The organism is Methylibium sp. Root1272 (assembly GCF_001425905.1).
GTDB lineage: Bacteria > Pseudomonadota > Gammaproteobacteria > Burkholderiales > Burkholderiaceae_C > Methylibium.
In genome coordinates this window covers 273091-329143 of sequence record NZ_LMDY01000013.1, presented here as the reverse complement: position 1 = coordinate 329143, position 56053 = coordinate 273091, and the positions used below count along the sequence as shown (strand labels likewise).

General features: G+C 70.4%; 50 protein-coding genes and 1 pseudogene (2 of these 51 running past the window's edge). 22 read left to right on the top strand and 29 right to left on the bottom strand.

The features are described 5' to 3' along the window. Window positions 1-404, top strand: partial view of a cob(I)yrinic acid a,c-diamide adenosyltransferase gene (locus tag ASC67_RS10575; protein WP_056319438.1) — the 3' portion only. It extends 175 nt beyond the left edge of the window; only the last 404 of its 579 coding nucleotides appear in the window; its start codon lies off the left edge, out of view; its stop codon occupies window positions 402-404. Between the two features lie 27 nt (window positions 405-431). Here ASC67_RS10575 and ASC67_RS10570 read toward each other — a convergent pair whose 3' ends face one another. From ASC67_RS10570 to tldD, 4 genes are all read right to left on the bottom strand, one after another. Beyond that, on the bottom strand, window positions 432-752 hold the full coding sequence (locus tag ASC67_RS10570; RefSeq protein WP_056319433.1) for a hypothetical protein: 321 nt from the start codon (window positions 750-752) through the stop codon (window positions 432-434). Window positions 753-934: 182 nt separating this feature from the next. Then, the gene (locus ASC67_RS10565; RefSeq protein ID WP_056319427.1) at window positions 935-2059 is read right to left on the bottom strand and encodes a 3-deoxy-7-phosphoheptulonate synthase; all 1125 of its coding nucleotides are present in this window, start codon (window positions 2057-2059) and stop codon (window positions 935-937) included. Window positions 2060-2301: 242 nt separating this feature from the next. Further along, entirely contained in the window at window positions 2302-3540 is a 1239-nt protein-coding gene (locus ASC67_RS10560; protein WP_082535943.1) for a threonine ammonia-lyase, read from the bottom strand. Then, window positions 3537-5000, bottom strand: a complete 1464-nt coding sequence (gene tldD / locus ASC67_RS10555; RefSeq protein WP_056319420.1) for a metalloprotease TldD — start codon at window positions 4998-5000, stop codon at window positions 3537-3539. The genes ASC67_RS10560 and tldD overlap by 4 nt, the downstream gene beginning before the upstream one ends. Before the next feature lie 147 nt (window positions 5001-5147). Here tldD and ASC67_RS10550 point away from each other — a divergent pair, with 147 nt between their 5' ends. After that, window positions 5148-5483, top strand: a complete 336-nt coding sequence (locus tag ASC67_RS10550; RefSeq protein ID WP_056319415.1) for a hypothetical protein — start codon at window positions 5148-5150, stop codon at window positions 5481-5483. 8 nt (window positions 5484-5491) lie between these two features. Here the strand turns inward: ASC67_RS10550 and rsmI are convergent, their stop codons facing one another. Then, the gene (rsmI, locus tag ASC67_RS10545) at window positions 5492-6424 is read right to left on the bottom strand and encodes a 16S rRNA (cytidine(1402)-2'-O)-methyltransferase (protein ID WP_235566283.1); all 933 of its coding nucleotides are present in this window, start codon (window positions 6422-6424) and stop codon (window positions 5492-5494) included. Between rsmI and ASC67_RS10540 the strand changes: the two genes are divergently transcribed. From ASC67_RS10540 to ASC67_RS10530, 3 genes are all read left to right on the top strand, one after another. Further along, complete coding sequence (locus ASC67_RS10540) at window positions 6417-6785, top strand: YraN family protein (protein WP_056319406.1); 369 nt, start codon at window positions 6417-6419, stop codon at window positions 6783-6785. The two genes, rsmI and ASC67_RS10540, sit on opposite strands and share 8 nt — an antisense overlap. A 72-nt stretch (window positions 6786-6857) precedes the next feature. Further along, window positions 6858-7454 carry a phosphoheptose isomerase gene (locus ASC67_RS10535; RefSeq protein WP_036233929.1) on the top strand — a complete coding sequence of 199 codons (597 nt, stop codon included), beginning with the start codon at window positions 6858-6860 and terminating at the stop codon, window positions 7452-7454. Then, complete coding sequence (locus tag ASC67_RS10530; protein WP_056319399.1) at window positions 7451-8146, top strand: BON domain-containing protein; 696 nt, start codon at window positions 7451-7453, stop codon at window positions 8144-8146. The genes ASC67_RS10535 and ASC67_RS10530 overlap by 4 nt, the downstream gene beginning before the upstream one ends. 40 nt (window positions 8147-8186) lie before the next feature. Here ASC67_RS10530 and ASC67_RS10525 read toward each other — a convergent pair whose 3' ends face one another. From ASC67_RS10525 to ASC67_RS10510, 4 genes are all read right to left on the bottom strand, one after another. Then, window positions 8187-9080, bottom strand: coding sequence for an NAD(P)-dependent oxidoreductase (locus tag ASC67_RS10525; RefSeq protein WP_056319394.1), 894 nt, complete (start codon window positions 9078-9080; stop codon window positions 8187-8189). 94 nt (window positions 9081-9174) lie between these two features. Continuing rightward, entirely contained in the window at window positions 9175-10311 is a 1137-nt protein-coding gene (locus ASC67_RS10520; protein WP_056319389.1) for a PilT/PilU family type 4a pilus ATPase, read from the bottom strand. A gap of 43 nt (window positions 10312-10354) precedes the next feature. Then, the gene (locus ASC67_RS10515; protein ID WP_056319384.1) at window positions 10355-10975 is read right to left on the bottom strand and encodes a cyclic nucleotide-binding domain-containing protein; all 621 of its coding nucleotides are present in this window, start codon (window positions 10973-10975) and stop codon (window positions 10355-10357) included. A gap of 37 nt (window positions 10976-11012) precedes the next feature. Next, complete coding sequence (locus tag ASC67_RS10510; RefSeq protein WP_056319377.1) at window positions 11013-12056, bottom strand: type IV pilus twitching motility protein PilT; 1044 nt, start codon at window positions 12054-12056, stop codon at window positions 11013-11015. A 52-nt stretch (window positions 12057-12108) separates the two neighbouring features. Between ASC67_RS10510 and ASC67_RS10505 the strand changes: the two genes are divergently transcribed. Further along, window positions 12109-12828, top strand: coding sequence for a YggS family pyridoxal phosphate-dependent enzyme (locus tag ASC67_RS10505; RefSeq protein WP_056319371.1), 720 nt, complete (start codon window positions 12109-12111; stop codon window positions 12826-12828). A 7-nt stretch (window positions 12829-12835) separates the two neighbouring features. On the opposite strand, the pseudogene ASC67_RS21045 reads toward ASC67_RS10505, so the two are convergent. The 7 genes and pseudogenes from ASC67_RS21045 to ASC67_RS10480 all read right to left on the bottom strand — a co-directional run. Next, a pseudogene (locus ASC67_RS21045) lies at window positions 12836-12967 on the bottom strand (branched-chain amino acid ABC transporter permease); the annotation flags it as partial. 4 nt (window positions 12968-12971) lie between these two features. Next, the gene (locus ASC67_RS10500) at window positions 12972-13964 is read right to left on the bottom strand and encodes a branched-chain amino acid ABC transporter permease (RefSeq protein ID WP_056319367.1); all 993 of its coding nucleotides are present in this window, start codon (window positions 13962-13964) and stop codon (window positions 12972-12974) included. Between the two features lie 239 nt (window positions 13965-14203). Then, on the bottom strand, window positions 14204-14377 hold the full coding sequence (locus ASC67_RS21040; RefSeq protein ID WP_404932873.1) for a hypothetical protein: 174 nt from the start codon (window positions 14375-14377) through the stop codon (window positions 14204-14206). 56 nt (window positions 14378-14433) lie between these two features. Then, on the bottom strand, window positions 14434-15191 hold a 758-nt coding region (locus ASC67_RS10495), incomplete at its 3' end, for a branched-chain amino acid ABC transporter permease (protein ID WP_404932870.1). Window positions 15192-15228: 37 nt separating this feature from the next. Then, window positions 15229-16452, bottom strand: coding sequence for an ABC transporter substrate-binding protein (locus tag ASC67_RS10490; RefSeq protein WP_056319361.1), 1224 nt, complete (start codon window positions 16450-16452; stop codon window positions 15229-15231). Between the two features lie 48 nt (window positions 16453-16500). Then, entirely contained in the window at window positions 16501-17214 is a 714-nt protein-coding gene (locus tag ASC67_RS10485) for an ABC transporter ATP-binding protein (RefSeq protein ID WP_056319354.1), read from the bottom strand. Next, window positions 17214-17984, bottom strand: a complete 771-nt coding sequence (locus ASC67_RS10480) for an ABC transporter ATP-binding protein (protein ID WP_056319349.1) — start codon at window positions 17982-17984, stop codon at window positions 17214-17216. The genes ASC67_RS10485 and ASC67_RS10480 overlap by 1 nt, the downstream gene beginning before the upstream one ends. 285 nt (window positions 17985-18269) lie before the next feature. Between ASC67_RS10480 and ada the strand changes: the two genes are divergently transcribed. Genes ada through ASC67_RS10460 form a run of 4 tightly spaced genes read left to right on the top strand, consistent with a single transcriptional unit; the run spans window position 18270 to window position 21265 of the window. Next, entirely contained in the window at window positions 18270-19352 is a 1083-nt protein-coding gene (gene ada / locus ASC67_RS10475; protein WP_156466729.1) for a bifunctional DNA-binding transcriptional regulator/O6-methylguanine-DNA methyltransferase Ada, read from the top strand. Continuing rightward, window positions 19349-20083, top strand: a complete 735-nt coding sequence (locus ASC67_RS10470) for a 2OG-Fe(II) oxygenase (RefSeq protein ID WP_056319342.1) — start codon at window positions 19349-19351, stop codon at window positions 20081-20083. The genes ada and ASC67_RS10470 overlap by 4 nt, the downstream gene beginning before the upstream one ends. Before the next feature lie 28 nt (window positions 20084-20111). Beyond that, entirely contained in the window at window positions 20112-20774 is a 663-nt protein-coding gene (alkB, locus tag ASC67_RS10465; protein WP_056319336.1) for a DNA oxidative demethylase AlkB, read from the top strand. Between the two features lie 38 nt (window positions 20775-20812). Further along, window positions 20813-21265, top strand: coding sequence for a hypothetical protein (locus ASC67_RS10460; protein ID WP_056319328.1), 453 nt, complete (start codon window positions 20813-20815; stop codon window positions 21263-21265). Window positions 21266-21289: 24 nt separating this feature from the next. Here the strand turns inward: ASC67_RS10460 and ASC67_RS10455 are convergent, their stop codons facing one another. Next, on the bottom strand, window positions 21290-21838 hold the full coding sequence (locus tag ASC67_RS10455; RefSeq protein ID WP_235566282.1) for an Lrp/AsnC ligand binding domain-containing protein: 549 nt from the start codon (window positions 21836-21838) through the stop codon (window positions 21290-21292). A gap of 90 nt (window positions 21839-21928) precedes the next feature. Between ASC67_RS10455 and ASC67_RS10450 the strand changes: the two genes are divergently transcribed. The 3 genes from ASC67_RS10450 (at window position 21929) to ASC67_RS10440 (ending at window position 27436) form a co-directional block, all read left to right on the top strand. Continuing rightward, a complete protein-coding gene (locus ASC67_RS10450; protein WP_056319316.1) occupies window positions 21929-25009 on the top strand; it encodes an L-glutamate gamma-semialdehyde dehydrogenase in 3081 nt (1026 codons plus the stop codon). 112 nt (window positions 25010-25121) lie between these two features. Further along, entirely contained in the window at window positions 25122-25943 is an 822-nt protein-coding gene (gene proC / locus ASC67_RS10445; protein ID WP_056319309.1) for a pyrroline-5-carboxylate reductase, read from the top strand. 191 nt (window positions 25944-26134) lie between these two features. After that, on the top strand, window positions 26135-27436 hold the full coding sequence (locus ASC67_RS10440) for a Glu/Leu/Phe/Val dehydrogenase (RefSeq protein ID WP_404932869.1): 1302 nt from the start codon (window positions 26135-26137) through the stop codon (window positions 27434-27436). A gap of 20 nt (window positions 27437-27456) precedes the next feature. On the opposite strand, the gene ubiA is transcribed toward ASC67_RS10440, so the two are convergent. Continuing rightward, on the bottom strand, window positions 27457-28377 hold the full coding sequence (gene ubiA, locus ASC67_RS10435; protein ID WP_056319304.1) for a 4-hydroxybenzoate octaprenyltransferase: 921 nt from the start codon (window positions 28375-28377) through the stop codon (window positions 27457-27459). A gap of 52 nt (window positions 28378-28429) precedes the next feature. Between ubiA and ASC67_RS10430 the strand changes: the two genes are divergently transcribed. After that, window positions 28430-30034, top strand: a complete 1605-nt coding sequence (locus ASC67_RS10430) for a phospholipase D family protein (RefSeq protein ID WP_082535941.1) — start codon at window positions 28430-28432, stop codon at window positions 30032-30034. A 25-nt stretch (window positions 30035-30059) separates the two neighbouring features. Here ASC67_RS10430 and ASC67_RS10425 read toward each other — a convergent pair whose 3' ends face one another. The 3 genes from ASC67_RS10425 to ASC67_RS10415 form a co-directional block, all read right to left on the bottom strand. Beyond that, window positions 30060-30557, bottom strand: a complete 498-nt coding sequence (locus ASC67_RS10425) for a Dps family protein (RefSeq protein WP_056319292.1) — start codon at window positions 30555-30557, stop codon at window positions 30060-30062. A 50-nt stretch (window positions 30558-30607) separates the two neighbouring features. Further along, a complete protein-coding gene (katG, locus tag ASC67_RS10420; protein WP_056319285.1) occupies window positions 30608-32755 on the bottom strand; it encodes a catalase/peroxidase HPI in 2148 nt (715 codons plus the stop codon). A 120-nt stretch (window positions 32756-32875) separates the two neighbouring features. Next, on the bottom strand, window positions 32876-33799 hold the full coding sequence (locus ASC67_RS10415) for a hydrogen peroxide-inducible genes activator (protein ID WP_056319279.1): 924 nt from the start codon (window positions 33797-33799) through the stop codon (window positions 32876-32878). A gap of 134 nt (window positions 33800-33933) precedes the next feature. On the opposite strand from ASC67_RS10415, the gene ASC67_RS10410 reads away from it, so the two are divergent. Next, window positions 33934-36690, top strand: a complete 2757-nt coding sequence (locus ASC67_RS10410) for a transporter substrate-binding domain-containing protein (protein WP_056319272.1) — start codon at window positions 33934-33936, stop codon at window positions 36688-36690. Between the two features lie 9 nt (window positions 36691-36699). Here ASC67_RS10410 and recG read toward each other — a convergent pair whose 3' ends face one another. Continuing rightward, window positions 36700-38766: an ATP-dependent DNA helicase RecG gene (gene recG / locus ASC67_RS10405; protein ID WP_056319264.1), complete on the bottom strand. Its 2067-nt coding sequence runs from the start codon at window positions 38764-38766 to the stop codon at window positions 36700-36702. Between the two features lie 49 nt (window positions 38767-38815). Here recG and queA point away from each other — a divergent pair, with 49 nt between their 5' ends. After that, window positions 38816-39886, top strand: coding sequence for a tRNA preQ1(34) S-adenosylmethionine ribosyltransferase-isomerase QueA (gene queA / locus ASC67_RS10400; RefSeq protein WP_056320765.1), 1071 nt, complete (start codon window positions 38816-38818; stop codon window positions 39884-39886). A 13-nt stretch (window positions 39887-39899) separates the two neighbouring features. On the opposite strand, the gene ASC67_RS10395 is transcribed toward queA, so the two are convergent. Further along, window positions 39900-40610: a potassium channel family protein gene (locus ASC67_RS10395; protein ID WP_056319259.1), complete on the bottom strand. Its 711-nt coding sequence runs from the start codon at window positions 40608-40610 to the stop codon at window positions 39900-39902. 44 nt (window positions 40611-40654) lie between these two features. Here ASC67_RS10395 and tgt point away from each other — a divergent pair, with 44 nt between their 5' ends. Next, entirely contained in the window at window positions 40655-41782 is a 1128-nt protein-coding gene (tgt, locus tag ASC67_RS10390) for a tRNA guanosine(34) transglycosylase Tgt (protein WP_056319254.1), read from the top strand. Window positions 41783-41794: 12 nt separating this feature from the next. Here the strand turns inward: tgt and ASC67_RS10385 are convergent, their stop codons facing one another. Both ASC67_RS10385 and ASC67_RS10380 read right to left on the bottom strand, forming a co-directional pair. Beyond that, window positions 41795-43696: an MFS transporter gene (locus ASC67_RS10385; protein WP_200946887.1), complete on the bottom strand. Its 1902-nt coding sequence runs from the start codon at window positions 43694-43696 to the stop codon at window positions 41795-41797. A 78-nt stretch (window positions 43697-43774) separates the two neighbouring features. Then, window positions 43775-45961, bottom strand: coding sequence for a TonB-dependent siderophore receptor (locus ASC67_RS10380; RefSeq protein ID WP_056319242.1), 2187 nt, complete (start codon window positions 45959-45961; stop codon window positions 43775-43777). A 235-nt stretch (window positions 45962-46196) separates the two neighbouring features. Here ASC67_RS10380 and ASC67_RS10375 point away from each other — a divergent pair, with 235 nt between their 5' ends. Genes ASC67_RS10375 through ASC67_RS10355 form a run of 5 tightly spaced genes read left to right on the top strand, consistent with a single transcriptional unit; the run spans window position 46197 to window position 50678 of the window. Next, window positions 46197-46829 (top strand): PepSY-associated TM helix domain-containing protein, encoded by a 633-nt coding sequence (locus tag ASC67_RS10375; RefSeq protein WP_056319235.1) that lies wholly within the window; start codon window positions 46197-46199, stop codon window positions 46827-46829. A gap of 16 nt (window positions 46830-46845) precedes the next feature. After that, window positions 46846-47361, top strand: coding sequence for a DUF2271 domain-containing protein (locus tag ASC67_RS10370; RefSeq protein ID WP_056319224.1), 516 nt, complete (start codon window positions 46846-46848; stop codon window positions 47359-47361). A gap of 38 nt (window positions 47362-47399) precedes the next feature. Beyond that, the gene (locus tag ASC67_RS10365) at window positions 47400-48215 is read left to right on the top strand and encodes a DUF4198 domain-containing protein (protein WP_056319217.1); all 816 of its coding nucleotides are present in this window, start codon (window positions 47400-47402) and stop codon (window positions 48213-48215) included. 40 nt (window positions 48216-48255) lie between these two features. Continuing rightward, window positions 48256-49281, top strand: coding sequence for an FAD:protein FMN transferase (locus tag ASC67_RS10360; protein WP_404932872.1), 1026 nt, complete (start codon window positions 48256-48258; stop codon window positions 49279-49281). Next, entirely contained in the window at window positions 49278-50678 is a 1401-nt protein-coding gene (locus ASC67_RS10355; RefSeq protein WP_056319211.1) for a sulfite reductase subunit alpha, read from the top strand. The genes ASC67_RS10360 and ASC67_RS10355 overlap by 4 nt, the downstream gene beginning before the upstream one ends. Before the next feature lie 39 nt (window positions 50679-50717). On the opposite strand, the gene ASC67_RS10350 is transcribed toward ASC67_RS10355, so the two are convergent. The 4 genes from ASC67_RS10350 to ASC67_RS10335 all read right to left on the bottom strand — a co-directional run. Beyond that, on the bottom strand, window positions 50718-51398 hold the full coding sequence (locus ASC67_RS10350) for a Fe2+-dependent dioxygenase (protein WP_056319206.1): 681 nt from the start codon (window positions 51396-51398) through the stop codon (window positions 50718-50720). 67 nt (window positions 51399-51465) lie between these two features. Further along, window positions 51466-53745 (bottom strand): catecholate siderophore receptor Fiu, encoded by a 2280-nt coding sequence (locus tag ASC67_RS10345; protein WP_056319202.1) that lies wholly within the window; start codon window positions 53743-53745, stop codon window positions 51466-51468. A gap of 238 nt (window positions 53746-53983) precedes the next feature. Next, window positions 53984-55405 carry an efflux transporter outer membrane subunit gene (locus tag ASC67_RS10340; protein ID WP_056319197.1) on the bottom strand — a complete coding sequence of 474 codons (1422 nt, stop codon included), beginning with the start codon at window positions 55403-55405 and terminating at the stop codon, window positions 53984-53986. 17 nt (window positions 55406-55422) lie between these two features. Beyond that, a protein-coding gene (locus ASC67_RS10335; RefSeq protein WP_056319194.1) for a MacB family efflux pump subunit crosses the window boundary here: on the bottom strand, window positions 55423-56053 show its 3' portion. The gene runs 1355 nt beyond the window's last position; only the last 631 of its 1986 coding nucleotides appear in the window; the start codon falls outside the window, past its right edge; the stop codon is at window positions 55423-55425.

Sequence of the window (56053 nt, the reverse complement as noted above, 5' to 3'; positions counted from 1 at the left end):
GCGGGCTGCTGGTGGCGGTGCAGCACGAACTGTTCAATCTGGGCGGTGAGTTGTCGATTCCCGGCTACACATTGTTGAAGGACGAGGCGGTGGCGGCGCTGGACGACGCATTGGCCGAGCACAACGCCGCCCTGCCACGGCTGAAGGAGTTCATCCTGCCGGCCGGCACACGCAGCGCCTCGATCGCCCATCTCGGCCGCACCGTGGCGCGCCGGGCGGAGCGAGCCGTGGTGGCGCTTGCCAACGCCGAGCCGGGCGCAGTGCGCTCGGCGCCCCGCCAGTACCTGAATCGGCTGAGCGATCTGCTGTTCGTGCTGGCCCGCGTGCTCAATCGGGCCAACCTCGACGGCCTGGGCGGCGACGACGTTTACTGGCGCAGCCCGAAGCTCGAAGCCTCGGACTGACGCCGCCCGCTCAACCGGCTCGCGCCCTCACTGCGGGGCCTTGCTGCCGGCCATGAACTCCTCGGCGCTGAGGAAGCCGTCCCGGTCGGTATCGAGCGACTTGAAGCGCTGGGCGATCGCGGGTAGCTTCGCTGCCTCGGCGGAACTCAGCTTGTTGTCGGTGTCGACGTCAGCGCGCTTGAAAGCCTGCTGGGCCGTCACATCGCTCGACTTGTCGGTCGGTGCCGTCTGCGCCTGAGCCAGGTTGGCGAAGCCCACGGTGCCGGCGAGCGCCAGACCGATCACCGTGATCTCGATGATTTGGCGCGCCTGGGTCTGGATGGAGGGGGTGAAGCGAGAGCGATTCATGGAGGTCTCCTTTGCAGGAAGTTCTGAGAATCTCCATTCAAGCGCCAACCGAGTTCTCCGGCCAGCACTCTTGCGGCAGCTTGCCTCCGTTACCTGACGGCGGCAGTGCTTACTCTCGTTTGCATGCGCTCACTTTGTTGCTGTGGCTCGTGTGATGTAACCCAGTTGTCTCGCGGAGTTGTTCAGCCCCGTCCGCGTCGGGCCGCCACCGCCGCGCTGAGCACGCCCAGCACCTCCAGCGAATCGTCCCAACCGATGCAGGCGTCGGTGATGCTCTGGCCGTAGGCGAGTTTCGCCGGGTCGTCCTTGCCGGCGCTGAACTTCTGGGCGCCGGCGTTCAGGTGGCTCTCGACCATCACGCCGAAGACCTGGCGGCTGCCGCCGGCCAGTTGGTCGGCGATGTCGCGCGCCACGTCGATCTGCTTCTGGTGCTGCTTGCTGCTGTTGGCGTGCGAGCAGTCGACCATCAGCGAGGCCGGCAGACCGGCCTTGCCGAGTTCGGCGCAGGCCGCCCCGACACTGCTGGCGTCGTAGTTCGGCGCCTTGCCGCCGCGCAGGATGACGTGGCAGTCGGCGTTGCCGCGGGTCTCGACGATCGCGACCTGGCCGTTCTTGTGCACCGACAGGAAGTGGTGTGGCCGGCTGGCCGACTGGATCGCATCGGTGGCGATCTTGATGTTGCCGTCGGTGCCGTTCTTGAAGCCGATCGGCGCGCTGATGCCCGAGGCGAGCTCGCGGTGGACCTGGCTTTCGGTGGTGCGCGCACCGATGGCGCCCCAGGAAATCAGGTCGCCGATGTACTGCGGCGAGATCACGTCGAGGAACTCGCTGCCGGCGGGCAGCCCCAGGCGGCCGATCTCCAGCAGCAACTGGCGCGCGATGCGCAGGCCTTCGTCGATGCGGAAGCTCTCGTCGAGGTAGGGGTCGTTGATCAGGCCCTTCCAGCCGACCGTGGTGCGCGGCTTCTCGAAGTACACGCGCATCACGATCTCCAGCGTGTCGGCGTACTTGTCGCGCTGGGCCTTCAGCTTGCGTGCGTAGTCCACCGCCGCCACCGGGTCGTGGATCGAGCACGGGCCCATGATGACCAACAGGCGATCGTCGCTGCCGCGCATGATCTCGCGGATGCGGCGGCGGGTGCTGGACACCAGTTCCTCGACGGGCGTGCCACGCACCGGGAAGAAGCGGATCAGGTGCTCGGGCGGCGGCAGCGGCATCACGTCCTCGATCCGTTCGTCATCGGTCTGGCTGGTCTTGTCGGCGGGCGCGGCCCAACCCTCGGGAACGTTGGCGGACAGGGCATTCATCGATGTTTCTCCTGGGCGGTCTGACGGGGGGCGCGCGGCCGAAAAAAAACCGCCGGGTTGGGCCCGGCGGTTTGAGATTCGGCTTGCGCTGCTTTTACGCTGATGCGCGGGCCTCTCCTCCGCCGGGGCGGTGCGAGAACCAAAAGTACGCAAAAAAGTAGGCGTTGAAGCGCATAGGGGCGAAATGTAGCACGACGCCGAGGGTCGGCCGCAAGCGACGCCCAACGGCCGTCTGGCCTGGATCAGTAGGCCTTGGCCTCGAAACCCTGTGCCACCAGGGCCGCGATCACCGCGCCGATGTGGGCGTGATTGCGCGTCTGCAGCACCAGCTCCACCTCGGCGTTCTGCGCCGACAGCGTGGTGAATGCCCGCTGGTGATGCACTTCCTCGATGTTCGCGCCGGCCTCGGCCACGGTGGCGGTGATGCGTGCCAGCGCGCCGGGTGCGTCGCGCGCGTCGACTCGGATGCGTGCCAGCCGCCCGGCCCGCACCATGCCGCGCTCGATGATCGCCGACAGCAGCAGCGGATCGATGTTGCCGCCGCACAGCACCAGGCCCACGCGGCGCCCGGCGTAGCGCCCGGGCTCCTTCAGCAGCGCGGCCAGGCCCGCGGCGCCGGCCCCTTCGACCAGCGTCTTCTCGATCTCCAGCAGCATCACCAGGGCATGCTCGATGTCCGCCTCGTCGACCAGCACCATGTCGTCGACGAAGTCGCGAACGATTGCCCTCGTGATCCGGCCGGGCTCGCCGACGGCAATGCCCTCGGCGATCGTGCTGGTGCCTTGTGGATGGGTGCTGCCCTTGACGAGGTTCACCATCGCCGGAAAGCGCGCCGTCTGCACCCCGACGATCTCCAGCCCGGGTTTCAAGGCCCGGGCGACGGTCGCGATCCCGGAGATCAGCCCACCGCCGCCGACGGCGATGACCAGAGTGTCGAGCGTTGGTTGCGCGCGCAGCATCTCCAGGCCGATCGTGCCCTGGCCGGCGATCACCAGCGGGTCGTCGAACGGGTGGACGAAACTCAGCCCCTGCGCCTCGGCCACCTCCAGCGCGTGCGCGCGAGCCTCGTCGAAGCTCTCGCCGTGCAGCAGCACCTCGGCGCCGAAGCCGCGTGTGCGCTCGACCTTCACCGTGGGCGTGTGCCGAGGCATCACGATGACCGCACGCAGGCCCAGGCGCTGCGCGTGGTGCGCGACGCCCTGCGCGTGGTTGCCGGCCGACGCGGCGATCACGCCCTTCAGCGCGGCGGTGCCGTCGTCGCGCGCGGCGACCAGCGCCAGCAGCTTGTTCAGTGCGCCGCGCTCCTTGAAGGAGGCGGTGAACTGCAGGTTCTCGAACTTCAGGAAGACCTGGGCGCCGGTGATCTCGGACAGCGTCTTCGACTCGACGCACGGTGTGTCTAGCACCTGTCCGGCAAGCCGCCGCGCGGCGGCCTCGACGTCCGCCAGGGTCACCGTCGCCGGCGACTCGGCTGAGGTCAAGCAGTGCCCCCGACGGTGAGCCCGTCGATGCGCAGCGTCGGCTGGCCGACGCCGACCGGCACGCTCTGGCCTTCCTTGCCGCAGGTGCCCACGCCGGTATCGAGCTGCAGGTCGTTGCCGATCATCTTCACGCGCGTCAGTGCGTCCGGGCCGTTGCCGATGATGGTCGCACCCTTGACCGGGTACTGGATCCGGCCGTTCTCGACCCAGAAGGCCTCGCTGGCCGAGAACACGAACTTGCCGCTCGTGATGTCGACCTGGCCGCCGCCGAAGTTGGTGGCGTACAGGCCCTTCTTCATGCTGGCGACGATCTCGTCCCTGCTCTTGTCGCCACCCAACATGTAGGTGTTGGTCATGCGTGGCATCGGCACGTGCGCGTAGCTCTCGCGCCGGCCGTTGCCGGTCGGCTTGACCTTCATCAGCCGCGCGTTCATCGAATCCTGGATGTAGCCCTTCAGGATGCCGTCCTCGATCAGCACGTTGCGCTGGCTGGGGTTGCCCTCGTCGTCGACGTTCAGCGAACCGCGCCGATCGGGCAGCGTGCCGTCGTCGAGCACGGTCACTCCCTTGGCCGCAACGCGCTTGCCGATCTTGCCGCTGAAGGCGCTGGAGCCCTTGCGGTTGAAGTCGCCCTCGAGTCCGTGGCCGATGGCCTCGTGCAGCAGGATGCCGGGCCAGCCCGGGCCCAGCACCACGGTCATCTCGCCAGCCGGTGCGGGGCGACTCTCGAGGTTCGTCAACGCGGCATTGACGGCCTGGTCCACGTAGCCGGCGATCACGTCATCGCGGAAATAGCCGAGCCCGAAGCGCCCGCCCCCGCCGCCCGAGCCCATCTCGCGGCGGCCGTTCTGTTCGGCGATCACGGTGAGGCTCAGACGCACCAGCGGGCGCACGTCGGCCGCGACGGTGCCATCGGCGCGCGCCACCAGCACCACGTCGTACTCGCCGGCCAGGCCGGCCATCACCTGCACCACGCGCGGGTCGCGCGCGCGTGCCAGTTTTTCCACCCGCTCCAGCAAGGCCACCTTCTGGGTGCTGTCGAGCGTGGCGATCGGGTCCATCGGCGCGTACAGCACGCGACTGCCCGCGATCTTCGGCGCGCCGCCGACCTTGACCGAGCGGCTCGTCCCCGAGGCCGCGATGGTGCGCACGGTGCGCGCCGCGTCCAGCAGCGCGGCTTCCGAGATGTCGTCGCTGTAGGCGAAGGCGGTCTTCTCGCCGGCCACGGCGCGCACGCCGACGCCCTGGTCGATGCCGAAGCTGCCGCTCTTGACGATGCCCTCCTCGAGACTCCAGCCCTCGCTGCGCGTGTACTGAAAGTAGAGGTCGGCATCGTCGATGCGGTGCTCGCCGATCACGCGCAGCGCGTTGGCGAGCTTGGCTTCGTCGAGGCCGAAGGGTTCGAGCAACACCTGGCGGGCGACCGCCAGGCGTTCGAGGGTGGGTTCGCGCGAGATCATGGTGATTCGATTCTAGGCAGCAGGAGATGACGCCCGCTTCACCAAACTTTACCGATTCGTTCGGCGGATGGGTGCACGGCCTTGCAGCCTCGGCGTTGGGAGGGAGTGGGCATCTTCCCACCTTTGTCCGAGCGAGGAGCAATTGTGATGAAAGCCATTCCCGTCCTGTTGAGTGCCGTCCTGCTGGCTGCCGTCGGCGCCAGCTTTGCGCAAGGCGTGACCGCCACGCCGCGCATCGACCAGCGCGAGCAGCGCCCGGAGCAGCGCATCCAGCAGGGCGTGGGTTCCGGCGCGCTGACGCCCCGGGAGACGGTCCGGCTCGAAAAGGAACAGGCCCACATCGACAAGGCGGAAACCCGGGCGAAGGCCGACGGCGACGTGAGACCCGGCGAACGCAAGCGCCTGACGAAGCTGCAGAACCGAGCGAGCCGCGATATCCGGCACCAGAAGCACGATCGCCAGGCCGTCCCGCCCAAGGGCTAAAGCCGGGATCAAGCCGCGTCGTCTTCGGTCGGCGCTCCGGACTTCAGCTGCAACGCCCGCTCGTAGAGGGCATTGCGGGGCGCGCCTGTGGCCTCTGCCGTCAGTGCCACGGCCTGCTTCAGCGGCAGTGCCGCGACCAGGGTGCGCAACAGTCGCTCGGCGCCGGCGTTCATCGGGCCGTCCTCGCCGGCCGTGGCCGGCAGGGCGTGCAGCACCAGCACGAACTCGCCGCGGATGCGGTGCGGGTCGGCCGCCAGCCAGTTCGGCAAGGCCGCGGCGTCCAGGGTCTCGACGTGCTCGAACTGCTTGGTCAACTCGCGACACAGGCTCAGCGAGCGTGCCGGCATCGCTTCGGCCAGGGCGCCGGCCAGCGCGGTGATGCGGTGAGGTGCCTCGAACAGCACGGTCGTCTCCGAGCGGGTGGCCAGTTCGCGCAACTGGGCCGCGCGCTCGACGGCCTTGCTGGACAGGAAGCCGACGAAGCGGAAGCCCTGGCCCTGTGTGTCGCCGGCCGCGCTGAGCGCAGTGGTGACGCTGCTGGGCCCCGGCAGCGGCAGCACACGGTGGCCGGCAGCGCGCACCGCGGCCACCAGCCGTGCGCCGGGGTCGCTGACGGCCGGCGTGCCGGCATCGCTGGCGTAGGCGACGCGCTCGCCGCGCGCCAGCCGCTCGATCACCGCGCCGGCGGCCTGGGTCTCGTTGTGCTCGTGCAGCGCGATCAGCGGCTTGTCGAGCCCCAGGTGACGCAACAGCGGCGCGGTGACGCGCGTGTCTTCGCAGGCCACCGCGTCGACCAGTCCGAGCGCATGGATCGCACGCAGCGTCAGGTCGGCGAGGTTGCCGATGGGCGTGGCCACGACATAGAGCGTGGCTTTGGGATACTGCTGCGCACCGGCCGCGCTGGCGGCAGCTTGCTGGATCAACGGGGCGTCGATGGTCACGACCAAGGCGGTGGGGGATGGAGGCGAGGACCGGGCGCTGGCTCACCTGCTGCGCGCCGGACTCAGGCTGGTGGAGCGCAATTATCGAGTCGCCGGCGGCCCGCGCGTGCGAGGCGGCGAGATCGACCTCGTGCTGAGGGATCGCGACGGCACGCTGGTGTTCGTCGAGGTGCGTACACGAGCCGCCCGTTCGCACGGCGGTGCCGCGGCCACCGTGTCCGCCGTGAAGCAGCAACGGCTCGTGCGCGCCGCGCGCCACTACCTGATGCGCTTTGCCTCGCCGCCGCCCTGCCGCTTCGACGTGGTGGCGATCGAAGGGGAGCACATCGAGTGGCTGCACGCGGCTTTCGACGCTTCCTGACGCCCTCGACCGAACTGCACGAGGCGGCTCGCGGAACCCGGGCCCGCGAAAGCGTGTCATATCATCATGGGCATGCTTGAACAACGAATCCAGCGGCACTTCTTCGACAGTGCCGACCTGAAGAATCAGGCGGCCGAGGTGTTGAGCAAGCCGATTGCCGATGCGGTTCAGGCCGTGCTCGGTTGCATCACCGCCGGCGGCAAGGTGCTGGCCTGCGGCAACGGGGGCTCCGCCAGCGACGCGCAGCATTTCGCGGCCGAGTTCGTCGGCCGTTTCGAGCGCGAGCGCCCCGGCCTGGCCGCGATCGCGCTGAACACCGACACCTCCATCATCACCGCGCTCGGCAACGACTACGATTTCTCCGCGATCTACGCCAAGCAGGTGCAGGCGCTGGGCAATCCCGGTGACGTGCTGCTGGCCATCACGACCAGCGGTAACTCGGCCAACGTGGTGGCTGCGGTGGACGCGGCCCACGACAAGGACATGACCGTCATCGCCCTCACCGGGCGGGGCGGCGGCAAGCTCGGCGCTCGCCTGACCGAGACCGACGTACACATCTGCGTGCCGCACGAGCGCACGGCGCGCATTCAGGAAGTGCACATCCTCGCGATCCACTGTCTGTGCGACGCGGTCGACGTGCAACTGCTCGGTGAACAGGACCTTACATGACCTCACGAACCTCTCTTTTGCCTGACAAGGCGGCGACCGGATCGCCCCGCACGGTCCGGCGCGTTGCGCTGGCGGTCCTGGCCTGCGCCTCGCTGTCGGGCGCCTTGAGCGGCTGTGCGCTGCTGATCGGCGGTGCGGCCGTCGGCAGCGCGCTGGTCTACAGCGACCGCCGCACGTCGGGGGCGCAACTCGAAGACCAGGGCATCGAACTGAAGGGTGCGGCGCGCGTCAAGGAAGCCATCGGCGAGCGGGGTCGGGTCAGCCTGACCAGCTTCAACCGCACGGTGCTGCTGACCGGCGAGGTGCCGACCGAGGCCGACAAGGCGGCGGTCGAGGCCGCGGTCTCGAAGCTCGAGAACGTCCGCTCCCTGCTGAACGAACTGGCCGTGGGCCCGGCGACCTCGTTGGTCGACCGCTCGAACGATGCGCTGATCACGAGCAAGGTGAAGGCGAGCTACGTCGATGCGCGCGACATCTTCGCCAATGCCTACAAGGTGGTCACCGACCGCGGCATCGTCTACCTGATGGGTCGCGTCACCGAGCGCGAGGCCGACCGCGGCGTGGCGATCGCCCGGGGCGTGTCCGGGGTCGTGAAAGTCGTCAAGGCCTTCGAGATCATCTCGGAGGCCGAACTCGCGCAGACGGTGCCGAAGAACTCGTCGGCGCCGGCGGCCTCGTCCCCCGCCCCCTGAGATCGCGGAGCGGCCGCTGCGCGGCCGCTCTCCCCGTCGACTATTTCAGGCGCTGGATCAGGCTCGAGGTGTCGCGCCGGCCACCGTCATCGGCCTGCACGTCCGCATAGAACTGGTCGACCAGCGCCGTCACCGGCAGGCGGGCGCCGTTGCGCTTCGCCTCGTCCAGGCACAGCCCGAGGTCCTTGCGCATCCAGTCGACCGCGAAACCGAAGTCGAACTTGCCGTCCACCATCGTCGGGCCGCGATTGTCCATCTGCCAACTCTGCGCCGCGCCCTTGCCGATCACGCCGAGCACGGCCTTCATGTCCAGCCCGGCTTTCTGACCGAAGGCGATCGCCTCGCTGAGGCCCTGCACCAGGCCGGCGATCGCGATCTGGTTCACCATCTTCGCCAGCTGGCCGGCGCCGGCATCGCCGAGCAGCGTGACCGCCTTCGAGAAGGCCATCGCCACCGGTTGGATCTTCGCGAAGGCGGCCGCATCGCCGCCGCACATCACCGTGAGCGCGCCATTGATCGCGCCGAGGTTGCCACCCGAGACCGGGGCGTCGACAAAGCCCAGGCCGCGCGCGCGCGCCGCTGCGGCCAGCTCGCGCGCGATGTCGGCCGACGCGGTGGTGTGGTCCACGAACACGGCGCCGGGCTTCATGGCCTGGAAAGCGCCGTCGGGGCCGGTCGTCACCGAACGGAGGTCGGCGTCGTTGCCGACGCAGGCGAACACGATGTCGGCATCCTGCGCCGCGGCGCTGGGCGTCGGCGCCGAGCGGCCGCCGTATTCGCTCACCCAGGCCTGTGCCTTGGCCGCGGTGCGGTTGTAGACGCACACGCTGTGGCCGGCGCGCGCCAGGTGGCCTGCCATGGGATGCCCCATCACACCCAGGCCGAGGAAGGCCACGCGCTGCGAGGGAACCGGATCGTAGGTCTTGCTGGTCATCGAGCGTCTCCGAAAAGGCAACGGCCTCCAAACGAGGCCGTTCTACGCCGCAATGATCGCTCAAACCACCGCGGCCGGGCAGGCCGCGGGTTACTCAGACGATGGTCAGGTGCTCGGTGCCCGAGGCCAGGTCGGAATTGCGCGCCCGGTTGCTGTTGAGCTTGATCTGTAGCCGCAGGTCGTTGACCGAATCGGCGTTGCGCAGGGCGTCCTCGTAGGTGACCAACTGGCTTTCGTAGAGGTCGAACAGGCTCTGGTCGAAGGTCTGCATGCCGAGCTCGCGGCTCTTCTTCATGATCTCCTTGATCTCGGCCACCTCGCCCTTGAAGATCAGGTCGGAGATCAGCGGCGTGTTCAGCAGGATCTCGATCGCCGCGACGCGACCACGGCCTTCCTGGCGCGCCAGCAGGCGCTGCGACACCAGCGCCTTGAGGTTCAGCGACAGGTCCATCAGCAGCTGCGCGCGCCGCTCCTCGGGGAAGAAGTTGATGATGCGGTCGAGCGCCTGGTTGGCGCTGTTGGCGTGCAGCGTCGCCATGCACAGGTGGCCGGTCTCGGCGAAGGCGACCGCATGCTCCATCGTCTCGCGGTCGCGGATCTCGCCCATCAGGATCACGTCGGGAGCCTGACGCAGCGTGTTCTTCAGCGCCGGAGCCCAGTCCTCGGTGTCGATGCCGACCTCGCGTTGCGTCACGATGCAGTTCTTGTGCGGGTGCACGAACTCCACCGGATCCTCGATGGTGATGATGTGGCCGTAGGAGTTCTCGTTGCGGTAGTCCACCATCGCCGCCAGCGAGGTGCTCTTGCCCGAGCCGGTGGCGCCGACGAAGATCACCAGCCCGCGCTTGGTCGATGCCACGTCCTTCAGCACCTGGGGCAGGCCTAGCGAGTCGATCGTCGGCAGGATCTGCGGGATGGTCCGCAGCACCAGGCCCACGCAGCCCTGTTGCACGAAGGCGTTGACGCGGAAGCGGCCGATGCCGGTCGGCGCGATCGCGAAGTTGCACTCCTTGGTGCGCTCGAACTCGGCCGCCTGCTTGTCGTTCATGATCGCGCGCGCCAGTGCCATCGTGTGCTGGGGCGTCAGCGGCTGCGGCGACACCTTGGTGACGCGGCCGTCGACCTTGACCGCCGGCGGAAAGTCGGCCGTCAGGAACAGGTCTGAGCCGTTGCGGGCGACCAGCAGGCGCAGCAGGTCGTTGACGAATTTCGACGCTTGATCGCGTTCCATGAGTTCCTCCCTTGGGACTTACGAAGGCCGCAGCGGTCGCTGCTCAGCCACCGGACAACAAAGCAGAGAGCCGCGCGCTGACCTGGCGCAGTCGCAGCGAAAGGCGCCGCGCAAGCGAGGCCAGCAGTGCCATGGCGAGCCGTGGCTCGGCCGCCATCATCTCGTCGAGCCGCTGGGCGTCGAGCACGGCCACGACGCAGGGCGTGAGCGTGGTGCAGGCGGAGAAGCGCGAGCCGGCGTCCAGCACCGACATCTCGCCCAGCATGTCGCCGGCGCGGGCTTCGGCCAGGCGGGCCCGGCCGCCACCGGGTTGCACGCGCTCGACGCCGACGCGTCCTTCCAGGACCACCAGCAGGTAGTTGCCCTGCTCGTCCTGCCCGATCACTTCCTGGCTGGCCGGCACCGTGAAGTAGCGGAAGTGCGCAGCGATGCGGCCCAGTTCGGCGGCGCTCAGGTCGACCACGTGCGTGTCGGCCTGCCACAGTTGCACGAAGAGATCGGAGGCACGGCCCTCGTCGAAAGCTTGCGCTCGGGCCTGCCGGGCCCGGGCGTCCCAACCGACCGTCTCGGCCGCGCGCTCCTCGCCGTCGTCGGTCCGCGCCGAGGCGAGGCCGCCTTCGGCAGTCGTCGCCTCGCCCCCCGCCCGATCGAGCTGCTTCTTCACGGTGAGCGCTCTGGTGACGGCGGGGCGGTGCCCGGGCTCAACCCGGGAAATTCTCGGGCAGCTTGGCCTTGCCGCGCGCCTCGGCCGGCGTGATGAGGTTGCGGCGGACCAGGTCCGTCAGGTTCTGGTCCAGCGTCTGCATGCCCATGCTGTTGCCGGTCTGGATCGAGCTGTACATCTGCGCAACCTTGGCCTCGCGGATCAGGTTGCGGATGGCCGGCGTGCCCAGCATGATCTCGTGCGCGGCGACCCGGCCGGAGCCGTCCTTGAGCTTGCAGAGCGTCTGCGAGATCACGCCGATCAGCGATTCCGACAGCATCGCGCGCACCATGTCCTTCTCGGCGGCCGGAAAGACGTCGATCACGCGGTCGATCGTCTTGGCCGCGCTGCTGGTGTGCAGCGTGCCGAACACCAGGTGGCCGGTTTCGGCCGCGGTGAGCGCGAGACGGATGGTCTCCAGGTCGCGCATTTCACCCACCAGGATCGCGTCCGGATCCTCGCGCAGCGCCGAACGCAGCGCATTGCTGAAGCTCAGTGTGTGCGGCCCGACCTCGCGCTGGTTGATCAGGCAGCGCTTGGAATCGTGTACGAACTCGATCGGGTCCTCGACCGTGAGGATGTGACCGTACTCGTTCTCGTTGAGGTGGTTGACCATGCCGGCCAGCGTGGTGCTCTTGCCCGATCCGGTCGGGCCGGTCACCAGCACCAGGCCGCGCGGCTTGAGCGACAGGTCGGCGAAGATCTTCGGAGCGTTCAGCTGCTCGAGCGTCAGGATCTTGCTCGGGATGGTGCGGAACACGGCGCCCGCGCCGCGGTTCTGGTTGAAGGCGTTGACCCGAAAGCGCGCCAGGCCCTGGATCTCGAACGAGAAGTCGCATTCCAGCGTCTCCTCGTAGGCCTTGCGCTGCGCATCGTTCATGATGTCGTACACCATGTCGTGCACGTTCTTGTGGTCCAGCGGATCCACGTTGATGCGCCGCACGTCGCCGTGCACCCGGATCATCGGCGGCAAGCCGGCGGACAAGTGCAGGTCCGAGGCCTTGTTCTTGACCGAGAACGCCAGCAGTTGGGTGATGTCCATGGGATGGTGTGGAGAGCGCAGCGCTCACCGGGCGGCAGAGGGTCGAGGGATTATGGCGACGATAGCGAGCAAGATACAAGAAGTGAGCAGGCGCATCGCACGCGCCTGTGACGCGGCGGGCCGTCCCGTGGCAAGCGTCACGCTGCTGGCGGTCAGCAAGACGTTCGGCGCCGACACGGTGCGCGAAGCGCTGGCCGCCGGGCAGACGCGGTTCGGCGAGAACTACGTGCAGGAAGCGCTCGACAAGATGGCCGCGCTGGCCGATGCCCGCGCCCGGCTCGAATGGCACCTGATCGGCCCGCTGCAGAGCAACAAGACGCGCGTGGTGGCGGAGTCCTTCGACTGGGTGCATTCGGTCGATCGGCTGAAGATCGCCCAGCGGCTGTCCGAGCAGCGCCCGGCGTCGCTGCCACCCTTGCAGGTCTGCCTGCAGGTCAACATCAGCGGCGAGGCCAGCAAGAGCGGTCTGGCGCCGACCGAAGTGGAGGCGGTGGCGCGTGCAGTGTCGGCACTGCCCCGGCTGCGGCTGCGCGGGCTGATGGCGATTCCTGAACCGGCCGGCGATCTGGTCGCCCAGCGCCGACCGCACCGCGAGCTGCGCGAGCTGCTGGAGCGGCTCAACAAGACAGGAGGGCCGACGCTCGACACACTGTCGATGGGCATGACGGCCGATCTGGAGGCCGCGGTGTTGGAGGGCGCGACCCTCGTGCGGGTCGGCACCGCGATCTTCGGCGGGCGCCCACCGGCGGAAGCGGCGCGATCCGGCGGGTGAACGGGGCTCAGGCCCGGCGCCAGCGCGCCAGCAGCGCCCTAGCCTCGCCGACGAGTCCCCTGCGGAAGGCGAGGACGCAGACGATGAAGATGAGGCCGGTGACGAGGGTGACGGCCTCGCCCAGGCCGTTGAACCAGGCNGGTCTACTCGCGCGGCCGGTGCCTGAAGCGCGCCAGCAGCGCCCCAGCCTCGCCGACGAGTCCCCTGCGGAAGGCGAGGACGCAGACGATGAAGATGAGGCCGGTGACGAGGGTGACGGCCTCGCCCAGGCCGTTGAACCAGGCGATGCCGGTGAGTTCGGCCAGCACCCGGCCGACATCGCCGATCTTGTTCTCCAGCGCCACGATCACCAGCGCGCCCACCATCGGCCCCACCATCGTGCCCATGCCGCCCACCAGCGTCATCAGGATCACCGCCCCCGAAGTCGTCCACACCGCGTCGGTCAGCGTCGCGAACCCCAGCACCAGCGTCTTGGTGGCCCCCGCCAGCCCCGCCAGCGCAGCCGACAGCACGAAGGCCACCAGCTTGAAGCGCTCCACGTCGTAGCCCAGCGAGACCGCCCGCGCCTCGTTCTCCCGGATCGAGGTCAGCACCTGCCCGAACGGCGAATGCACCGTGCGGTAGATCAGCCAGAACCCGGCGATGAAGATCGCCAGCACCACGTAGTACAGCGTCAGGTCGCTGCCCAGGTCCAGCCCCAGGAAGCGCCCGCGCGGCACCGACTGCAGCCCGTCCTCCCCGCCGGTGAAGGGCGCCTGCAGGAAGAAGAAGAACAGCATCTGCGAGAGCGCCAGCGTGATCATCGAGAAGTAGATCCCCGAGCGCCGGATCGCCAGCCAGCCGAAGGCCAGCCCGGCCAGCGCCGCCACCGCCGCMCCGAACAGCAGCCCSAGMGGCGCCGGGAAGCCCCAGACCTTGAGCGCATGGCCCGCACCRTAGGCSGCCGCCCCCAGGAAGGCCGCATGGCCGAAGGAGAGCAGCCCGGTGAAGCCGATCAGCAGGTTGAAGGCGCAGGCGAAGAGGGCATAGCACAGCACCTTCATCACGAAGATCGGGTAGGCGCCCAGCGCCGGCAGCAGCGCGATCGCGATGAACAGCGCGGCGTAGCCGAGCAGCGGGGATCGTTGGGCAGTCATNCAGCACCTTCATCACGAAGATCGGGTAGGCGCCCAGCGCCGGCAGCAGCGCGATCGCGATGAACAGCGCGGCGTAGCCGAGCAGCGGGGATCGTTGGGTTGTCATCTCACAGACTCCGACGCGAAGGACGCGTGGCACGAACGGGACGCATCGAGCAGACGCCGCGGGTCCGGCTTCGCCGGCCCGCCAGCGTCGCCCCCTTCGAGGGGGAGCGGCGCAGCCGCAACGGGGGTGGTCGTCATTTCTCTTTTCCGAACAGGCCGGCCGGYCGGATCAGCAGCACGATGGCCATGATGACGAACACCACGGTGCTGGAGGCCTCGGGGTAGACCACCTTGGTGAGGCCCTCGACGAGACCCAGGCCCAGRCCGGTGACGATGGAGCCCAGGATGGAGCCCATGCCGCCGATCACCACCACGGCGAAGACGGTGATGATGAGGTTGGAGCCCATCAGCGGGGAGACCTGGNCCGGTGACGATGGAGCCCAGGATGGAGCCCATGCCGCCGATCACCACCACGGCGAAGACGGTGATGATGAGGTTGGAGCCCATCAGCGGGGAGACCTGGATGATGGGGGCGGCCAGCACGCCGGCGAAGGCCGCCAGCGCCACGCCGCCGGCGTAGGTGAGCGTGACCAGGCGCGGCACGTTGATGCCGAAGGCCTGCACCAGGCGCGGGTTYTCGGTGCCCGCGCGCAGGGTGGCGCCCAGCGAGGTCTTCTCGATCAGGGCCCACACGGCCAGGCAGACCACCARCGAGGCGGCGACGACCCAGGCGCGGTAGTTGGGCAGGATCATGAAGCCCAGGTTGGTGGCCCCGGAGAGGGCCTCGGGCACCGGGTAGGGCTGGCCGGAGACGCCGTAGAAGGAGCGGAAGATGCCTTCGGCCACCAGGGTGATGCCGAAGGTCAGCAGCAGGCCGTAGAGGTGGTCGAGCTTGTAGAGCCACTGCAGCAGCAGCCGCTCGATCAGGATGCCCAGCACGCCCACCAGCAGCGGSGCGGCCAGCAGCATGACCCAGTAGTTCAGGCCCAGGTACTCCAGCCCCATCCAGGCCAGGAAGGCCCCCATCATGTACAGCGCCCCGTGGGCGAAGTTGATGATGTTGAGCATGCCGAAGATCACCGCCAGCCCCAGCGACAGCATCGCGTAGAACGAGCCGTTCACCAGYCCCAGCAGCAGCTGGCCCAGCAACGCGGGCAGGGGAATGCCGAAGAGATCACTCATGGAAAGTCGGCCCCTCGGCGGTGGCGGCGCGCAGCGCTCACTTCTTCACCAGCGGGCACTTGCTGTCGGCCAGCTTCGTGAAGGCCTGCTCGCCGGGGATCTTCTCGACCACCTTGAAGTAGTCCCAGGGCTCGGTCGATTCCTTCTGCGACTTCACCTGCAGCAGGAACATGTCGTGGATGCCCCGGCCGTCTTCCTTGCGGATGCTGCCCTTGGCATAGAAGTCGTTGATCGGCATGGCCTTCATCTGTGCGATGACCTTGTCGCCGTCGTCGGTCTTGGCGGCCTCGACGGCCTTCAGGAAATGCATCGCCGCCGAGTAGTCGGCCGCCTGGATCGACGAGGGCATGCGCTTCATCTTCTCGAAGAAGCGGCGGCTCCACGCGCGCGCCTCCGGGCTCTGGTTCCAGTACCAGCTGTCGGTCATGTACATGCCCTGGGTCGCGTTCAGACCCAGCGAATGGATGTCGTTGATGAACATCAGCAGGCCGGCCAGCTTCATCGTCTTCGTGACGCCGAACTCGTTGGCGGCCTTGATCGCGTTGATGGTGTCGCCGCCCGCGTTGGCCAGTCCCAGGATCTGCGCCTTGCTCGACTGCGCCTGTAGCAGGAAGGACGAGAAGTCGCTGGCCGACAGCGGGTGCTTGACACTGCCGAGCACCTGGCCGCCCGACTTCGTCACCACCGTGCTCGTGTCGTTCTGCAGCGACTGGCCGAAGGCGTAATCGGCCGTCAGGAAGTACCAGGTCTTGCCGCCGGCCTTGGTGACCGCGCTGCCGGTGCCGTTGGCCAGTGCCACGGTGTCGTAGGCGTAGTGGATCGAGTAGGGCGTGCAGTCTTCGTTCGAGAGGCGCGACGTGCCGCCGCCGATGGCGATGAAGGGCTTCTTCTTCTCGGCCGCGACCTTGGTCATCGCCAGCGCGGTGCCGGAGTTCGTGCCGCCGATGAGCATGTCGACACCCTGGGTGTCGAACCATTCGCGGGCCTTGCTGGCGGCCACGTCGGCCTTGTTCTGGTGATCGGCGTAGACGAACTCGATCTTCTTGCCGGCGATCGTGCCCTTCAAATCGCCGATCGCCATCTTGATGGCTTCGACGCCGCCGGGGCCGTCGATGTCGGCGTACAGACCCGACATGTCGGTGATGAAGCCGATCTTGACCGTGTCCCCGGAGATCTGGGCCTGCGCCGGCGTGCCGCCGAGGGTGAGGAGGCCGACGGTGGCGGCGGCAGCGAGTGCGATGCGCGAGCGGGCGAAGGTCATGCGGTGCTCCTGAAGGGATGGTGAGAGGAAGCGGGAAGGGCGTCGCGGTCAGACGCTGAGCAGTTCATCGAGCCTGGCCTGGTGGGCTGAGAGCTCGGAGGCGGGGAAGGAGAGGGCGAGCTGGCCGTGCTCGATGACGTGGAACTGGTCGGCCAGGCGGGCGGCGAAGCGGAAGTTCTGCTCCACCATCACGATGGTGAAGCCCTGCGCCTTGAGCGCGGTGATCATGCGMGCSAGSGCCTGCACGATCACCGGCGCCAGSCCCTCGCTGATCTCGTCGAGCAGCAGGATGTCGGCCCCGGTGCGCAGGATGCGCGCCACCGCCAGCATCTGCTGTTCACCCCCCGAGAGCCGCGTGCCCGGGCTGGCGCGCCGCTCGGCCAGGTTGGGGAACATCGCGTAGATCTCGGCCTCGCCCATCGCCTTGCCGCGCCCGGCCTTCAGGCGCGGGGGCAGCAGCAGGTTCTCCTCGGCACTCAGCGAGGCGAAGATGCCGCGCTCCTCCGGGCAGTAGCCCAGCCCGAGGTGGGCGATGCGGTGGGTGGGCAGCGCGATGGCCTCCTGGCCGTGCACCTTGATCGAGCCCTTGCGGCTGCCCGTCAGGCCCATGATGGCGCGCAGCGTGGTGGTGCGCCCGGCGCCGTTGCGCCCSAGCAGCGTGACCACCTGCCCGCGCGGCACCGCCAGGTCGATGCCGTGCAGGATGTGGCTCTCGCCGTACCAGGCGTGCAGGCCCTTGATCTCCAGTGCCAGGGGCTCCATCARTGCGCCCCCTGCAGYTCGGCGGCCTCGCTGCCCATGTAGGCCTCCAGCACCGCCGGGTGCCGGGAGACGCTGGCGTAGTCGCCCTCGGCGAGCACGGCGCCGCGCGCCAGCACGGTGATGCGGTCGGCGATGCTGGCCACCACCTTCATGTTGTGCTCCACCATCAGCACGGTGCGGCCTTCGGCCACCCGCTTGATGAGGGCGGTGACGCGTTCGACGTCCTCGTGGCCCATGCCCTGGGTGGGCTCGTCGAGCAGCATGAGCTCGGGGCTCATGGCCATGGTGGTGGCGATCTCCAGCGCGCGCTTGCGCCCGTAGGGCAGGTCGGCGGCCTTCAGCGGGGCCATCTCGCGCAGGTCCACCAGCTCGAGCAGTTCGAGCACGCGGGCATCSAGCGCGCGCAGGCCCGAGAGRCCCTTCCAGAAGTGGAAGGACGTGCCGGTGAARCGCTGCAGGCCGATGCGCACGTTCTCCAGCACGCTCAGGTGGGGGAAGACGGCGGAGATCTGGAAGGAGCGGATGACGCCGCGGCGGGCGATCTGCGCGGGCTTCTCGGCGGTGATGTCGTGGCCGTTGAAGTGGATCGTGCCGCGGCTGGGCGCGAGGAACTTCGTGAGCAGGTTGAAGCAGGTGGTCTTGCCCGCCCCGTTGGGCCCGATCAGCGCGTGGATGTGCCCTCGCTGCACCGCAAGGTCCACGCGGTCCACCGCCGTGAACCCCTTGAAGTCCTTCGTCAACTCGCGCGTCTGGAGAATGATGTCGCTCATGCAGGGACAGGGAGGCAGGGCTTCGCACTCTAAGCAGCGCTGCTGCGCTGCAATAGGCGGGGTTCCCCTTAAGTGGGTTTGCGCAACGGTTGCCTGTTCGCGTGGCCTCGGCAGCCCCAGGCCGGTGCGTCGTCGTCACGGCCTTGTCACCTGCGCGACCAACGGCCTCGTCCGCACGCGGGGATCGAAGAAAGTATCCAATTCAGCAGCAAGACACGGAGTGTCGTGACGAGGAACGATGCCTAAAGTGCCCTCATCGACCCACGCACACGATGACGGACCACCATGAACATGAGCAACCAGACCGAACGGCGAGCCGCGGCCACGGTGGCTGACCCGCGCTGGGCCGTCGTCGTGGCGCGCGACCCCGCGGCCGACGGACGGTTCTTCTACTCGGTGCGCACGACCGGCATCTACTGCCGGCCGAGCTGCGCGGCCCGCCCCGCCCGACCCGAGAACGTGGCCTTTCATGACACCGAGGCAGCGGCCCGCGCGGCCGGCTTCCGGCCCTGTCTGCGCTGCAAGCCCGATCAGTTGCCGGCGGCCGCGCTGCAGGCAGCCAAGGTCGCCGATCTGTGCCGCTACATCGAGGCCGCCGATCCGGCGCCGACGCTCGATGAGCTGGCACGGCGCGCCGGCCTCAGCAGCTACCACCTGCACCGCGTGTTCAAGGCGGTCACCGGCCTCACGCCGAAGGCCTATGCCACCGCGCACCGCGCCCGGCGCCTGCGCGAGGCGCTCGGCCGCCGCGGCAGCACGGTCACCGATGCGATCTACGACGCCGGCTACAACTCCGGCGGTCGCTTCTACGACGAGGCGGACGGAGTGCTGGGCATGACCGCCAGCCGCTACCGCGCCGGCGGCGCGGGCACGCAGATCCGCTTCGCCATCGGCCAGTGTTCGCTCGGCGCCATCCTCGTGGCGCAGAGCGACCGCGGCGTCTGCGCGATCCTGATCGGCGACGATCCGGATACGCTGGCCCACGAACTGCAGGACCGCTTCCCGAAGGCGCAGTTGATCGGTGGTGACCGGGCCTTCGAACGGCTCGTCGCCCGGGTGGTCGGCTTCGTCGAGGCGCCGCGCATCGGCCTCGACCTGCCGCTCGATGTACGTGGTACCGCCTTCCAGCAGCGTGTCTGGCAGGCCTTGCGCGACATCCCCGCCGGCCGGACCGCGAGCTACACCGAGATCGCCGCGCGCATCGGTGCGCCGACAGCGGTGCGCGCCGTCGCGCAGGCCTGTGCCGCCAACGCGCTGGCGGTGGCCATCCCTTGCCACCGCGTGGTGCGCAGCGATGGCGCGCTGTCGGGCTACCGTTGGGGCGTGGAGCGCAAGCGCACGCTGCTGGAGCGGGAAGCGCAGACATGAATGCGCGCGACGAGGGCGGCGGCGGCGGCATCGCGCGCCGGATCGCCGCGCTGGACTGGCCGCGGATCGACGGCGAACTCGATGCCCAGGGCGCCGCCGTGATCGAGCGCCTCGTCACCCCGGACGAATGCCGGGCACTGGCGGCGCTGTATGCGCAGGAGCGGGGGTTCCGCAGCCGCGTGGTGATGGCGCGCCACGGCTTCGGCCGGGGTGAATATCGCTATTTCGACCATCCCTTGCCGAACCTGGTCGCCGGGCTGCGCGAGGCCGTCTACTCGCGGCTGGTGCCGATCGCCAATCGCTGGCAAGAGGCACTGGGGCAGGCGACGCGCTTCCCGGCGCAGCACGCCGAGTTCATCGTGCGCTGCCATGCGGCGGGACAGCGGCGCCCTACGCCCTTGCTGCTGCAGTACGGCGAAGGCGACTACAACTGCCTGCACCAGGATCTCTACGGCGAGCAGGTCTTCCCCTTGCAGCTGGTCCTGCTGCTCTCCGAACCGGGGCGCGATTTCGAGGGCGGCGAGTTCGTGATGACCGAGCAGCGCCCACGCCAGCAGTCGCGGCCGATGGTGCTGCCGCTGCGCCAGGGCGACGCGGCGGTGATCGCGGTGCACCAGCGCCCGGTGCACGGTGCGCGCGGCACGGTGCGCGTGAACCTGCGGCACGGCGTCAGCCGGCTGCGCACGGGCCGGCGCCACGCGGCCGGCATCATCTTCCACGACGCGGCCTGAGATGCCGAGCCGAGCCGGAGCCCGCGCGATGCAGCCGACCGCGGACCTGTTTGCGGCCGACGATGCCGCGCGTGCGCCGGCTATCGAAGCGCTCGCGCCCGGCGCGATCGTCTGGCGCGGAGGCGCGGCGTCGTGTTCGGCCGACCTGCTCGCCGATCTGCAGCAGGTGCTCGGCGCTGCTCCGTTCCGGCACCTCGTCACGCCCGGCGGCTTCCGCATGTCGGTGGCGATGACGAACTGCGGCGCGCTCGGCTGGGTCAGCGACACCCGCGGCTACCGCTACGACGCCATCGATCCCGACAGCGACCGCGCCTGGCCGGCCATGCCGCCGTCCTTCGTCGACCTCGCCGCGCGCGCCGCCGCGCAGGCCGGCTACCCCGGCTTCCGGCCCGATGCCTGCCTGGTCAACCGCTACGAGCCCGGTGCGCGACTGAGCCTGCACCAGGACCGCAACGAGCGCGACTTCCGCGCGCCCATCGTGTCGGTGTCGCTGGGCCTGCCGGCGGTCTTCCTGTTCGGCGGCGGCCAGCGCAGCGACCCGACGACGCGGGTGCTGCTGCGGCATGGCGACGTGGCGATCTGGGGCGGGCCGTCGCGGCTGCGCTACCACGGCGTGCTGGCGCTCAAGGACGGTGAACACGCGGCGACCGGGCGCTGCCGCATCAACCTCACGTTCCGGTGCGCGGCCTGAGCGCGGGCCCCGTTCTTCCCGACGAGGAGCAGCGATCCATGACGACACGATCGCCTCGATGGCGTTGGGCCGGCCTTGCCGGCCTCTGGCTGTTCGGCACGACCGCGTGCGCCGCCGATATCGATGCCCATGCCAATCCCGACGCCGCTCCGCGCCGGCTGTACGACCTGCGCACCGAGACCGGCATGCCGCACCTCGACGAGAACCTCCGCTACGCGGTGCGCAGGGAGCAGCGCTGCCTCGCGCCGGACGACCTGTCGACCGTGTTCTGGATGCTGCAGGACGTGTCGCTGCAGGACTGCACGCTCGACAAGCTCAGCGACGACGCCTACCAGCTGCGGTGCAGCGGCGGGCACGGCACCACCGGCGACGCGCGCTGGCAGTTCGGTGCGGACGGCGGGCTCGTCGGCCGGATGAACGTGCGGCTCGGCGGCAAGAACATGACCTTCTTCCAGCGCGTCACCGCCACGCCGGTTGGCCCCTGCCGTTGACGGCGCCGGTCCGGGTCGGCGCGATCAGATCGCCAGCGCCGTGGTGTTCTTCACCTCCTCCATCACCGCGTAGGTGCGCGTCTCGCGCACGCCAGGCAGCGCCCAGATCACGCTGGCCAGCATCTCGCGATAGGCCGCCATGTCGGCCACGCGCGTCTTGATCAGGTAGTCGAAGCCACCGGCCACCAGGTGGCATTCCAGGATCTCGGGCCGCACCTGCACTGCGGCGCGAAAGCTCTCCATCACGTCGGGCGCGGTGCGGTCCAGCATCACCTCGATGAACACCAGCATCGCGGCGCCCAGCCGCGCCGGATTCAGGCGTGCCTCGTAGCCGAGGATGACGCCGTCGCGCGTGAGCCGCTTCACACGCTCCAGCACGGCCGTCGGTGACAGGTGCACCTGCTGCGCGAGCTCCAGGTTGGTGATGCGGCCGTCGCGCTGCAGCACGCGCAGGATGCGCTGGTCGGTGCGGTCCAGGCCCTCGATGGCGCGCGGTGGCGGCGGCTCGGCGACCGCTGCCACCGCGCGGGCGGCCTTGGGCCTCGTGCTGGATTTTGTTCGGCCGGAAGGCATGAGCTTGGTGAATCATTCGGTGAAGACCCGCTTACGCTAACAGGAACGGCTGCCGAAGGGGCGGCCCCTTCATCCCGATCGAGGTCTGCCATGCCGCTGCCCACCGCCACGCCCGCCGCCCGCCTGCCGTCGCCGCTGCGCGACGAGGCGCCCGTCCTCCAGGCCCGGCTGGCGGCGCTGGCCGGTGCGCTCGACTGGGCCGGCGTGCAGGCGCTGGCGCGTCCCTGGGTGCAGGCGGTGCGCGACGAGCCCGCGCCGTTCTGGGCCATGGAGTCATTGCTGCGCGAGTACCCGATCTCCAGCGCCGAAGGCCTGGCGCTGATGCGGCTGGCCGAGGCGCTGCTGCGCGTGCCCGACGCCACCACTGCGATCGCGCTGACCGCCGACCAGCTGGGCCGCGCCGATTTCGACACCGCGACCGGCGGCGACGGCCCGCACAAGATGCTGGCCAGCCTGTCGGCCAGCGCGATCGCGCTGTCGAAGAAGTTCCTGCCCGAGGGCGAGCACCCGCCCGGCCTGCTGCAACGCCTGGGCGCGCAGACCGTGGTGGCGGCAACGGTGCGCGCGATCCAGTTGCTGGGCCGGCAGTTCGTGCTCGGCCAGTCGATCGCCGAGGCGCTGGACGAGGCCCGCGGCCAGCGCACCGCCCAACCGCAACTGCGCTTCAGCTTCGACATGCTGGGCGAGGGCGCGCGCACCGGGCCCGACGCGCAGCGCTACCTGCAGTCCTACCGCGACGCGATCGCCGCCATCGCCGCGACCGCCGTGGCCGGCGCCGGCCCGGAGGCCAACGACGGCATCTCGATCAAGCTGTCGGCGCTGTTCCCGCGCTATGAGGACTCGCAGCGCGCGCGCGTCTTCGCCGAACTGCTGCCGCGCGTGCTGGGCCTGATCGACGACGCGGCGGCGGCCGACATCAACCTCACGGTCGACGCCGAAGAGAGCGACCGGCTCGAACTCTCGCTCGAACTGATCGACGCCGCCGCCGCGCACATCGCCGCGCGCCACCCGCACTGGCGCGGCTTCGGCCTGGCGATCCAGGCCTACCAGACGCGTGCCGAGGAGTGCGTGCACGAGGTCGCGCGCATCGCCCGCGCCCACGGGCTGCGCTTCATGGTTCGGCTGGTCAAGGGCGCCTACTGGGACGGCGAGATCAAGCGCGCACAGGAGCTGGGCCTGGCCGCCTACCCGGTGTTCACGCACAAGCACCACACCGACATCTCCTACCTCGCCTGCGCGAAGGCGCTGCTCGACCACGCCGACGTCATCTACCCGCAGTTCGCCACCCACAACGCCGGCACCATCGCCGCCATCGTGCAGATGGCGCGGGAGCGCCAGGCGCCGTTCGAGTTGCAGAGACTGCACGGCATGGGGGAGGGGGTCTACCGCGAGGTGTCGCGGCAGCCCCCTGCGGGTGAACTGGCGACCACTCCCCCCGCTCCAGCGGGGGGCCTGACGGCACGGCTGCCGGTGCGCATCTACGCGCCGGTCGGCGAGCACCGCGACCTGCTGGCCTACCTGGTGCGCCGCCTGCTGGAGAACGGCGCCAACTCCTCCTTCGTGCACCAGCTGGCCGACCCGCAGGTCGATGTCGACGCGCTGCTCGCGTCACCGCTGCAGGCCGCACCCGATCCGGGCCAGCCGTCGCCGCTGCTGCTCTACGGCAGCGCGCGACGCAACGCGCTGGGCGTCGACCTGAGCATCGCCGCCGAGCGCGCGCCGCTGCTGGCCGCGGCGGCGGCCACCCGCGTGCCCGAGGTGGCCGAGACGCCGGTGTCGGAGATCGACGCGACGATGCGCCGCCTGCATGCCGGCCAGGTGGCGTGGAACGGCACGCCGCTGACCGAGCGCGCCGCCGTGCTGCTGCGCGCCGCCGACCGGCTGGAGACCGAGCTGCCCGCCTGCTGCGGCCTGCTGGTGAAGGAGGCGCACAAGACGCTGGGCGACTGCGTGGCCGAGCTGCGCGAGGCGGTCGACTTCTGTCGCTACTACGCGCTGCAGGCGCGCGACACGCTCGGCCCGCGCGAGCTGCCGGGGCCGACCGGCGAATCGAACACGCTGCACCTGCACGGCCGTGGCGTGTTCGTCTGCATCAGCCCGTGGAACTTTCCGCTCGCCATCTTCGCGGGCCAGGTGGTCGCCGCGCTGGTGGCCGGCAACAGTGTGGCCGCCAAGCCGGCCGAGCAGACGCCGGCCGTCGCGCGGCGCTTCGTCGAGCTGCTGCACGCGGCCGGCGTGCCGCAGGACGCGCTGGTCCTGCTGCACGGCTCGGGCGAGACGGTGGGCGCCGCGCTGGTGGCGCACCCGCTGACCGCGGGCGTGTGCTTCACCGGCTCGACGCAGGTGGCCAAGCTCATCCAGCGCGCGCTGGCCGCGAAGGACGGCGCCATCGTCCCGCTGATCGCCGAGACCGGCGGCCTCAACGCGATGGTGGTCGACAGCAGCGCGCTGCCCGAGCAGGTGGTCGACGCGGTGGTGCAGAGCGCCTTCCGATCGGCCGGCCAGCGCTGCTCGGCGCTGCGCCTGCTGTGCGTGCACGAGGCAATAGCCGACGGCGTGATCGCGATGATCGGCGGTGCGCTGCAGGAGCTGGCCGTCGGCGACCCGGCGGACATCGCCACCGACGTCGGGCCGGTGATCGACGCCGAGGCCCATTCCGGCATCACCCGCCACCTCGAGCGGCTCGACCGCGACGCCACGCTGCTGGCGCGCCGCGCCGCGCCCGACGGGCCGGCCGGCGCTCGGCACATCGCGCCCAGCGCCTACGAGATCGCGCGCATCGCCGACCTGCGGCAGGAGGTGTTCGGCCCGGTGCTGCACATCGTGCGCTGGGGCCCGGGCACGGCCGCGCGCGGCGGCGCGGCCGATGTCGAGGCGCTCATCGGGCAGATCAACGCGCTGGGCTACGGCCTCACGCTCGGCGTGCAGACGCGCATCGACTCGCGCGCGCAGCGCATCGCGCATGCGGCGCGCGTCGGCAACGTCTACGTCAACCGCAACATGATCGGCGCGGTGGTCGGCGTGCAGCCCTTCGGCGGCGAAGGCCTCAGCGGCACCGGCCCGAAGGCCGGCGGGCCGCTCTACCTGTACCGCTTCTGTGCCGAGCAGGTGGTGACGGTCAACACCGCGGCGGCCGGCGGCAACGCCGCGCTGCTGGCCGGCGCACACTGAGCCGTGGGGGAACGTCCGGCGTCTGGCTAGACTCGAACGCTGCCTGTCCAGTCCCCGGGCGCCGGTCGCGGCCGGGACGTTTCCCGCGCCTTTTTCGTTGATGGAGTTGCCGATGAACCACCTGTCCTCTCCCATTGCCTTCATCGGTGGCGGCAACATGGCCAGCGCGCTGATCGGCGGCCTGCTGCGCAGCGGTGTGCATGCGCACGAGGTGCTGGTCGTCGAACCCTGGGCCGAGCAGCGCGAGCGGCTGAAGCAGGAGTTCGGCATCGTCGCCACCGAGCAGGCGACGCCGGCGCTGGCCGATGCCGGCCTGGTGGTCTGGGCCGTCAAGCCCCAGCTCTTCCGGGAGGCCGCTGCGCCCTGCGCGCCGCACGTGGGCGAGGCCGCCCAGCTCAGCGTCATGGCGGGCATCCGCACCGACGCCATCGTCGCCGCCACCGGCAACCGCTGCGTGGTGCGGGCGATGCCCAACACGCCGGCGCTGATCGGCCAGGGCATCGCCGGGCTGTATGCGCGGCCCGAGGTCGACGCCGGCCAGCGCAGCAGCGTGGAGGCACTGCTGGCGCCGACCGGCGCGACGCTGTGGGTCGACCGCGAGGCCGACCTCGACGCGGTGACGGCACTGTCGGGCTCCGGCCCGGCCTATGTGTTCCTGTTCATCGAGGCGCTGATGGAGGCCGCGCGCGACATGGGCCTGACCCCCGAGCAGGGCCGGGCGCTGGCGCTCGGCACCTTCTCCGGCGCCACCGCGCTGGCCGCGCAGAGCGCCGAGCCGCCGTCGGTGCTGCGCGAGCGCGTCACCTCGCGCGGCGGCACCACGCACGCCGCGCTCGTCGCGATGCAGGCGGACGGTGTGCCCGCGGCGATCGTGCGCGCCGTTCGCGCGGCGCAGCGCCGCGCGGTCGAGCTGGGCGACGAGTTCGGCGGCTGAGCCGGTGTCGCCCCCTCTCCACCGGCCGCCGGGGGAGAGGGCCGGGGTGAGGGGGCGGGCGTCGATGAACGGCGCCCGCGGCGGGCATGCAAACCCGGCATCAACCCGGTAGGCGCAGCGGTGCGGTGGCGCCTAAAGTCTCGTGGCCGCGCCACGAACGCGGCGTCATCCCGACCCCACAAGGACACCGCATGAGCGCCAAGATCGATCCCACGCAGCTGAGCAGCTACCTCTCCTACGTCACGCCGTCGCCCACCAGCCCCTGGGGGACCTACCTGTCGCAGGTCGACCGCGTGATCCCCTACCTGGGACACCTCGGCAAATGGGCCGAGACGCTGAAGCGACCCAAGCGCGCGCTGATCGTCGACGTGCCGATCGAGATGGACGACGGCTCGGTGCGCCACTTCGAGGGCTTCCGCGTGCAGCACAACCTGAGCCGCGGTCCCGGCAAGGGCGGCGTGCGCTACCACCCCGACGTGACGCTGGAAGAGGTGATGGCGCTGTCGGCCTGGATGACGGTGAAGTGCGCCGCGGTGAACCTGCCCTACGGCGGCGCCAAGGGCGGCATCCGCGTCGACCCCAAGCAGCTGTCGCTGAAGGAGCTGGAGAAGATGACCCGCCGCTACACCAGCGAGATCGGCATCATCATCGGCCCGCAGCGCGACATCCCGGCGCCCGACGTCAACACCAACGGCCAGATCATGGCCTGGATGATGGACACCTACTCGCAGAACACCGGCGCCACCGCGACCGGCGTCGTCACCGGCAAGCCCATCCACCTGGGCGGCTCGCTGGGCCGCGTGAAGGCCACCGGCCGCGGCGTGTTCGTCACCGGCCGCGAGGCGGCGCGCCGGCTGGGCCTGAGCCTCGACGGCGCGCGCGTGGCGGTGCAGGGCTTCGGCAACGTGGGCGGCTCCGCCGCGGAACTGTTCGCGCAGGCCGGCGCCAAGATCGTCGCGGCGCAGGACCACACCGGCACCATCTACAACGACAAGGGGCTCGACCTCGCCGAGCTGGTGCCCTACGTGAAGCAGGTGGGTGGCGTGGGCGGCTTCAAGGGCGCGGAGGCGATGGACGGCGAATCGTTCTGGGACGTGCAGGCCGAGATCCTGATCCCGGCCGCGCTGGAAGGTGTGATCAGCGCGGAGCGCGCGCGTCGCATCAAGGCCAAGCTCGTGCTCGAAGGCGCCAACGGCCCGACCGTGCCCGAGGCCGACGACATCCTGCGCGACCGCGGGGTGCTGGTGGTGCCCGACGTGATCTGCAACGCCGGCGGCGTGACCGTCAGCTACTTCGAGTGGGTGCAGGACTTCTCGTCGTTCTTCTGGACCGAGGACGAGATCAACGTGCGGCTCGACAAGATCATGGTCGACGCGCTGCGGCGCATCTGGGACACCGCCGACCTGCACAAGATCACGCTGCGCACCGCGACCTTCGCGGTGGCCTGCGAGCGCATCCTGATCGCGCGTGAGGAGCGCGGGCTCTATCCCTGAGTTGCCGTGGGCCTGCGGGTTCAACCCCGCAGGCCCAGGTCGGCGACGATCCCCGCGAACACCGCGAACCCCACCCAGTGGTTCAGCCGGAAGGCCTTGAAGCAGCCGTCGCGGCTGCGGTCCTTGATCAGCGTGTGGTGCCAGGCCACCTGCACCGCCGCCGCGGCCAAGCCGACGGCGAAGGGCACGCCGAGTCCCTGCCAGAAGCCGATGGCGCCCCAGACCAGCAGGTAGAGCTGGTAGAAGCTCATCACGGCCGCCACGTCGTGGCGGCCCAGCGTGATGGCGGAGGTCTGGATGCCGATGCGGAGGTCGTCATCGCGGTCGACCATCGCGTACTCGGTGTCGTAGGCCAGCACCCAGAACAGGTTGCCGATCAGCAGGCCCCAGGCCCACCAGGGCACGGCGGCGTTCAGCGCGGCCAGGTCCCACGTGCCGCCGCCGCGCACCGCCGTGAAAGCCATCGGGATGCCGAAGCTGAAGGCCACGCCCAGCACCGCCTGCGGCATCGACACGAAGCGCTTCGCGTACGGGTAGGCCACGGCAATGGCCAGCGCCGGAAAGGACAGCGCGATGGTCGGCGCGTTGGTGGTCAGCACCAGCGCGAACGCGGCGAGCGCGAGCACGGCGCCGACCGCCAGCGCCTCCTTCACCGACACCGCGCCGCGGGTCACCGGCCGCTCGGCGGTGCGCTTCACGTGGCGGTCGAACTCGCGGTCGGCGACGTCGTTGATGCAGCAGCCGGCGCTGCGCATCAGCACGGTGCCGAGCGTGAACACGGTGAGCAGGTGCCAGCCGGGGAAGCCGCCCGCGGCGAGCCACAGCGCGCCGAGCGTCGGCCACAGCAGCAGCAGCCAGCCGGCCGGCCGGTCCCAGCGGATCAGTTGACGGTAGAGCGCCAGGCGTGAGGGCGGGCGCGGGTGAGCGGGCGCAGCGGACATCGGGCGCGAGTGTAGGGCGCCGGCATGGCACCATCGGCGCGAAGCCGCCGCCATGCCCTCTCCCGCGCCCGACCTGCCACGCTCGCGCCACCGTCACCCCCTCTTGCTGGCGGCGCTGCTGCTGTGGGTGTTGCAGGCCTTGCCGGTGCTAACCGGCTGTTCCTCGCTGCCGTCGCGGCCGCCTTTGCCGGACGAGGCCGCGCTGCCGGCGGCCACGGCGGGCGCGCTGGCCACGCAGGTCGCGCCGCTGGTCCAGGCGCATCCGGGGCGCTCCGGTTTCGTGCCGCTCGACAGCGGGCTCGACGCCTTCGCCGGGCGCGTGTGGCTGGTCGACCGCGCGAGCCGCAGCCTCGATATCCAGACCTACATCTGGCGCAGCGACCGCACCGGCCGCTGGCTGCTGACGCGCCTGCAGGCCGCGGCCGAGCGCGGCGTGCGGGTGCGCCTGCTGCTCGACGACGGCAACGGCAGCCCGACGCTCGACGGTTTGCTGTCGCAGCTCGACGCCCACCCGGGGGCCGAGGTGCGCTTCTTCAACCCGTATCCCCACCGCGGCTTCGGCCGCGCGTGGGACCTGGCCACCGACTTCTCGCGCCTGCACCGGCGCATGCACAACAAGACGTTCAGTGCCGACGGCGTGGCCACCATCCTCGGCGGCCGCAACGTCGGTGACGAGTACTTCGGCGCGGCGGCCGACATGGAGTTCGCCGACCTCGACGTGCTCGCGGTCGGCCCCATCGTCGGCGAGGTCTCGGCCTCCTTCGACGCCTACTGGAACAGCGCCTCGGCCTATCCGCGGCAGGTGCTGCTGTTGCCCGGCAACGACCGACCGCTGACGCCGGAGCAGCAGACCGCGCTCGAGGAGGCCAGCGCCTACGCGAAGGACCTGCGCGAACGTCCGCGCGTCGAGCGCTGGCGCGAGCGCGGGCCACAGGCGGCCGACTTCGCCTGGGGCCGCTCGACGCTGTTCGTCGATCCGCCCGACAAGGTGCTGAAGCAGGCCGGCGAGAGCGAGCTGATGCTGCCGCGGCTGGCACGCACGCTGGGCAACGCCGATCGCAGCATCGACATCGTGTCGCCCTACTTCGTGCCGACCGACGACGGCGTGGCCGCGTTCACCGCGCTGCACGACCGCGGCGTGCGGCTGCGCGTGCTGACCAACTCGCTGGCCGCGACCGATGTCTCGGCGGTGCACGCCGGCTATGCACCGCATCGCCCGGCGCTGCTCGACGGCGGCGTGGAGCTCTACGAACTGCGGGCGGTGCCGGCGCCGGAAGGCCGCGCGCGCGGGCGGCTGCTGGGCCTGGGCTCGTCGCGCGCGAGCCTGCACGCCAAGACCTTCGCCGTCGACGGCGAGCGCGTGTTCATCGGCTCCTTCAACTTCGACCCGCGCTCGGCGTGGCTCAACACCGAGATCGGCGTGCTGCTCGAGCACCCGGGCCTCGCGCAGCGCATCGGCCAGGCGTTCGACACCGAGCTGCCGCGTCAGGCCTGGCGCGTGACGCGCGACCCCGACCGCGGCCCCACCGCACTGCGCTGGCAGGGCCTCACGCCCGAAGGCCAGCCGATCGAGCTGACCGAGGAGCCCGACGCCGGCTGGCTCACGCGGGTGTGGGTGTGGCTGCTGACGTGGCTGCCGATCGACGGACTGCTGTAGCGCCCCCGCCGTCGGTGCCGGTTCCTTACTCTTCGAGCAGCGAGCGCAGCATCCACGCCGCCTGCTCGTGCACCGTGAGGCGCTGCGTCAGCAGGTCGGCGGTGGGCTCGTCCGAGGCCTTGTCGGCCAGCGGGAAGATGCCACGCGCGGTGCGGGCCACGGCTTCGTGGCCTTCGACCAGGATGCGCACCATGTCCATGGCCTTCGGCGGCTCGGCCGGCGCGTCCTTCAGCGAACTCAGCTTGCCGAACTGGCCGTAGCTGCCGGCGGCCGGGAAGCCCAGCGCGCGGATGCGCTCGGCCACCGGATCGACCGCGTTCCACAGCTCGGTGTACTGCGTCATGAACATGGTGTGCAGCGTGTTGAACATCGGCCCCGTCACGTTCCAGTGGAAGTTGTGGGTCGTGAGGTAGAGCGTGTAGGTGTCCGCCAGCAGGGCGTTGAGCCCCTTGGCGATCGCGGCGCGGTCCTTCTCCGAGATGCCGATGTTCACCGGCGGCGTGGTGGTCCTGGTCTTGGCCATCGAGATCACTCCTGGGTCATGGGGGAATGGCTGGAACTGTAGCCGTCGGTTCAGGCCAGGTCGTAGCGGTCCAGGTTCATGACCTTGGCCCACGCGGCCACGAAGTCGTGCACGAACTTGGTCGGGGCGTCGGCGCTGGCGTACACCTCGGCCAGCGCGCGCAGCACGGCGTTGGAGCCGAACGCCAGGTCGGCGCGCGTCGCGGTCCACTTCAGCTGGCCGGTCTGGCGGTCCTTGCCCTCGTACACGCCATTGGCCGGCTGCCACGTCGTGCGCATGTCGAGCAGGTTGACGAAGAAGTCGGGGGTCAGCACGCCCGGTCGGTCGGTGAACACGCCGTGCCGGCTGCCGCCGGCGTTGGCGCCCAGCACGCGCAGCCCGCCGACCAGCACGGTCATCTCGGGAGCGGTCAGCGTGAGCAGCTGCGCCTTGTCGACCAGCAGGTGCTCGACGGGCACGCTGGCCGGACCCTTGAAGTAGTTGCGGAAACCGTCGGCCACCGGCTCGAGGAAGGCGAAGGACTCGACATCGGTCTGGTCCTGCGTGGCGTCGACGCGGCCGGGAGCGAACGGCACCTCGACGCCGACTCCCGCCGCCTTGGCGGCCTGCTCCACGCCCACGCCGCCGGCCAGCACGATCACGTCGGCCAGCGAGAACCTGCCCGAGGCCTGCTGGATCGCCTCCAGCGTCGCCAGCACCTTGGCCAGTTCGCCCGGCGTGTTGGCCTCCCAGGCCTTCTGCGGCGCCAGGCGCAGGCGCGCGCCGTTCGCGCCGCCGCGCTTGTCGCCGCCCCGGAAGGTGGAGGCCGAGGCCCAGGCGGTGGCCACGAGCTGCGCGACCGTCAGGCCCGACGCGGCGATCTTCGCCTTCAGGTCGGCGATGTCGGCGGCGTTCGGCGCCGGCAGCGTGGCCGGGGGCAGCGGGTCCTGCCAGCTCAGGTCTTCCTTCGGCACCTCGGGGCCGAGGTAGCGCACCTTCGGGCCCATGTCGCGGTGGGTGAGCTTGAACCAGGCCCGCGCAAAGGCCTCGGCGAAGGCCTGCGGGTTGTCGAGGAATCGGCGCGAGATCTTCTCGAACTCGGGGTCGAGGCGCAGCGTGAGATCGGTGGTCAGCATCGTCGGCTTGAGCTTCTTGCCGGGGACGTGTGCGTCGGGAATGATCTCGGGCGCATCCTTGGCCACCCACTGCTTGGCGCCGGCGGGCGATTGCGTCAGCTCCCACTCGAACTTGAACAGGTGGTCGAAGAAGTCGTTGCTCCAGCGCGCCGGCGTGGTGGTCCAGGTGACCTCGAGGCCGCTGGAGACGGTGTCCTTGCCGTGGCCGCTGCCGAAGCTGCTGTTCCAGCCCAGGCCCTGCGCCTCGAGCGCCGCGCCCTCGGGCTCGGGGCCCTTGTGCGATTCGGGCGCGGCGCCGTGCGCCTTGCCGAAGGTGTGGCCGCCGGCGATCAGCGCCACGATCTCCTCGTCGTCCATCGCCATGCGGCCGAAGGTCGCGCGGATGTCCTTGGCGGCGGCCACCGGGTCGCCGCTGGCGTTGGGCCCCTCGGGGTTGACGTAGATCAGGCCCATGTGGGTGGCGGCCAGCGGCTGGTCGAGATCACGGTCGCCGGTGAAGCGCTTGTCGGTGGCCAGCCAGGTGGTCTCGTTGCCCCAGTTGACGTCGTTGTCGGGCTCCCACACGTCCTCGCGGCCGCCGGCGAAGCCGAAGGTACGGAAGCCCATCGATTCCAGCGCCACGTTGCCGGTCAGGATCAGCAGGTCGGCCCAGCTGATGCGCAGTCCGTACTTCTGCTTGATCGGCCACAGCAGGCGGCGCGACTTGTCGATGTTCACGTTGTCGGGCCAGCTGTTGAGCGGCGCGAAGCGTTGCTGTCCGCGACCGCCGCCGCCACGGCCGTCGGCCGTGCGGTAGGTGCCGGCGGCATGCCAGGCCATGCGGACGAACTGAGGGCCGTAGTGGCCGAAGTCGGCCGGCCACCAGTCCTGCGAATCGGTCATCAGCGCCAGCAGGTCCTTCTTGAGCGCGAAGTAGTCGAGCTTCTTGAACTCCTCGGCGTAATCGAAGCCGGCACCCAGCGGGTCGGACTTGCTCGAGTGCTGGCTCAGCAGCTCCAGCCGCAACTGAGTGGGCCACCAGTCCTTGTTGGTCGTGCCGCCGCCTGCGGCGTGGTTGAACGGGCACTTCGATTCGGTCGCCATGTCAGTCTCCAGAGGTTGTCCACGATGCGTCGGGGGCAGTTTAGGAGGGGCGCCCCACCCGATCAATGACGGTGCGGCAATGGCGGCGATAGCCGCGGGGCTGCACAGGCCCAGCGGCGTTCAGGCGGTCAGGCGGGTGACGCCGGACAACTCGCAGGCGTAGACGGCGTTGCGCAGCGCAGCGATGGCTTCGTAGCGGGTGAAGGTGCGCCGCCACGCGAGCACCACGCGCCGCGTCGGCAGCGGCGCGCTGAAGGGTACGTAGCGCAGGTGCGGCTGCTGCTCCTTCGGCACGCTGAGCTGCGGCACCACGGTCACGCCCATGCCGGAGGCGACCATGTGCTTGATGGTCTCGAGCGACGAGCCCTCGAAGCTCTTGCGGATGCCTTCGGCGTCGCTCGAGAAGCGCGCGAACTCCGGACACACCTCGAGCACATGGTCGCGGAAGCAGTGGCCGGTCCCGAGCAGCAGCATCGTCTCCTTCTTCAGTTCTTCCGACGACACGCTCTCGCGCCTGGCGAGCGGATGGGTGGCCGGGCAGGCGACGACGAAGGGCTCGTCGTAGAGCGGCGCGATCGCCAGGCCGGTGTCGGGGAAGGGCTCGGCCATGATGGCGGCGTCGAGCTCGCCGGTGCGCAGCATGTCGAGCAGCTTGACGGTGAAGTTCTCCTGCAGCATCAACGGCATCTGCGGGAACATATCGATCGCGTGCTTCACCAGGTCGGGCAGCAGGTAGGGACCGATCGTGTAGATGATGCCCAGCCGCAGCGCGCCGGCCAGCGGGTCCTGGCCGCGCTTGGCGATCTCCTTGATCGCTGCGGCCTGCTCGATCACCGCCTGCGCCTGGCGCACGATCTCCTCGCCCAGCGGCGTGGTGGAGATCTCGTTGCTGCCGCGCTCGAAGATCTTGACGTCGAGCTCGTCTTCGAGCTTCTTGATCGCGACGCTGAGCGTCGGCTGCGAGACGAAGCAGGCCTCGGCCGCGCGGCCGAAATGGCGTTCGCGGGCGACGGCCACGATGTAGCGCAGTTCGGTCAGTGTCATGTCCGGGTTCTCAGCCTTCGTTCGGATTCTGCGGGCATTTCGAGCCCGGCGGCCTGCGCGTTGCCACGTAGGCCGTGCTAACGTCGATTCGAGAGCGACCCAGGGAGGGCTGCCTTTGACGCTCCGGGACGAAGATGCGTAGCGGCTTGCCGCGGGCGCAGCGATGGCTGGCCGGTTTGGCGCTCGGCCTGTGGGCGCTCGCCTGCGGCGCCGCGCCGCCGTCGGTGCTGCGCTACGGGATGCTGGCCGATTTCCCGCCGTTCCAGATCTGGCCCGAGGGCAGCGAGCCGGGGGGCGCCGACCTGGAAATACTGCGCCGCCTTGCGCCCGCGCTCGGTGCGCGGGTGGAACCGGTGCGCTACACCGACTTCGTGGCGCTCGAGCGCGACCTGCGCGCCGGCCGGCTCGACCTCGCCTCGTCGATGGCCCGCAACGCTGCGCGCGAGCAGGTGCTGGCGTTCTCGCTGCCGTATGCGCTGGTCGAGCAGGCAGTCGTCACGCGAGCGAGCGAGCCCACGGGCTCGCTGGTCGCCGATCTGAACGGCCGGCGTCTGGCCACCGTGGCCGGCTACGCCGCCGAGGCCAATGCGCGCGAGCTGTTCCCGCTGGCGCAGCGGGTGCCGGTGGCCAGCATCGCCGACGGCCTGCGGGCGGTGCAGCAGGGGCGTGCCGACGTGATGGTCGAGGCGCAGCCGGTGCTCATCGGCAGCATCGAGCGCGAGCGCCTCGCCGGCCTGCGGCTGGTGCGCACGCTGGCGTTGCCGAGCGGTGCGCTGCATTTCGCGGCGCCCAAGGCCGGCGCGGCGCAACTCGATTCGCTGTCGGCAGCGTTGGCGGGCATGGGCGCCGAGACGCGCGAGTTCATCATCGGCCGCTGGCGTGCGGAACCGCACTTCGCGCGGCGCGCCGAGCCGCTGCGCCTCGACGACCCCGAGCGCGCGCTGCTCGCGGCGCAACGGCCGCTGAACGTCGCCGTGGTGGACGGGCGGCTGCCGTTCGCGGTGCTCGACGCCGACGGCCGGCCGCAGGGCCTGTCGGTCGACGTGCTGCGCGCGGTGCTCGGGCGCCTCGGCCTCGCCCTTGGCGCCTGGCGTGCGAGCACGGCGGCCGATGCGCTGGCGGCGCTGCAGCGCGGCGAGGTCGATCTCGCGCTCGGCCTGTCGGCGGTGGCGACGCCCGGCCATGCGGTGCACGTCATCGGCCCCTACATCGAGCACCCGATGGTGCTGCTGGGCCGACCGGGCGGCAGCGCCTGGGGACTGGACCAGCTCGTCGGCCGTCGCCTCGCGCTGCCGCCCGCGCATTTCGCGCGGCCTTTGATCGCGGCGCGCTATCCCGGCATCGAGCTGGTGGCCTGCGATCCGCTGCCGAGCTGCGTCGAGCGCGTCGCGAGCGGCGGCGCCGACGCGGCCCTGGCCGACGTCGTCACCGCGGCGGTGCTGCTGGCCGAGTCGCCGCGCAGCGACGTGCAGATCACCGGCACGGCGGGCGGCCTGCGGCAGGAGCACGGCATCGCGGTCTCGTCTCGCCACGTGGCGCTGCTGCCGCTGCTGCAGCGGGCGCTGGATGCGACCGTGGCCGACGACCTGCTCGAACTCAAGCGCCGCTGGCTGACGCGTCCGACACCGGCGCACATCGTGCGCGAACTGCTGCGGCGCTACCTGCCGTGGGTCGCTGCAGTGTTCGCCCTGCTGATCGCGGCGTGGTGGTGGCACAGCCGCGGCCTGCGGCGCGAGATGCAGCGCACGCTCGGCGCGCAGCGTCAGGCCGAACGGGCCCGCGGTGCGAGCGAGCGCTTCACGACCTTCCTGGCCCACGAGGTACGCAACTCGCTGCATTCGGTGATCGCCGGGGCCGAACTCCTGCGCAGCGGGCGCGAGGTGCCGGCGTCGGTGGCCGGTTCGCTGGGTGATTCCGCGCGCTCGACGCTGAACCTGCTGAACAACCTGCTCGACCGAAACCGGCTGGACGCGGGCCGGCTGAGCCTGCACCTGGAGCCCGTGCAGCTCGGGCCGCTGCTGCGCGGTGTGCGCGCGGAGATGCTGCCGGCCGCACGGGCCCGGCAGCTCACGCTGAACTGCACCGCGCCGACGCCCGACCCGCTGCTGCGCGTCGATGCGCTGCGGGTCGAGCAGATCGCGCGAAACCTGGTCGCCAACGCGATCAAGTACAGCCACCGCGGCGAGATCCTGATCGAGGCCCGCTGCACGCCGCAGGCGGGCGACGAGGCGTCGCGCTGCGTGATCGAACTGCGCGTGCGCGACCAGGGCCCGGGCATCGCCGAGGCCGACCAGGCGCGGCTGTTCGAGCGCTACTACACCGCCGGCGGCCGGACCGCGGCGCGCAGCGGCACCGGGCTCGGGCTGTCGCTGTGCCGCGACCTTGCCGCGTTGATGGGCGGCGCGCTGCACCTCGAGAGCACACCCGGGCGCGGCACCACCGCGCTGCTGCGCTGGACGGCCGACGTCGAGACCGAGGCCACCGGCCCCGCGCCCCTGGCCGCGGACGCGCCGCGCCGGCTGCTGCTGGTCGAGGATGCCGATGTCTACGCGATGCTGGTGGAGCGTGCGCTCGGGGCCCAGGGCTACACGGTGCGGGTCGCCGGTTCGCTGGCGGAGGCGCAGGCCGCGCTGGCGGCGCCGGGGCCGCCCTTCGACGTGGTGCTGACCGATCTGAATCTCGGTGACGGCGACGCGCAGGACGTGATCGCGGCCGTGCGCGCCCGCGCGGGGACGGGGCTGCCGGCGATCGTCGTGATGTCGGCCGACGTCGACCCCGAGCGTGTGGCCACGCTGCGCGAGGCCGGGGCCGAGGCGCTGCTGCAGAAGACCGGCGATGTGACGCTGCTGGTGCGCCAGCTGCTGGCGCACGTGAACACGCGGCCGACCTGATCCCGACCGTCAGGCCTTCAGGTACTCGGCCTTGCTGCCGAGCCAGCGGTTCACGTGGGCCTCGGCCGCGCGCGGATGGTGCTCGAGCAGTTGCGGCGCAAGCTGTCGCGCCTGGGCCAGCAGCGCGCTGTCCTCGGCCAGGTCGGCGAAGCGCAGCAGTGCCGCGCCGCTCTGGCGGGCGCCCATGAACTCGCCGGGGCCGCGGATGTCGAGGTCGCGGCGCGCGATCTCGAAGCCGTCGTTCGTCTCGGCCATCGCGCGCAGGCGCGCCTTGCCGGTGTCCGACAGCGGCGGCGTGTACAGCAGCACGCACACGCTGGCCACGCTGCCGCGGCCGACGCGCCCGCGCAGCTGGTGCAGCTGCGACAGCCCGAAGCGCTCGGCGTGCTCGATCACCATCAGGCTCGCGTTGGGCACGTCGACGCCGACCTCGATCACCGTGGTCGACACCAGCACCGCCATCTCGCCGCCGGTGAAGCGCGCCATCACCGCCGCCTTTTCCGCCGCCGGCATGCGGCCATGCAGCAGGCCGACCTGCACGCCCGGCAGCGCCTCGCCGAGCCGCGCGTGGGTCTCGGTGGCGTTCTGCAGGTCCAGCGTCTCGCTCTCCTCGATCAGCGGGCACACCCAGTAGACCTGGCGGCCCTTCGCCACCTCGTCGCGGATGCGCGCGATCACGCTGTCGCGGCGGCCGTCGGCGAAGACCTTGGTGACGATGGGCGTGCGGCCCGGCGGCAGCTCGTCGATGGTGCTCACGTCGAGGTCGGCGAAGTAGGTCATCGCCAGCGTGCGCGGGATCGGCGTGGCCGACATCATCAGCAGGTGCGGCTCCAGCGGCGTGCCCTCGAGCTTGCGCTTGAGCTGCAGCCGCTGAGCGACGCCGAAACGGTGCTGCTCGTCGATGACGGCCAGGCCGAGGCGCTCGAACACCACGCGGTCCTGGATCACCGCATGCGTGCCGACCACCAGCCGCGCCTCGCCGCTGGCCACGCGCTCCAGCATGCGCGTGCGCGCCTTGCCCTTCTGGCTGCCGGTGAGCCAGGCGATCTGCACGCCCAGCGGCTCGAGCCAGCCGACCAGCTTGCGGAAATGCTGCTCGGCCAGGATCTCGGTGGGCGCCATCAGCGCGCACTGCCAGCCGGCATCGATCGCCACCGTGGCCGCCAGCGCCGCGACCACCGTCTTGCCGGAGCCCACGTCGCCCTGCAGCAGCCGGTGGGTCGGCTGCGGGCGAGCCAGATCGCGCGCGATCTCCTCGGCCACACGGTGCTGCGCGCCGGTCAGTCGGAACGGCAGCGCCGCGAGCAACTGCTCGTGCAGGCCGCCGGTGCCCGCCCTCAGCGGCGGTGCGCGCAATGCGGCGCGCTCGCGCTGTGCCTGCAGCTGCGACAGCTGCTGGGCCAGCAGTTCGTCGAACTTCAGCCGCTGCCAGGCCGGGTGGCTGTGGTCTTCCAGCGTCGCCAGCATCACCTCGGGCGCCGGATGGTGCAGGAACAGCAGGGCCTGTTTCAGGCTCGGCAAACCGGCCGGCACACTGCCGGCCGGCAGCAGCTCATCGAGCGGTGCGCGCGTCAGCGCCGAGCTCACGGCCTTGCGCAGATAGGCCTGCGGCAGCTGCGCGCTGGCCGGGTAGACCGGCGTCAGCGCGGTGGCCAGCGGGGTGTCGTCGCCGACCGCCTTGAAGGTGGGGTGCACCATCTCGCGGCCGAGGAAACCACCGCGCAACTCGCCGCGTACGCGCAGGCGTGCCCCCACCGCCAGCGTCTTCTGGTGCGAGGGGTAGAAGTGCAGGAAGCGCAGCACCAGCTCGTCGCTGCCGTCGACCAGCCGCACGATGAGCTGGCGGCGCGGGCGCAGCTCGACGCGGCTGTCTCGCACGTGGCCTTCGACCTGCACCGTCTCGCCCTCGTGCGCCGCGGCGATCGGCGTGACGCGCGTCTCGTCCTCGTAGCGCAGCGGCAGGTGCAGCGCGAGATCGATGTCGCGCACCAGACCGAGCTTCTCCATCGCCCGTGCCGGGCCCGACTTCGCCGGGGCGGCGGCAGTGGGCGGTGCGGAGCGCGAGGCCTGGGGCATGGAACAATTCTGCCTTCTGCCCTCGTCAGGCCGGTCCAGCCTGCACGCCATGTCCGCCGCACCCGCTCATCCCTTCACCGTCGCCGATTTCGATTTCGCGTTGCCGCCGGAGCTGATCGCCCAGCATCCCGCCGCGGAGCGCAGCGGCTCGCGCCTGCTCGACGGTCGCGGCGACGTGCCGCTCGACCGTCGGTTCCGCGAGCTGCCGTCGCTGCTGGCGCCCGGCGATCTGCTGGTGTTCAACGACACGCGCGTCATCAAGGCCCGGCTGTACGGCCGCAAGGCCAGTGGCGGCGGCGTCGAGGCGCTGGTCGAGCGCGTGCTGCCCGGCACGCACGAGGTGTGGGCCCACCTGCGCGCCAGCAAGTCGCCGCGGCCGGGCAGCCGTGTGCATTTCGCCGGGCGCGACGGCGACACGATCGCCTTCGAGGCCGAGGTGCTGGGCCGTTGCGGGCCCGACGGCTCGCTGTTCCACCTGCTGCTGCCGGGTGAGCCGTTCGCGCTGCTCGAGCGCCATGGCCACGTGCCGCTGCCGCCCTACATCGAGCATGGCGACGATGCCGACGACGAGCGCCGCTACCAGACCGTGTTCGCGCGGTCGCCCGGCGCGGTCGCCGCACCCACCGCAGCACTGCATTTCGACGCCGACGTGCTGGCGGCGCTGGAAGCGCAGGGGGTCGCGCGTGCGAGCGTGACGCTGCACGTCGGCGCCGGCACCTTCCAGCCCGTGCGCGTCGAGCACCTCACCGAGCACCGCATGCACAGCGAATGGTTCGAGCTGCCGCAGGCCACCGTCGACGCGATCGCGCGCACCCGCGCGGCGGGCGGGCGCGTGGTCGCGGTCGGCACCACCACGCTGCGCGCGCTGGAGTCGGCGGCGCGCGGGGACCGCGGCCTGCAGGCCGGCGCGCGCGACACCGACATCTTCATCACCCCGGGCTTCGCGTTCCGCGTGGTCGACCGGCTGCTGACCAACTTCCACCTGCCGCGCAGCACCTTGATGATGCTGGTCAGCGCCTTTGCCGGCCACGCGCACATCCGTGCGCTGTACGCCCACGCGATCCGCGAGCGCTACCGCTTCTTCAGCTACGGCGACGCGATGTTGCTCGATCGACGCTGACCACCGCTCGCGCTCAGGCGGCGGGCGGCTGCTGGTTCTGGTGCGCGAACAGCGACACCAGCCAGCCCAGCAGTGCCACCGGATAGAGCACGCCGATCAGCACCTGCAGGATGCACAGCGAGCGCGCCGCGGCATGCACCGGCGTGATGTCGCCGTAGCCCAGCGAGGTGAGCGTGACGAAGGAGAAGTAGTTGAGCCGCGCCACCAGCGCGGCATAGTCCACCGGCTGGCCGAACATGAAGTAGGCGCCGTCGCCGGCATAGATGGCCACCAGCCGGTGCGCCTGCGCGAACGCCAGGCCGATCAGCAGGAAGGCGGCGATCGCGCCCAGCACGCGGTGCACGTTGATGCGGCCGGCGGCCAGCGTGTAGGCCAGCGTCAGCCAGCCCAGCACCACCAGGTTGAACATCGCGAACAGCGCGTCGGCGCCGCGCAGCTCGCTGTCGGGCAGCCACAGGTTGGCGACGCGGATCACGAGGCTGCCGAAGGCGGTGGCGATGAACCAGCGGCCCGCGAGCGTGTGGTCGGACAGCATCCACACACCGAGCGCCAGCATCGCCAGGAAGCCGGCGTCGGCGAGGTGCCGGTTGAGCCAGCCCACCTCGACCAGCGGTGGCAGCAGCACCACCTCGGCGAGCAGCAGCAGCGTCAGCACGCTGAGGCTGCGGTCGGTGACGGCCTGGCGGGTCAGGCGGCGGAACACGCGTTGGACGATCGGCAGCATGCGCGCGAGCTTAGCCGGCGCGCGGGCCGCTGCGACAATCCGGCATGCTTCGCTTCGATCTGCTGCACACCGAAGGCCATGCTCGCCGTGGCCGCCTCACGCTCAACCACGGCGTTGTCGAGACGCCGATCTTCATGCCGGTCGGCACCTACGGCACCGTCAAGGGCGTGATGCCGGCCTCGCTGGAGGCGATGGGCGCGCAGATCATCCTCGGCAACACCTTCCACCTGTGGCTGCGCCCCGGGCTCGACGTGCTGCGCCAGTTCGGCGGTCTGCATCGCTTCGAGCACTGGCCCAAGCCCATCCTGACCGACAGCGGCGGCTTCCAGGTCTGGTCGCTCGGCGCGATGCGCAAGATCAGCGAGGAGGGCGTGAAGTTCGCGTCACCGGTCAACGGCGACAAGCTCTTCCTCACGCCCGAGACCAGCATGCAGATCCAGGCGGTGCTGAACTCCGACATCGTGATGCAGTTCGACGAATGCACGCCCTACGAGACCGCGGGCCACCTGACGACCGAGCAGGAAGCGCGCGCGTCGATGGAGCTGAGCCTGCGCTGGGCGGCGCGCTGCAAGACCGAGTTCGCGCGGCTCGAGAACCCCAACGCGCTGTTCGGCATCGTGCAGGGCGGCATGTTCGAGCCGCTGCGCCAGGAGTCGCTCGACGCACTGGTGGCGATGGACTTCCCCGGCTACGCGGTCGGCGGTGTCAGCGTCGGCGAACCGAAGGACGAGATGCTGCGCATCATGGCGCACACGCCGCACCGGCTGCCGGCGCACAAGCCGCGCTACCTGATGGGCGTGGGCACGCCGGAAGACCTGGTCGAGGGCGTGGCCCAGGGCGTCGACATGTTCGACTGCGTGATGCCCACGCGCAACGCCCGCAACGGCCACCTGTTCACCCGCCACGGCGACCTGCGGCTGCGCAATGCGCGCTACAAGACCGACGAGCGGCCGATCGACGAGAGCTGCGCCTGCACCGCTTGCGCCGGCTTCAGCCGCGCCTACCTGCACCACCTCGACAGATGCGGCGAGATGCTGGGCCCGATGCTCACCAGCATCCACAACCTGCACTACTACGTGAACCTGATGCGTGAGGTGCGCGAGGCGCTCGATGCCGGGCGCTTCGAGGCGTTTCGCGCGCAGTTCAGGGCCGACCGCGCGCGCGGCGTCTGAGACCCCGCGCGTTCACGCCGCCAGCATCGCCGCCACGCGTTCGCGCAGACGATCCGGCGTGACCTCGGCCGCGGCCAGCGGCGCGCCGGCGCGCAGGCCGACGCGGCTCCACAGTCCGCGCCGGAACGGCTGCGTCATCGCGGCGCCGCTGGCGCGCGAGAAGAACGAGCCCCACAGGTCGCGCAGCGCCAGCGGGACCACCGGCACCGGGTGGGTTTCCAGGATCTTCATCACGCCGCCCTTGAAGGGCTGCAGGGTGCCATCGCGGGTGATCGCGCCTTCCGGGAAGATGCACAGCAGCTCGCCCTCGTCCAGCACCTTGCGGGCCTCGGCGAAGGCGCGCTCGTAGGTGGCGGGATCGTCCTTCTGCGGGGCGACCGGGATCGCCTTGGCCAGCCGGAACAGCCAGCCCAGCACGGGCGTCGCGAAGATGCGGTGGTCCATGATGAAGCGGATCGGCCGCGGGCTCGCGGCCATCAGCAGGATCGGGTCGACGAAGCTCACGTGGTTGCACACCAGCACGGCGGCCCCGGTGGTGGGGATGTGCTCGTCGCCCTGCACGCGAAAGCGGTAGACCAGGCGCGTCGCGATCAGCGCGATGAAGCGCAGCAGGTACTCCGGCACCAGCAGGAAGATGTAGGCGGCCACCACCGCGTTCAGCAGCCCCGTCACCAGGAAGATCTGCGGGATCGTCAGGCCGGCCTTCAGCAGCGCCCCGGCCATCACGGCGCTGACGATCATAAACAGGGCGTTGAGGATGTTGTTGGCCGCGATGATGCGGGCGCGGTGCGAGGCCGGCGAGCGCAGCTGGATCAGCGCGTACATCGGCACGCTGTAGAGGCCGGCGAACAGCGCGAGCAGCGCCAGGTCGGCCATCACGCGCCAGTGCCCGGGCTGGCGCACGAAATCGCCCAGACCGGCGATGCCGACGCCGGGCGCATGGCCGCGCGTCGCGAAGTAGAGATCGATCGCGAACACGCTCATGCCGATCGCGCCGAACGGCACCAGCCCGATCTCCACGTGGCGCCGGCTCAGCATCTCGCACAGCAGCGAGCCGATGCCGATGCCCACCGAGAACACCACCAGCAGCAGCGAGGCCACCTGCTCGTCGCCGCCCAGCACCTCCTTCGCGAAGGCCGGGAACATCGACAGGAACACCGCGCCGAAGAACCACATCCACGAGATGCCGAGCAGCGAACGGAACACCACCAGGTTGCCGTGCGCGAGCTTCAGGTTGCGCCAGGTCTCGCTGACCGGGTTCCAGTTGATCACCAGCGCCGGGTCGGTGGGCGGAGAGGCCGGCACGAGCTGCGCGGTCGCGCGGCCGAGCAACGCCACGCCGAGGCAGGCGAAGGCCACGTAGTGCCGGCCCACGTCGGGCACCGCCACCAGCAGGCCGCCGGCCACCTGCCCGAGCAGGATGGCAACGAAGGTGCCCATCTCGACCATGCCATTGCCGCCGGTCAGCTCGCGTTCGCTCAGGTGCTGCGGCAGGTAGGAGAACTTGACCGGGCCGAACAGCGTGGAGTGCAGCCCCATCAGGAACACGCAGGCCAGCAGCAGCGGCACGCTGGCGGTCCAGAAGCCCAGGCCGGCCAGGCCCATGATGGCGATCTCCAGCGTCTTCACGAAGCGGATCACGCGCGTCTTGTCGAACTTGTCGGCCAGCTGTCCCGAAGTGGCCGAGAACAGCAGGAAGGGCAGGATGAACAGCGCACCGATCGCCAGCCCGGCCAGCGCCGGCGGCAGCCAGCTCACCTGCAGCTGGTAGGTGACCAGCACGGTGAACGCGAACTTGAACAGGTTGTCGTTGCCGGCGCCGAGGAACTGGGTCCAGAAGAAGGGCGCGAAGCGCCGCTGCGTCAGCAGCGCGAACTGGTTCGGTGGATGCGAGGAGGTGGGGTCGTCGCTCAAGCGGGCTCCGGGTCGGGCGGTGGCGTGCCGCAGCTTAACGGCTGCGGCCGTGCGCCGCCGCCCGGCCCCGGGCCGGGATCACCAACGGTAGGCCAAGCTCACCACGGCGCGCCGCTGGGTGCCGAACCAGCAATCGCCGCGCTCCAGGCAGGTGGCGATGTAGGTCTTGTCGGTCAGGTTGTTGACGTTCAGCGACAGCGCCCAGGGGCCGGTGTCGTAGCTGACCAGCAGGTCCAGCAGCGTGACGGACGGAACGCGGTTGTTGCCCGATCCATCCCAGGACGGACCGGCATAGCGCACGCCGCCACCGGCCCGCAGGCCGGGCAGGCCCGCGGCTCCGAAGCGATGCACCGCCCACAGCGAGGCCGCGTGCTTCGGGATGCTGCTGAGCTGCTCGCCGCGGTTCGTGTCGATCTCGCCGGTCAGGCGGGCGCGGGTGTACGAATAGTTGGCCAGCAGCTGCCAGGCGGTGAACGTCGCGTTCGCGTCGAGCTCGAGGCCGTCGACCGTGGCCTCGCCGACCTGGATCGAGTAGTTCACGTCAGCCGGTTCGTTGGCGAGCCGGTTGGTCTCCTTCAGCCGGTAGACGGCCGCCGACGCACTCACCGGCGAATCCGCCGGCATCCACTTGACGCCGGTTTCCAGCTGCCGGCCGCGCGAGGGCTCGAACGGCCTGCCGCCGCGCGCCGGGCTGGTGGTCCCGGCCACCGGCTGGAACGATTCGGAGTAGCCGGCGTAGGGCGACCAGCCGCCGTCGGCCAGGTAGACGACGCCCAGGTTCTTCGAATTGGCCGAGTCCTTGGCGTCATCGGTCTTCGCCTTGTCGTGCCGCAGGCCGGCGGTGACCACCCAGCGGTCGTCGAACTTGACCTGGTCCTGGATCAGCAGGCCGACGTTGCGCACGCGCGAGTCGATGACGAAGGTCTGCGCGGGGTCGAGCGCCGGCAAGGGAGAAGTGCCGTAGACCGGATCGAAGGGATCCAGCGGCGTCATCAGGAAGCCGCCGCGGTCGATGTGCAGCATGCGGTGCGACATGTAGTCGACGCCGGTCAGCAGCGTGTGCGTCGTGCGGCCGAGCGCGATCTTGCCCTGCAGCAGCAGGTCGGCGTTGTTGATGCGCGAGCGGTCGTCGGCCACGTAGCCGTAGCGGTTCAGGTAGGTGTTGTTCGCCGGATCGACCGTATCCACCACGCCGTCCGCGCCGACGTACTGGCTCCAGTCGGCGTAGGCGGTGGCGAGATGGCCGGTCACGTTGTCGCGCCGCAGGTGGTGGCGCAGCGTCCACTGCTCGTTCAACTGCTGCTCGAGTTCCCAGCCGAAGCGCTTGCGCGTTCCGCCGTAAGTGTCCCAGTCGGGCTCGCCGACGAAGACCTCGGGGTCGATGCGGCGGCCGTTCGGCGCCTTGTTGAGCGTGCCGGCGATGGGGAAGAAGCCGTTCTGGTTGAGGCTCTTGTCCTTCTGGTACTCGCCGTAGACCGTCAGTGCCGTCCCGGCCAGCGGCTTCCAGCCGATCGACGGTGCGAACAGCGTGCGCTCCTGGTCGGCGTACTTGACCTGGCTGCCGCTGTCCCTGCGCAAGGCGATCACGCGGTAGGCGAGGCGGCCGTCCTCGACCAGCGCGCCGCCCAGGTCGGCCGCGACCTGCTTGTGGTCGTCGTTGCCGAGTTGCACCTGCACTTCCCGCTGCGCCTCGGCGGACGGCCGCTTGGACACCAGGTTGACCACGCCGCCGGGCCCGTTCTGGCCGGCCATCAGCGAGGCCGGGCCGCGCAGCACCTCGATGCGCTCGAAGGCATAGGGCTCGTTGCGCACGCTGCCCCAGTAGCCGGTGATGGGCAGCCGCAGGCCGTCGAGCAGCGTCGAGCCCTCGCTGCCGCCGCGCATCGCGTAGTAGTCGCCGCGGTTGTCGAGGCCGTACAGCTCGGCGCGCACGCCCGCCGTGTAGCGCAGCACCTCCTGCATCGTCAGCGAGTTCTGGTCACGCACCTGCTCGGCGCCGATCACGGTGATCGACTGCGGCACTTCGTTGAGCGGCGTGTCGGTCTTGGTCGCCGTGGCGCTGCGCCGGGCGGTGTAGCCCGATACCGGGCCGGTCGCCTTCTCGGCCTGCGTCGTGGCCTTCACTTCCGGCAGTGTGGTGCCGGCCCCGTCGGGGGGCGTCGTCGCCGGCGGCGCGGCAGGGGCTGGGGCCTCCTGGGCCGGAGCCCACGGAGCACAGGTCAACAGGGCGCAGGCAAGTGCGCCCACGCGAGAGGTGGCAAGCATTCATCGTTCCTTTGGTCGTGTCGAACACGGGACCGCTGGCGACGGGCTTGCGGTGACTCCTCGGCTATCTCAGGGGGCGCTCGACCCCCGCCGGTTTCCCAAGCGCTGGGGTGGTCTTTACGTTGCGTTATTGATAGTGATTCGCATTTAGTAGCTTACACTAAGGCGCAACTTTTGAGGAGGGCGCGTTGCAGTCCGCGAGGCTGCGTGCCCGGGCGCGAAGAGACGCGAAGGCATGCGCAAGACCGACAACACCCAGCGGGCCTACTGGCTGAAGACGCTGCATCAATGGCACTGGATCAGCTCGGCGGTCTGCCTGCTGGGCATGCTGCTGTTCAGCGTCACCGGCATCACGCTCAACCATGCCTCGCAGATCGAGAGCCGGCCGGCCGTGACCGCCCGCGAACTGCAGCTGCCACCGGAGCTGAAGGCCCTGGTGGCGCCGGATGCGTCGTCGCCGTCGTCGCCGCGCGCGCCCTTGCCCGCGCGGCTGGCCGACTGGGTCGACACGCAGCTGGCGGTCGACGTGCGCGGACGTGATGCCGAGTGGTCCGACGAGGAGCTGTATGTCTCGCTGCCGCGCCCCGGCGGCGACGCCTGGCTGCGCATCGACCGCGAGAGCGGCGCAGCGGAGTACGAGCGCACCGACCGCGGCTGGATCTCCTACCTCAACGACCTGCACAAGGGGCGCCACACCGGCGTGGCGTGGTCGTGGTTCATCGACGTGTTCGCGGTCGCCTGCCTGGTGTTCTGCCTCACCGGCCTGTTCATCCTGAAGCTGCACGCGGCCAACCGGCCGACCACCTGGCCGATCGTCGGTCTCGGGCTGGTGATCCCGCTGCTGCTCGCCCTGCTGTTCATCCACTGAAGAAGAAGGCTCTGCCATGCACGTGCGTTACTCCATCGCGCTGAGCGCCGCGGCGCTCGGTGTCCCGGCTCTGGCGGCCGACCTGGCGGTCGGCGTCGAGGTGCCCCGACTGACCGTCGCCGAATACCACCGCCCCTATGTCGCGATGTGGGTCGAGCGCGCCGACCAGGGCGTCGCCGCCAACCTCGCGGTCTGGTACGCCACCGCCAAGAAGGACGGCGAGGGAGCGAAGTGGCTGAAGGACATGCGCCAGTGGTGGCGCCGCAGCGGCCGCGAACTGCAGGTGCCGGCCGACGGCCTGACCAGCGCCACGCGTCCGGCCGGCAAGCACAAGCTCAGCTTCAACGACAGCGCCAAGCCGCTCGGCAAGCTGCCGCCCGGCGACTACAAGCTCGTGATCGAGGCGGCGCGCGAGTCCGGCGGCCGCGAGCTGCTGAGCATCCCCTTCCAGTGGCCCCCGGCCAAGGCGCAGCAGTTGAGTGCCCAGGGCAGCAGCGAGCTCGGTGAAGTCACGCTCGAGCTCAAGCCCTGAACCGCCGTCGGCCCCCTCACCCCGTCCAGGAGATCCCCATGTCCCGTTCCCGTTTTGCGCTCGTCGTCACGACGGCGCTCGCCTTTGGTCTGTCGGTGCCGCTGGCTCGCGCCCACAGCAGCTTCCTGGTGCCCTCGTCGACCGTGCTGTCCAAGCCGCAATGGGTCACGATCGACGGCGCATCCGGCAACGACATCTTCTACTTCAACCACGCGCCGCTGCGGCTCGACGGGCTGTCGGTCACCGCGCCGGACGGCAGCGCCGTGGCGCCGGAGAACGTGGTGGTCGGCAAGCTGCGCAGCGTGTTCGACCTGAACCTCACGCAGACCGGCACCTACCGCGTGGCCAACGGCTTCAGCGGCGTGACGGCGCGCTACAAGGACGCGGCCACCGGCCAGAACAAGGGCTTCCGTGGCACGGCCGAGAACTTCGCCAAGGACGTGCCGGCCAATGCGCCCGAGCTGACGGTCAACGAAGGCATCAGCCGCCTCGAGACCTTCATCACCGTCGGCAAGCCCAGCGCGATCCAGCCGGTCGGCAAGGGCCTGGAGTTCGTGCCGGTCACGCACCCCAACGACCTGTTCACCGGCGAGGCGGCGACCTTCGGTTTCCTGCTCGACGGCAAGCCGGCCGTGGACCTGGAGGTCGAGATCATCTTCGGCGGCACCCGCTACCGCGACAAGATCGGCGAGATCGTGCTGAAGACCGACGCGAAGGGCCAGGTCAAGGTGAACTGGCCGCAGCCCGGGCTCTACCGCCTGGAGGTCAGCACCAAGGACGACAAGACCACGCTGAAGCAGGCCAAGGAGCGCCGGCTGGTCTATGCCGCCGTGCTGGAAGTGCTGCCGCAGTGACGAGAGGGCCGCTGAAAAGCGCGGCTGCCGCATGACGCGCGTGTCCTTCGCCGAACCGCCCCCGCTGAGCTATCGCTACGACGGCGGGGCCGCGCCGCGTCTGTTGACGGCCGCCGTGCAGGAGCTGGGCGGGCCGACGATGGGCACCCGCTGGAGCGTGAAGTACTGGCACGCGCCGGCCACGCCCGGACCGGCCCGCCGTGAGGTCCGCGAGGCGATCGAGACGGCGCTGGACCTCGTGGTGCGCCAGATGAGCACCTGGGAGGAAGACTCCGACCTGAGCCGCTACAACCGCGCGGCGCCGGGCCGCTGGCAGAAGTTGCCCGAGCCCTTCTTCACGGTGCTGCGGCATGCGCTCGAACTGGCGCGTGCCACTGGGGGGGCCTATGACCCGACCGTCGGCCCTGCGGTCAACCTCTGGGGCTTCGGCCCCGATCCGGCCCGCCGCAACGCGCCGGAGGCGGCCGATCTGGAAGCGGCGCGCCGCCGCATCGGCTGGCAGCGCGTGCAGCTCGACGCCGAGCAGCGCCGCGCACGTCAGGTCGGCGGCACCTATGTCGACCTGTCGTCGATCGCCAAGGGCTACGCCGTCGACGCCGTCGCGCGCGCGCTGCAGCGCCTGGGCTGCGGCCATGCGCTCGTCGAGGTCGGTGGCGAGCTGCTCGGCATGGGCCGCCGGCCTGACGGGCAGCCGTGGCGCGTGGCGGTCCGCCTGCCCGGGCTGGAACAGGGCGAAGCCGGTCCGGTGCTCGCGCTCAAGGGGCTGGCGGTCGCGACCTCCGGCGACGACTTCCGCTGCTTCGCGGCCGACGACGGCGCGCGCTATTCCCACACCATCGACCCGCGCACCGGCCGGCCGGTGCGGCACGCGCTGGCGTCGGTGACGGTCGTGCACGCGCAATGCATGCACGCCGACGCGCTGGCCACGGCGCTGACGGTGCTGGGCCCCGATGAAGGCTGGGCCTATGCCGAGCGAGAGCGGCTGGCCGTGCTGTTCATCCGCCGCGGCGCGGACGGCGGCCACGAGGCCCGCCCGACGGCCGGGTTCGAAGCGCTGCTGGCATGACGTTGCTGTCCGATGACGCGCTGCGGGCGCTCGCCGCGGGCGGGACCGTGCTGTCCTATGCGGCGCTGTGCGCCGGCACCTGGCGCGCGCACCGGGCGCGCGAGGCCCGGGTGGCGCTCGCGGCAGCAGCCCTGGCGCCGGCCGCGGCAGGCATACGGCCGGTGCTGGTGGCGCACGCCAGCCAGACCGGCAACGCCGAACAGCTGGCGTGGCAGACCGCGCAGGCCCTGCACACGGCCGGCGTGCCGGCGCGCATCGCCAGCCTGTCGCAGCTGCAGGCCGACGAACTGGCGGCGGCGGAGCGGGCGCTGTTCATCGTCAGCACCTACGGCGAAGGCGATCCGCCCGACGCGGCGGCGCCGTTCGTGCGCCGCGTCATGGCCCAGGCCGCCGAGGCGCCGCTCGCGCTCGGCGGCCTGCATTGCGCCGTGCTGGCGCTCGGGGATCGCGAGTACCAGCACTTCTGCGGTTTCGGCCGCACGCTCGACACCTGGTTGCGCCGGCAGGGGGCGCAGGCGATGTTCGAGCGCATCGACGTCGACGGGGGCGATGCCGAGGCGCTGCAGCAGTGGCAGCACCAGGTGGCGCGCGTGGCGGGCACCAGCGACCTGCCGGACTGGCAGCTCGCGGCGGCATTCGAGCCGTGGCGGCTGGCGCATCGCCGGTTGCTCAACCCCGGCAGCGCCGGCGGCCCCTGCTTTCACCTGGAGCTCGAGGCCCCGGCCGGCGCGGCACCGAGCCCGGACTGGCAGGCCGGCGACCTGGTGCAGGTGCTGCCGCCCGGCGACGGCGAACGCCCGCGCGAGTACTCGATCGCCTCGCTGCCCACCGACGGCCGCGTGCACCTGCTGGTGCGCCAGGAGCGGCATGCCGACGGCACCCCGGGCCTGGCCTCCGGCTGGCTCACCGAGCGCGCCGCCGTCGGCGACGAGATCGCGCTGCGACTGCGCGCCCACGGCAACTTCCGCCTCGGCGACAACGCCGGCCGGCCGTTGATCCTGATCGGCAACGGCACCGGCCTGGCCGGCCTGCGCGCCCACCTCAAGGCCCGCGCTGCGGCGGGCCAGGGCGCGAACTGGCTGGTGTTCGGCGAGCGCCACGCCGCGCACGACGCCTACTACCGCGACGAGATCGCCGCCTGGCAGGCCGGCGGCGTGCTCGAGCGCGCCGACCTCGTGTTCTCGCGCGACCAGCCCGGCAAGCGCTATGTGCAGGACCGCCTGCGGGAGCAGGCCGACACGCTGGGCGACTGGGTCGCGCGCGGCGCCGCGCTCTACGTGTGCGGCAGCCTGGTCGGCATGGCCGCGGGCGTGGAAGCCGCGCTGGTCGACGTGCTCGGCCGCAACGGCGTCGACCGGCTCATCGAAACCGGCCGCCTGCGGCGCGACGTGTACTGAGCGTGTCCCGGCGGGGCCCGAGAGCGGCCGCCGGCCGCGTCACACCTCGGCCCACTGGCGCAGCAGGTTGTGATAGTGGCCGGTGAGGCTCAGCACTTCGGGGCAGTCGCCGAGCTTCTCGCGCAGTTTCTGGATGTCCTGGTCGAGCTCGAACAGCAGATGGCGCTGCCAGTCGTCGCGCACCATGCTCTGCGTCCAGAAGAACGAGCACACGCGCGCGCCACGCGTCACCGGCTCGACGCGGTGCAGGCTGGTCGACGGGTAGAGGATCAGGTCACCGGCCGGCAGCTTGACCTCGTGCGTGCCGTAGGTGTCGACCACCACCAGCTCGCCGCCGTCGTAGTCGTCCGGGTCGCTGAGGAACAGCGTGCTCGACAGGTCGGTGCGCAGGCGCAGGTGGGTGCCCGGCACCGAGCGCACCGCGCCGTCGATGTGCAGGCCGTAGTGCTCGCCGCCCTCGTAGCGGTTGAACAGCGGCGGCACGGTGCGCAGCGGCAGCGCTGCCGAGAGGAACAGCGGGTGGACCAGCAGCGCCTTCAGGATGATCTCGCCGAGTTCGCGGCCCACCGGCGACAGCTCGGGCAGCTGTCGGTTCTGCTTGACCTGGGCGCCCTGCGGCCCCACGGTCGCGCGGCCATCGACCCAGTCGGTGGCGTCGAGCCGCGCGCGGATGTCGGCGACCTGTTCGCGCGTCAGGACCTCGGGCACGTGCAGCATCATGATTCGATCGTCTCCAGATGACAAAAGACCCCTCGCTCGCGCGAGGGGCCTGCTCACGCATGTGCCGTCAGAACTGCACGTTGGCGGTGAGCAGCGCCGAGCGCGGCACGCCCGGGAAGTAGCGTGAACGTCCGCTGTTGACGGCGGACAGGTACTCCTTGTCGAACAGGTTGTACACGTTCAGCTGCAGGTTGAAGTTCTTGCTGAACTCGTAACCCACCAGCGCATCGGCCACCCAGTAGCTGGGCATTTCGGTCAGGCCCGTGACCGTCGAGGTGTCGACGTTGCTGGTCGTCGTCGCATTGTCGACGTAGCGGGCCCCACCGCCCAGCGTCAGGCCGAACGGCAGCTTGTAGGTCAGCCACGAGGTGAAGGTGAGCTCCGGTGACCACTGGATCAGCCCGCCCTGCGTCGCAGCGGCGGCACGCTCGATCTCCGGATCCATGCGCGCCAGCCCGGCGCTCAGGTGCAGCTCGTTGGTCAGCTGCCCCACCACGCTCAGCTCGATGCCCTGGACGCGGCGTTTGCCTACCTGTGTGTAGACCGTCGTGTCGATCGGGTCCTGCACCAGCTCGTTCTTGTTCTCGCTGCGGAAGATCGCGCCGGCGATGGCGAGCTTGCCGCCGAGGAACTCCCACTTGGTACCGACCTCGATGTTGCTGCCCTCCTGCGGATCGAGATTGGGCTGGTTGACGTTGTTGGCGTTGGCGCTGAGCGTGTGGTTGGCGCCTCCGGGCGGCAATTCGGAGCTCGCGACCGACACGTAGACACTGCCGTTCGGCGCCGGCTTGAACAGGGCGCCGAGCTTCCAGCTCAGCAGGTTGCCACTGGCGTCGAGCGCCAGCGGCACCAGGACACCGTCGGTCAGCGTCATCGAGTTGAACTCGGTCCGGTACTTCTCCCAACGCACCCCGCCGGTGAACTGCCACTGCTCGCCAACCTTCAAGGTGTCGAAGGCATAGACCGCAGCGGTCAGCGTGTTGCCTTTGGCGTAGGCGCCGTTGCGCACCGGCGTCTGGAAGACGTCACCGAGGCTCGGGTCGTAGAGGTTCGCAGGATCCTGCGTCACGCCGGTCGGCAGGGCGAAGGTCGGCAGCGACTGCTTCTCGTAGGTGAACTCCACGCCGCCGGTGACCGAGTGCTTGACCGCGCCGCTACCGAGTTCGGCCGTGATGTTGCTCTGGTTCGTGAGGATCTCGTTCTGCTGGTACTTGCGCTGGCGCGAGCGGTTCACCGTGTAGGTCGACGGATCGGCGGGCGTGACGAAGTTGACCGCATTCACGCCGGTCAGCACGCTGTCCTGTGTGGAGCGGCCGTAGCGCGAGGTGTTGCGCAGCGTGATGCCGGGCGCCACATCGTGCTCGACGCGCGCCGTGAACATGTCGATGTCGATCTTCTCGTAGTCGGACCGGGAGCCGTAGAAGTTCTCCGAGTCCACCGGGGTCGGGGTCGGCACGCCGGCCGGGGCCGTCGTCGGAAGCTTGTAGTTGCCCACGCCGTAGGTCGGCACACCACCGTCCGGCAGGTTGTCCTGCTTGCTGTGCAGCAGGTAGAAGTAGGCGCGCGTCGGAGTGTTCAGGCCGAAGGCGATCGAGGGCGCGAAGCCGTAGCTCTTCTTCTCGACTTCGTCGCGACCCGGCACCCCGGAGTCCTGCACCATCAGGTTCAGTCGCACGGCGGTGCCGGGAACGCCGATGTCCAGCGGTCGGTTCAGGTCCGCCGTGGCACGCTTGCGGCTCGAGGTGCCGAGGCTGAGGCTGGCGGCATTGAAGTTCTCGGCGAACGGCACCTTGCTCGACAGGTTCACGTAGCCCGAGGAGGCGCCGCGGCCGTTGTCGGCGCCCGACGGGCCCTTCACCACTTCGACCTGCTCGATGTTGAAGACGTCGCGCGAGATGAATCCCAGGTCGCGGATGCCATCGACGAAGATGCTGCCCGAGGTGTCGAAGCCGCGCATGAAGATCGAGTCGCCGCTCGAAGTGTTGCCGTTCTCGCCCATCAGCATCGTGACGCCGGGGGTGTTGCGCAGCGCTTCACTGAGGGTCGTCGCGCCCTGCTCGCGCAGCAGCTCCTTCTTGATCACGGTGATGGTCTGCGGCGTGTCCACCAGCGGCTGGGTGAACTTCGGCGACGACATGGCCTCTGCCTTGTAGGGCGTCTCCACCGTCGACTTGGCCTTGATCTCCGGCAACACCTGCGTGCTGGCGGGCGCCGAAGCGGCGTCGGCGGGCGCCGCGGCCTGCTGGGCGTGCACGGCGGCTGGAATGGCCAGCGCAGCGAAGGCGGCGGCGGCCGAAGCGGTCCGTCGGGGGGGATGGGCGTGCTTGCGAGCCTGGATGTAGGCCATGGGTTCTCCTCGGTGTGGTTCGAAACGGCGAAACGGGCGCAGAGGCTGGCTCTCTGCGGCAATCCCGACCGCGTTTCGACGCGAGGAGAAGCAGATGGCTGACCGGGGGGCTGTCAGAAATCGACAGGGCTCAGTCAGTGATGATAATTATTCGTATTAAGATTTGTCAACTTTGGTCACGGCGTGTGACGGTGATGCAACAGCGTCGAGTCGAGCCGCAGAGGCCACTTTCAGAGTTTCATTCTGTAAGTTGGCGATCACTCATGGACCACCCACCCCCCAGCGCCTTGAACAGATCCAGCGCCGAAGTCAGCCGCGCCAGCCGCAGTTGCGCCAGCTGGTCGATCGACGAGAACAGCGTGCGTTGCGCGTCCAGCACGCTGGTCAGGTCGTCGGCACCCTCCCGGTAGCGCAGCTCGGCCAGGCGCAGCGACCGCTGCGCCTCGTCGCGGATCGCCAGCTGGGCCTGCTCCTGGCCGCGGTTGCGCACCGCGTTGCCGAGCGCGTCCTCCACCTCCTTCAGCGAGGTGTAGATCGCGCCGCGGTAGCTCTCGACGAGTTGACGGCGCGCCGATTCGCCGAGCGCCACCTGGTTGCGCAGGCGCCCGCCGTCGAACAGCGTCTGGACGATCGAAGCGCTCAGTCCGATGCTGGAGGACGGGTTGGCCAGTGACAGCAGCGCCGTGCTGGCCAATCCGGCCGAGCCCGACAGCGACACGCTGGGCAGCAATGCGGCACGGGCGGCCGCGACATCGGCATCGGCCGCGGCGAGCTGCGCCTCAGCGCTGGCCAGGTCGGGGCGGCGCACCAGCAGCTCGGACGGCAGGCCGGCGCCGACCTCGGGGATCGTGAAGCGCTCGAAGCTGCGGGCCTCGACCTGCAGCGCCTGCGGCGGGCGGCCGAGCAGGATGGCCAGTGCGGTGACGGTCTGGCGCTCCTGCACTTCCAGCGGCTCCAGCGTCGCGCGCTGCGACAGCACCGTGATGCGCTGGCGGCTCACGTCCAGCGCGGAGGCCGCGCCATTGCGGTAGCGGGACTCGACGATGCCGAACACGCGCTCGGCGATGGCCAGGTTGTCGCGCGCGATCTCCAGGCGCATGCGCAGCGCGAGCACCTGGAAATAGGCGCTGGCCACGCCGGTGGTCAGCGACAGCCGGGCGGTCTCGAGGTCGTAGCGGCTGGCCGCCAGCGAGGCCTCGGCGCCCTTCACGCCCGCGGCGAGCCGGCCCCACAGGTCGATCTCGTAGCTGACGCCGAGCGACACGCTCGACGACTTGGCGGTGCTCGCGTCGAACCCCGGGCCGGGGTCGGAACGCCGGGCGCCGGAACTGCCGCTGACGCTGACCGACGGGAACAGCGTCGCGCCGGCACTGCGCACCGCGATCTCGGCCTGTTGCACGCGCTCGGCGGCGATCGCCAGCGTCGGGCTGCCGGCCTGGGCGGCGTCGATCAGCTGCGCCAGCTCGTCGGACTGGAAGCCGCGCCACCAGTCGCGCTGCAACTGCGCGCCGGCGGCGGTCGTGGCCTCGTTCCACTGCGGCGGCAGGTCCAGCGTGGGCCGCGTGGTGTCGATCGCCGTGGCGCAGCCGGCGAGCGCCAGTGCGATCAGCAGGGCGGTGGCGCGCACGCGCGGCGCGGGTCGGGAAAGGATCGTGGACATGGGGCGGGAGAGGGTGTTCATTCGGCGGCCAGCGCGACCACCGGGTCGAGCTGCGCGGCCTTGCGCGCGGGCAACCAGCCGAACACCAGGCCGGTGCCGAAGGCACAACCGAAGGCCAGCAGCACCGGCGCGAGCGAGTACTGGATGGGCGTGCCGAAGGCGCCGATCGTTGCGGCCGTGGCCAGCCCGCCGACCACGCCGACCGCACCGCCGATCGCCGACACCACCATCGCCTCGATCAGGAACTGCTGCATGATGTTGCGTTCGCGCGCGCCGGTGGCCATGCGGATGCCGATCTCGCGGGTGCGCTCGGTCACCGACACCAGCATGATGTTCATCACGCCGATGCCGCCCACCAGCAGCGAGATCGCCGCGATCGAGCCGAGCAGGATGGTCAGCGTGTTCTGCGTCTGCTCGGTGGCCTCGATGATCGAGGCCATGTTGCGGATCTGGAAGTCGATCACGCCATGGCGGTCGAGCAGCAGCGACTCCACGGCCTCCTGGGTCTCGTCGATGCGCCCCACGTCCTCGACCGCCACCGTCACGTTGCGCAGGAAGCGCTGGCCCGACAGCCGCAGGCTGCTGGTCGCGTACGGCACGAACACGATGTCGTCCTGGTCCGAGCCCATCGGCGACGCACCGCGCGCC

Coding starts and splice junctions, on each gene's coding strand:
- katG (WP_056319285.1), bottom strand. CDS start 32,755: ATGGCGACCGAATCGAAGTGCCCGTTCAACCACGCCGCAGGCGGCGGC.
- ASC67_RS10375 (WP_056319235.1), top strand. CDS start 46,197: ATGCGCAAGACCGACAACACCCAGCGGGCCTACTGGCTGAAGACGCTG.
- ASC67_RS10550 (WP_056319415.1), top strand. CDS start 5,148: ATGAAAGCCATTCCCGTCCTGTTGAGTGCCGTCCTGCTGGCTGCCGTC.
- ASC67_RS10425 (WP_056319292.1), bottom strand. CDS start 30,557: ATGGCCAAGACCAGGACCACCACGCCGCCGGTGAACATCGGCATCTCG.
- queA (WP_056320765.1), top strand. CDS start 38,816: ATGTCCGCCGCACCCGCTCATCCCTTCACCGTCGCCGATTTCGATTTC.
- tgt (WP_056319254.1), top strand. CDS start 40,655: ATGCTTCGCTTCGATCTGCTGCACACCGAAGGCCATGCTCGCCGTGGC.
- ASC67_RS10460 (WP_056319328.1), top strand. CDS start 20,813: ATGACGACACGATCGCCTCGATGGCGTTGGGCCGGCCTTGCCGGCCTC.
- ASC67_RS10455 (WP_235566282.1), bottom strand. CDS start 21,838: ATGCCTTCCGGCCGAACAAAATCCAGCACGAGGCCCAAGGCCGCCCGC.
- tldD (WP_056319420.1), bottom strand. CDS start 5,000: ATGATCTCGCGCGAACCCACCCTCGAACGCCTGGCGGTCGCCCGCCAG.
- alkB (WP_056319336.1), top strand. CDS start 20,112: ATGCAGCCGACCGCGGACCTGTTTGCGGCCGACGATGCCGCGCGTGCG.
- ASC67_RS10415 (WP_056319279.1), bottom strand. CDS start 33,799: ATGACACTGACCGAACTGCGCTACATCGTGGCCGTCGCCCGCGAACGC.
- ASC67_RS10525 (WP_056319394.1), bottom strand. CDS start 9,080: ATGACCAGCAAGACCTACGATCCGGTTCCCTCGCAGCGCGTGGCCTTC.
- ASC67_RS10450 (WP_056319316.1), top strand. CDS start 21,929: ATGCCGCTGCCCACCGCCACGCCCGCCGCCCGCCTGCCGTCGCCGCTG.
- ASC67_RS10490 (WP_056319361.1), bottom strand. CDS start 16,452: ATGACCTTCGCCCGCTCGCGCATCGCACTCGCTGCCGCCGCCACCGTC.
- recG (WP_056319264.1), bottom strand. CDS start 38,766: ATGCCCCAGGCCTCGCGCTCCGCACCGCCCACTGCCGCCGCCCCGGCG.
- ASC67_RS10365 (WP_056319217.1), top strand. CDS start 47,400: ATGTCCCGTTCCCGTTTTGCGCTCGTCGTCACGACGGCGCTCGCCTTT.
- ASC67_RS10380 (WP_056319242.1), bottom strand. CDS start 45,961: ATGCTTGCCACCTCTCGCGTGGGCGCACTTGCCTGCGCCCTGTTGACC.
- ada (WP_156466729.1), top strand. CDS start 18,270: ATGAACATGAGCAACCAGACCGAACGGCGAGCCGCGGCCACGGTGGCT.
- ASC67_RS10470 (WP_056319342.1), top strand. CDS start 19,349: ATGAATGCGCGCGACGAGGGCGGCGGCGGCGGCATCGCGCGCCGGATC.
- ASC67_RS10540 (WP_056319406.1), top strand. CDS start 6,417: ATGGTCACGACCAAGGCGGTGGGGGATGGAGGCGAGGACCGGGCGCTG.
- proC (WP_056319309.1), top strand. CDS start 25,122: ATGAACCACCTGTCCTCTCCCATTGCCTTCATCGGTGGCGGCAACATG.
- ASC67_RS10350 (WP_056319206.1), bottom strand. CDS start 51,398: ATGATGCTGCACGTGCCCGAGGTCCTGACGCGCGAACAGGTCGCCGAC.
- ASC67_RS10535 (WP_036233929.1), top strand. CDS start 6,858: ATGCTTGAACAACGAATCCAGCGGCACTTCTTCGACAGTGCCGACCTG.
- ASC67_RS10565 (WP_056319427.1), bottom strand. CDS start 2,059: ATGAATGCCCTGTCCGCCAACGTTCCCGAGGGTTGGGCCGCGCCCGCC.
- ASC67_RS10430 (WP_082535941.1), top strand. CDS start 28,430: ATGCCCTCTCCCGCGCCCGACCTGCCACGCTCGCGCCACCGTCACCCC.
- ASC67_RS10345 (WP_056319202.1), bottom strand. CDS start 53,745: ATGGCCTACATCCAGGCTCGCAAGCACGCCCATCCCCCCCGACGGACC.
- ASC67_RS10410 (WP_056319272.1), top strand. CDS start 33,934: ATGCGTAGCGGCTTGCCGCGGGCGCAGCGATGGCTGGCCGGTTTGGCG.
- ASC67_RS10355 (WP_056319211.1), top strand. CDS start 49,278: ATGACGTTGCTGTCCGATGACGCGCTGCGGGCGCTCGCCGCGGGCGGG.
- ASC67_RS10505 (WP_056319371.1), top strand. CDS start 12,109: ATGGCGACGATAGCGAGCAAGATACAAGAAGTGAGCAGGCGCATCGCA.
- ASC67_RS10395 (WP_056319259.1), bottom strand. CDS start 40,610: ATGCTGCCGATCGTCCAACGCGTGTTCCGCCGCCTGACCCGCCAGGCC.
- ASC67_RS10570 (WP_056319433.1), bottom strand. CDS start 752: ATGAATCGCTCTCGCTTCACCCCCTCCATCCAGACCCAGGCGCGCCAA.
- ASC67_RS10530 (WP_056319399.1), top strand. CDS start 7,451: ATGACCTCACGAACCTCTCTTTTGCCTGACAAGGCGGCGACCGGATCG.
- ASC67_RS10510 (WP_056319377.1), bottom strand. CDS start 12,056: ATGGACATCACCCAACTGCTGGCGTTCTCGGTCAAGAACAAGGCCTCG.
- ASC67_RS10440 (WP_404932869.1), top strand. CDS start 26,135: ATGAGCGCCAAGATCGATCCCACGCAGCTGAGCAGCTACCTCTCCTAC.
- ubiA (WP_056319304.1), bottom strand. CDS start 28,377: ATGTCCGCTGCGCCCGCTCACCCGCGCCCGCCCTCACGCCTGGCGCTC.
- ASC67_RS10340 (WP_056319197.1), bottom strand. CDS start 55,405: ATGTCCACGATCCTTTCCCGACCCGCGCCGCGCGTGCGCGCCACCGCC.
- ASC67_RS10520 (WP_056319389.1), bottom strand. CDS start 10,311: ATGGAACGCGATCAAGCGTCGAAATTCGTCAACGACCTGCTGCGCCTG.
- ASC67_RS10370 (WP_056319224.1), top strand. CDS start 46,846: ATGCACGTGCGTTACTCCATCGCGCTGAGCGCCGCGGCGCTCGGTGTC.